The following is a 57671-nucleotide window of genomic DNA, read 5'->3' on the forward strand; positions in this document are numbered from 1 at the left end:
CCGGATGGCGCAGGCGGCAGCGAGCTTCGCCAGAAACGAGCACCGCCTCAAGCTCGATCGGGCCGGTATCCGGGTGCATGAGGTTGGTCCCGACCATGACGGACCCGTTCTGCCCTCCTCCCGACTACCCCGGTGTCGGCGTGACGCTCACACTCACTGTTCATCGAGGAACGCAGTCTATCGGAGGATCGTGCATCGAAATTGCAGGGGACGATGGAGAACGCCTGATATTGGATGCGGGACGCCCTCTCGACGCGCCACGCGAAGCGACCGGGCTGCTGCCGTCGACCCTGGACCTCAGCCGACCGGCGACGGTGCTGTTCAGCCACTCCCACATGGACCATTGGGGCCTGATCGATGAGCTGCCGGCCGAGTGGCCGATCTGGACGGGCAAGAAGGCGGCAGAGCTGATGCGCCTGTCGGCCGAGCTGTTCGGCGGCAGCATCGCTCGCCCTATTTATACATGGGACAGCCGCTCGAAGCCGTTCGCGATCGGCGGCTTCACGATTACCCCTTACCTGACCGACCATTCGGCGCCCGACGCCTATATGCTGCTCATCGAGGGGGCGGGCCGGCGCGTTCTGTATAGCGGCGACTTCCGCGCGCACGGTCGCAAGGCTCGGCTGGTGGAGGCGATGATCGCGGCGCCCCCGAAGGCTGTCGACGTCCTCATCATGGAGGGCACGAACCTGGGCACGGATAAGCCCGTCATCAGCGAAGCCGAGCTGGAGAACGCCTTTGTCGAGTTAGCGCAGCAGACGCCCCGGCACGTCTTTGTACAATGGTCGGCTCAGAACATCGACCGGACCGTGACCCTGTTCCGAGCCGCCCGGCGAACGGGCCGGAAGCTGGTCGTCGATCTGTACGGCGCCGATGTGCTGCGCCGGATCGCGAACGGGACGCAGCTGCCGGTGCCCGGCCCCGACTTTCCGGAGCTGAAGGTGGTCATCACCCCTGGAGGCAAGCGCCTCTACGCCCGGCAAGGCCGGGAAGCATTTGTCACCGAGATGGCGACCAGTCCGTTCGCCACGTCGCGGGCGCGTTTGGTCAATGATCGAGCGATCATCATGCTGCGGGACTCGATGGTGCGGGATTTTGACCGCGCCGGCCTCGGCTTCACCTCGGAAGACGCATACGCCTTCTCCAACTGGAGCGGCTATCTCGATCCCGACGACGCGAACTCGGGATGGGCGCACGCGCAGGCGGCCGGTGCGAAGACGGTCAAGCTGCACACGTCAGGCCACGCCAGCCCGAGCGACCTTTCCCGCTTCGCGGCCGCAATCGCGCCGAAAGCCCTGGTCCCTGTCCACGGCATAGCCTGGGACGAGCCGACCATTCCGCTGCCGCCATTTCGCCGGCTCGCCGACGGCGAGCCTTGGGCCTTGCCGTGAGGCGACGCTGATGACGGGAGCAGTCGGCATATTCTGGATGGTCGACGACGTGCTCGTCGCTGCCGGATGCGAGCTGGAGGACGCAGCTCGATATGGTGATTGCCTCACCTTCGATGGCGGCCATGCGGAACACTGGGAGCGCTGGCAGGAGGCGGGCGGCCATTGGCTCGCCAAGAATGGCCTTCCGGCCAGGATTCTGACGACCGAGTATGACGAGCACCCACGTGGCCGGATCGTGAAAGAGCCGGGCGGCTTCGTCCTCTACGCTGACCAACGGCTACAGAGTCCTGCTCGCATCACAGCGATATGCGAGCGCTTTGGCCTTGGCAGGGCCGCGGTTTTGGTGCGCAGCGACCCTCATTACCGGCGAGCGGAAGCCGCATAACATAGTTGCCCCTACGTTCCGCCTAGCGCTGTTCGTGTAACAAACCTTGAGGTGCCCCCGAAAAGGCAGCCGCCAGAGCGTCGATTGCTTCGAATGACGGCCGCCGGTGAGCGGCAGCAAGCGGTCGAAACAGATAGGCCGGCATCAACAGGTCGGCGGCATAATTATCAGCTTGCCGCTCAATGCCGGCACCGCCCTGGGAGCAGGCGGTGCGCCGATGCCGCCTCGGCCGATTTCGCACTGTCTGCTGCCTCGGCTTCCTCTCGGGCGCGCCGTTCATAATATTCGGGATTGTCGTTGGTCACGTCGCCCTCTTCAGTCTGATCCAGCTACTCTCCACACGAAGGCTACGACAAGATGACGCCTAGTGGCTCGCCATCGGCACCCTGATCTCGAAACACTTTGATCCGTTCGCGGGCAGAATGACGAGCCCGCCGATCGACTCGAGCAATCGCCGTACAAGTCCGAGCCCCAGTCCACCCGTCGTTCGACTTGCGATCTCGGGGAAAGGGAGACCGTCATCATCGACGATGATCGTCAGACTTCGGCTGTCGTGCGGGCGCACGACGATGCGGATGCGACCACTTCGGTCCTGTGCGAAGGCGTGTTTTATGGCGTTAGTCGCCAGCTCGTTGACGATCAGCGTCAGTGTCGTGACCTGAACCGCCGACAAGCCGCTCACGGCGCTCGCCGTTTCCAGCGACAGGAAGATGGAGCGCGGCTCGGCCTGGCTCTGCAACGCCTCGCACACCTGCCGCAATGCCGCCTCCAGCGTCGGTCGGCGTTCTTCCTTGAGCGACGCTCGGGCACGCGCGAGGATAGCGACCCGCTCCATCGTGTCGATCAGCGCCTGCCGCGTCTCGTCACTTGCCGCCTTCCGGCTCTGAAGCGCGAGCAGGCTCACGACGAGCTGGAGGTCGTTGCTGCACCGATGATTGGTTTCGCGCAGCAGCAGCTCGGCTTCCGGCGACAGGGCCCGATAATCGGCAGAAGGATTGGCGTAGGCCGTTGCCATCTCGGAATCGTTCATGGCGCGAGGTGGGCGGATGCTCGCCCGTCCTGTAGATAGGCAGGATCGAAACCCGCGATCTGACGAAGCGCGTCCATGTCGGCGATCATGACAGTGCGCCCTTTCGTCTCGATCAGGCTCTCGGCGCGCAGCTGCTGGACCGTGCGATTGACGTGGACAGAAGTGAGGCCGAGCACATCGGCGATCTGCTCCTGGGTCAGCGGCAGCTCGAAGCGGCTCTCCCCATCGTCCAGATCGCCGAGCCGCGCGCTCATCTCGCACAACAGATGCGCCAAGCGCTGCCGGGCTGACAGCCGGCCAAGGCAAAGCGCCCACTGGCTGAGGATCGCGTTCTCATTCAGCGCGAGCCAGCCGAGAGTCTTGGCGATGCCGCTGTGCTGCTCGGCCAGCGCCAGAACGCGGTCGCGCGGAAGGGTGTGGATCGGCGTGGAAAAGGGACCCCGTTAGCGGGGTGATCGGCGTCGAAAAGGGACCCTCATCCTGGTGTTCTAGGCTGTTCGCTTGGCGGTGTGTCAGGCGGCGAGATCGGGATGCTGGTATTGGAGACGGTGTTGAGGATCCGGCGCGAGCACGCGTCGGGCAAGGCCATCAAGGCGATAGCGCGGGACCTGCACCTGTCGCGCAAGGTGGTGCGCAAGGCGATCCGGGCGCCGGAAGCGGACATGGGTTATCGGCGAGAGGTGCAGCCGCTGCCGAAGCTGGGGCCGTTTCAGGCGCGACTGGATGCGTTGCTGGAGGAAGATGAGGCACGGCCGCGGCGCGAGAAGCTGCGCCTCACGCGCATCCACGACCTGCTGCTACGCGAGGGGTTCGATGGCTCGTACGACGCGGTTCGCCGTTATGCGGCGCGCTGGCGGCAGGCGCAGCGTCGCGACGTGATGAATGCGCCGGCGTTCATCCCGCTGCTGTTCCGGCCGGGCGAGGCTTACCAGTTCGACTGGAGCCACGAGGACGTCGAGATCTCGGGCAAGCCGATGCGCGTGAAGGTCGCGCATGTCCGGCTGTGCGCGTCGCGGGCAATGTATGTGCGGGCCTATCCCCGCGAGACACAGGAGATGCTGTTCGACGCGCATGCACGGGCGTTTGCTTTCTTCGGAGGCGTGCCGACGCGCGGCATCTACGACAACATGAAGACGGCGGTGACGAGCGTGTTCACCGGCAAGGAGCGGGTCTTCAACCGTCGCTTCCTGGTCATGGCCAACCATTACATGGTCGAGCCGACCGCCTGCTCGCCGGCGTCGGGCTGGGAGAAAGGTCAGGTCGAGAACCAGGTGCAGACCGCACGCGGTCGCTTCTTCCAGCCGCGCCTGCGATTTACCGGCCTCGAGGAGTTGAACGGCTGGCTGGAGGCGGAGTGTCGGCGCTGGGCAGAGTTGCACCAGCATCCCGAGCAGAAGGAGCTGACAGTCGCCCAGGCATGGGCAGCAGAACGGGCGGTGCTCCAGCCTGTTGTCGCACCCTTCGACGGCTTCCACGAGAGCGAGCATGCGGTAAGCGGCACATGCCTCATCAGCTTCGACCGCAACCGCTATTCCGTTTCTGCCAGGGTGGTGCGACGTGCCGTCCAGGTCCGCGCCTATGCCGACCGCATCGTCGTGCGCTGCGACGGTGAAGTCGTCGCCGACCATCCCCGGTTCTTCGGCCGCGACCGGACCATCTACGACCCGTGGCACTATCTGCCGGTGCTGGTGACCAAGCCGGGTGCCCTGCGCAACGGCGCACCGTTCCAGGGCTGGGAGTTGCCGCCTGCGCTGGCACGACTGCGGCGCAAGCTTGGCACCGGCGACGATGCCGACCGGCGGTTCGTGCGGGTGCTGGCAGCGGTGCTCGACGACGGGCTGGAGGCGGTAGAAGTGGCCGTGCGCGAAGCATTGCTGGCCGGCGTCGCCAGCGACGACGTCATCGTCAACATCCTGGCCCGCCGGCGCGAACCGCCGCGACCGCTGACTATTGTCACGCCAGAAGATCTGGCGCTGCGCCATCCGCCCCGTGCCGACTGCAACCGCTATGACAGCCTGCGAGGTCTCCATGCAGCGGCATGAGATGATGACGGCCATGGCCGAGTTGGGGCTGAAGGGCATGGCTGGCGCCTTCGACGAGGCGGTCACTACCGGTCTCCAGCGCAAGCGCACGACCATGGAGGTCCTGACCGACCTGCTGCGTGCCGAGGCGACGCACCGCCATGCAGCCTCGGTCCGTTACCGGATGTCGGCCGCCAGGTTACCCGCGGTGAAGGACCTCGACGCCTTCGTCTTCGGCGACACTCCCATCAACGAGGGACTGGTGCGCTCGCTGTACAGCGGCTCGTTTCTTCCGGGCCAACGCAACGTCGTGCTGGTCGGTGGAACGGGTACCGGCAAGACGCATCTCGCCACCGCCATCACTGCCAATGTGGTACGAGCCGGCGCCCGCGGACGCTACTTCAACACAGTGGACCTGGTGAACCGGCTCGAGGAGGAAACGCGCCTCGGCAAGGCCGGCACGCTGGCGGCCCAGCTTTCGCGCCTCGATCTCGTGGTGCTCGACGAGCTTGGCTACCTGCCGTTTGCACGCTCGGGCGGTCAACTGCTCTTCCACCTCGTCAGTAAGCTCTACGAGAAGACCTCGGTCATCGTCACCACCAACCTGGCCTTTGGTGAGTGGCCGACCGTCTTTGGCGACCCCAAGATGACCACCGCGCTGCTCGACCGCATTACCCACCATTGCGACATCGTCGAAACCGGCAACGACAGCTGGCGCTTCAAACATCGAAGCTGAAGCCTGGGGCACCGGCAGAGAACGCTTCGTGCTGGTTCGCCTCCGGTCGGGCTACGCCCGCCCTACGCCGCAACCAGCACGAACAGTGCGCCCGTCATACCCGTTACGCTGCTCGACGAAGGGGGTCCCTTTTGCACGCCGATAGGGGGTCCTTTTTGGACGCCGATTGACACGGAAGGGTGAGAACCTTGGTCGGGGTGAGCGTACGCACCGCATAATGCAGGCGCGTGAAGAGCAGAGCGTCCAGGTTCGCCGCTTCGCCGGGGGTCAGGAGCGCCACGATCTGACGGTGGCCGTCTCGCGTCATTTTGTAGCGGCACGCCCACCCATCGATCAGAACCTCGATGTGGGCGGCGCGCTCGCTCTCCCGCAACAAGTCCTTGCCGGCTGCGACCGACCTTGCGGGAAGCGCGACTCTCTCAAGCGCGAGCCGGTCCTCCGTCGAAAGGAAGGGAGACGCGGCGAACCGCGTGCCTAGCAGCGTCGGGTGAGACGAACGCTGGTGTGAGAGGGTCCCGCTGGACCGAAACTTGTCAAGCATGTTCCACCTGCCTCGCCGGTTCCACGGAGGCGATACGATCGAGATAGGCCTCGGCGAGCCGGTGGTGCGCCGCTACGACTTCAGGCTTGGTCGCCCGCTGCGCCAACTCCAGTTCGGCTCCGGCGCGACGTTGGAAATAGAGGACATCATCTTCGGTCATGCCTTCCTCCACCTACCATTCACATGCGATACATATTCCGGCATCTTCTCCATGTTAAGTTCTATCGGCTGGTCTGTCGGGAAGGCGACATGACGTGCTCCCCAAAGCTCTACCAGTTATAACTGGAGTCCGGGGTTGGTTTGAGCCTCACCCCGTCTCTGGCCCGGTCTTTATGAGAAAACCGGCTCTCTTTTCGTCAGGGCAGGCATGCCTGCCCTGACGAAAAAGCGCGCTCCATCGGGGTCTGGTTGCCGAGGGAGCTATGCGGACGGTGCTCGTTGTAATCGCGCCGCCACGCCTCACATTTTATCCGTGCGTCGTCCAAGCTCAAGAACCAGTATGCGTTGAGGCATTCGGCCCGCACCCGGCCGTTGAACGCCTCCGCGAACGCATTGTCGGTTGGCTTTCCAGGCCTGCTAAAGTCCAGCACCACGTCATGCTGGTATGCCCACAGGTCGAGATCCTTCGAGATGAATTCCGGGCCATTATCCAGACGAATGCGCTTGGGACGACCATGTACCGCGGCAATGCGCTCAAGCGTCTCGACCACGTCAGAGCCGCGATAGCTCGTCCGTACGTCGAGCGCTGGCGACACACGGGTGAAGTTGTCGACGATCGACAGCACGCGGATCTTGCGCCCGTCGAACAGCTGGTCCGATAGGAAATCCATCGACCAGCACTCGTTGGGTGCCGTCGCCGGCGTCCGGTCATCGCGCAGCTTCGCCTTCACCTTGCGCTTGGGCGTCTTGTTGCGCAGCTGCAGCCCGAGCTCGCGATACAGCCGATAAGTGCGCTTGTGGTTGATCTCCCAACCCTCCCATCGGAGCAGCACATGGATGCGTCGGTACCCATAGCGAACACGGGTCGCAGCCAACTCCTTGATCCGCATCTTTAGGCCGGCCTGATCGAGGCGGCGGGGCTGATAGCGCTGGGTCGATCGATTGATCGGAAACGCGCCGCAGGCTCGCCGTTCGCTAACCTGGTAGCTCGCCTGCAGATAGCTGACGATCTCCCGGGCTCGACCAGGCCCTACATTTTTCGGCGGATGACATCCTGCAGCATCTCTTTGTCCAGGCTGAGGTTGGCCACCAGCCGCTTCAGCCGGACGTTCTCCTCCTCCAGCACCTTCAGGCGCTTCATCTCCGACGGCATCAGCCCCCCGTATTTGCTACGCCATCGATAGTAGGTCTGGATCGATATGCCCGCCTTTCGGCAAACCTCCTCGACGGTTGTTCCATCCTCGGCCTGCTTGAGGATGAACGCTATCTGCTGCTCGCTGAACCTCGACTTCTTCATGGGCAAATTCCCTCGTCCGGCACCTGCCAAACCTAACCGGGAATTTCTCTCAAAGAATGGACCAATCCGGAGGGCTCAGGTCACCCAGCTGTACGGTTTTTCGGCCATCCCAGTCCTGCTGTTTCGAGCTCGTTAAAGCGCCGCGGTAAAGCCGGTCGGCATCTCATCCCACGTCCGACCGCGGTACTCGCGCCCGTTCGCCTTTTTGGAACGCCGCTTGTTGTCCTTGCCCCAAGTGCCCCATTGCTTGAAGAAGAAGGCGGTGTCGTAGGCGAGGCATTGCTGGTGGAGTTCATCCACCCACGCCTCCCGAATGGGTCGCGCTGACCGACCGCTTTCGCCGCCCACGATCGCCCAATCAATTCCGGCGAGATCGATGGTGCCAACCGGCCCGATCAGCGGCTCGAACGAAATGAAGCGGATCGCAGCGGGCACCGCGCGGAGGTGGTCGACACGCGCTACAACCTCGGCGTCCTCAATACTGGTGCCCAACCAGACATTCGGCAGCACGTCGCCTATAAGACGGGTGACGACTGCCGCCATGCGCTCGGGGCGTTTGGTGAGGATCTGATAGTGGTGGCGCGGCGTTTCGCGCATGACCTGCCATACCGCTTGGATGAACGCGTCGCTGACACCCTCGTGGAACAGGTCGCTCATTGAGTTCACGAAGATCTTGCGGGGCTTTCTCCATCGATAGGGGATCGTCAGCGCGGCCCGGTCCTCGCGCACCATGCCCTGCCAAATGATACGTCGACCACTACGCCGCGTCAGCCCTGCGTACTTGCCGACGCCCATCGCCTCGAGACGACGGGCCATCTCCATCGCGTAGCAATGGCTACATCCGGCGCTCACGATCGAGCAGCCGGCGACCGGGTTCCAAGTGGCGTCCGTCCATTCGATTTCGGTGTCAGCCATGGCTCGTCGGTCCTGCCCGCACTGTGCCTAGTGTACCGCCGAAAGAACAGAGAGGGAACACAGAAGTTTCATTAGGCGTTGAAAGGCGGATCCTAACTACGTCAGTTTGCATCGCAACCCCGCCGAAGGCCGCTGTTGAGCAGACCGCGTGCGATTGGCTTACCCCCGCTGTTCAGTCACATAGACCCTTTCTGCGCAGCCATCGGTTCGCCGCACCTAAAAGCACGAACGTGCGACTACCCGCAAGCGGCCGCACATTGGTGATGGTGATGCCGACATCCGCGCTCGCCAGAGGTCCGTCCGTCGTGAACATCTCAGCCTGCAGGTCGATCGCCAAGGCAAGGCACGCTCGATCGCCGAGGGACAGACCGAGAGCCTTCGTCCCTGGCCGGAGATCACCTACCATGAGTGCCTGGGCAGGAGTGAGCGGCCGGACATCGAGATGCAGCCCGCCAAGCGCCTCACGTACCTCGTCGAGTGGCAATCCCCGGTCTCGTAGCTTCGAGACGACCTCTGCGAGGTTGGCTGTTCCGATGATGCTGCGGGTCAGGACGTCGACTACCCTATCCGCCCCGGGTTCATCGTTCAGAAGGCAGAGCAGGGCGGAGGCGTCGAGTACGACTTTGCTACTCACGCTCCACCTCACGCCGACGCTCCGCGATCAGCTCATCGGCCAAGCCGACGCCTTCGGGCACATACTTGCGCAGGATGGCGCGAGCACGTTCAAGTGCTTTAGGAACGGAACGTACTCGCAACTCGCCATCGTCCACATCGACGAGAACGGTGTCCCCGTGGTGATCCCGAGCTCACGGCGCATGGCCGCCGGGATCACGAGCTTACCACCGTCCACGATCTTAACTCTCTGTGCTTCCATCTGCACCAAATCCGCTACTCTGACCTGTCCAACGGACTTATACTGGAAAGCAAAGTCGGACGCCAGCGTTGAGGCATGAATCGATGGACGGCCGGTCACCGAAATCGCGTTCATCGATGATGGAGCAGCTACTTAGACCCGGTCCGCTTAGCTAGGCTACGTAGAACCGGCAGTTGCCGTTCTGAGCCGACCGCTGCATAACCGGCTCACAAGGGTATAGGTAGATTGGCCATGAAGAACGACAGCACACTTCCACTAGTACGCGCTGCACGGGTGTACCTACGAGTCAGCACCGACGAGCAGGACCTGTCCCGGCAGGAAGCGATTGTCGCCGGCGCACGCGCGGCAGGCTATTACGTCGCGGCGGTGTATCGCGAGAAAGCGTCGGGCGCGCGGTCGGACCGGCCAGAGCTGCTGCGCATGGTCGCCGATCTGCAGTCAGGTGAGGTGGTGGTGGCCGAGAAGATCGACCGGATCAGCCGCCTGCCTCTGCCTGAAGCCGAACTGTTGGTGGCGACGATCCGAGCCAAAGGCGCGCGGCTCGCCGTGCCGGGCATTGTCGACTTGTCCGACCTGGTTGCCGACAGCGCCGGTGTCGCGCGCATCGTGCTCGAGGCGGTGCAGGACATGCTGCTGCGCGTTGCACTGCAGACCGCGCGTGACGATTACGAGACGCGGCGCGAGCGCCAGCGTGAGGGGATCGAGATCGCCAAACGGGCAGGTCGGTACAATGGCCGAAAGCCGGACACGGCGCTGCACAAACGTATTGTGGGGCTACGCGAAGCGGGGATGAGCATTGCGCGCACCGCCGATTTGGCGGGGTGCAGCATCGCTCAGGTGAAGCGTGTGACGGCGCTGCATCGGGCTACAACGCAGACGGATTGACGCAGTGCAGCATGACCGTCAGTCTGATAGGATTGAAAGGAACAGCATAGCTTGCGGATCGTCATCGTCGATGACAGCGGATTGCGCGCGACCGTCCTCGAGGAGGGTCTACGCGAGGCGGGCTATGACGACATCCACCTCGTCCCGCCGCGGGGAGCGTTCGTGGCGAGGATCGAGCGGATGGCGCCGGACGTGGTGCTGATCGATCTGGGCAACCCGAGCCGCGATACGCTGGAAGAGATGCTGACCGTCAGTCGGGCCCTGGCCAAGCCGATCGCGATGTTCGTCGACCAATCGGACGATACGATGATCGAGGCCGCGATCGATGCGGGCATCTCCGCCTATGTCGTCGACGGGCTGCGCAAGGAGCGGGTCAAGCCGATCATAAATCTCGCTGTACGCCGCTTCAACGCATTCGCGCGGATGCAGACCGAGCTGAACGAGGCCAGGACGGAGCTGGCGGATCGCAAGATCATCGATCGGGCCAAGGCGATCCTGATCGCGACACGCGGATTATCGGAGCCGGACGCCTATGCGGCGCTCAGGAAGGCGGCGATGAACCAGAACAAGAAGATCGTCGATGTCGCATCGGCGTTGATCACCGCAAGCGACCTGCTCGGAGGCGGCGTATGACGCCGGTTTTGATCGCCTTTCTGCAGCTCACCGACGCTGCGCCGCTGATCGTGGCACGCGAATACGGCTTCGCGGAAGCCGAGGGTATCGATCTCACGCTTGTCCGCACGACGAGCTGGGCGACGCTTCGGGATCGGCTTGTCTACGGTCAGGTCCAGGCGGCGCAGATGCTGGCGCCGCTCGCCATCGCCGTGACGCTGGGGCTCAGCCAGCAGCCTGCCGCGCTTGCAGCGCCCTGCAAGCTGAACGTCAACGGGAACATGGTGGTGATGTCGGGCGACTTCGCCGCGGCGCTCGCACCCGACCTCGGGCAGAGGCTCGACGATCCGCTTGGCACCGCGCACGATTTTGCCGCGGCAATCGGGCTGTTCCGACGCAAGCCGGTGATCGGCGTCGTCCATCGCTTCTCAAGCCATGCACTGATGCTGCGGTATTGGCTGGCGAGCGCCGGGATCGATCCCGATCGCGACGTGGTGCTGCGCGTCCTGCCGCCGTCGCTGATGGTCGAGGCGACGCGTGCCGGCGAGATCGACGGCTTCATCGCCGGCGAGCCGTGGGGCAGCGTGGCGGTGAAGGGCGGCCTTGCCGAAGCGGTGGCGATCGGTGAGCGGATCTGGCGGCGTGGAATCGAGAAGGTGCTGACGTTCCGGCAGGATTGGCTGGAGGAGAATGGCGACACGGTCGATCGGCTGGTGCGCGCCGTGGCGGCTGCGGCGGCGTGGTGTGACGCTCCCGACAACCATGCCGCTCTGGCCGCCCTCTTGGCCCGGCCGGACTATGTCGATCAGCCGAGCGACGTGGTCGAGCGCGCCATAGCTGGAACGATGATGCCCCGAGTCGGTGAAGCGTCGCTTCGATTTCCGGACTTCATGCTGTTCTCGCGGGAAGCGACCGGCTTTCCGTGGCGCAGCCAGGCGTTATGGATCTATTCGCAGCTGGTCCGCTGGGGAATGATCGAGCGAACGGACGCCGGCGAGGCCGCCGCAGGCAGGGTTTTCCGCCCCGACGTTTACCGCCGTGCCCTGGCCGGTAGTGACACGCCCATGCCGGGTGCCAGCATGAAGGTGGAAGGTGCGCTGGGCGCGCCACTGCCGGTGGGGTCCTCTCGAGGTGCGCTCACGTTAGGTCCCGACCGCTTTTTCGACGGACGGGTGTTCGATCCCGATCGGATCGAGGATTATCTGGCGGGTTTCAGCACCCCCTGATCTTTGCCGTTGCAAGATGAATCGTTTCGCGCGATGATCGATCGCCACGCGCAACGATGCGCGCGCGATTGGACGGCGTGTCCCAGGGCCGGGACGCAGGGCCGTTCTTCCTGATGAAGCAGCAGAGCCGCTGACAGGGTGCCGCCTACGCGCGTCCCCGTCATGCGGCTTTTTTCATGTCCATCCCAGATCGGGGGATCACCATCATGGCAACGGCATATCTGGACGGCGCATCGCCTGCCGTCCCCGCGAACGAGAAGAGCTTCTGGCGCGCAGGTCACAAGCCGACGTTGATCGCCGCCTTCCTCTACTTCGACCTCGCGTTCATGGTCTGGGTAGTGCTCGGACCGTTGGCGCCCGAGATCAGCAAGGCACTCGCCCTTACGCCGGCCGAGAAGGGTTTGATGGTGGCGACGCCGACGCTCGCCGGGGCCGTTCTGCGCGTCGTCAACGGTCTGCTGGTCGACCGGATCGGGCCGAAACGTTCGGGTGCGATCAGCCAACTGATCGTGATCGGCGGGCTGCTCTCGGCCTATCTGCTGGGCGTCGACAGCTTCGCCGGCACGCTGGCGCTCGGCGTCATCCTGGGCTTCGCCGGCGCCAGCTTCGCGATCGCGCTGCCGCTCGCGAGCCGCTGGTACCCACCCGAGCATCAGGGCAAGGCAATGGGGCTTGCGGGCATGGGCAATTCGGGCACGGTGTTCGCCGCGCTCTTCGCGCCTACCCTCGCCAAGCTGTTCGGCTGGAATGCCGTGCTCGGTCTCGCCTGCCTGCCGCTCGGGCTGGTGTTCGTCGCCTACATGGCGATGGCGAAGGACGCGCCCAATCCGCCCGCGCCCAAGCGGATGGTGGACTATTTCACGCCGCTCAAGACCGCCGACGCCTGGTGGCTGATGGCGTTCTACTCGGTGACCTTCGGCGGTTTCGTCGGGCTCGCCGCCAGCCTGCCGATCTACTTCACCGATCGCTTCGGCCTGACGCCGGTGATGGCCGGCTATTGCACCGCGGCCTGCGTTTTCGCCGGCTCGCTGGTTCGGCCGATGGGGGGCGCGCTTGCCGATGCGGTCGGCGGGGTCAAGGCGCTCTCGGTCGTGTTCGTGGTCGCGGCAATCGCGCTGGCGTTCGTCGGATACATGCCGAGCGTCCGCTCCGCGCTGGCGATCTTCGTCGTGGCGATGCTGGCGCTGGGCGCCGGCAACGGCGCGGTGTTCCAGCTCGTGCCGCAACGCTTCCAAGCGGAGATCGGGGTGATGACGGGGCTGGTCGGCATGGCCGGAGGCATCGGCGGCTTCTATCTCGCCTCGTCGCTCGGCTTCGCCAAGCAGCTCACCGGCAGCTTTTCCCCAGGCTTCCTGATCTTCGCCGGGCTGGCGCTGCTCGCGCTCGCCGGACTCACGGCGGTCAAACGCGGCTGGCGATCCCGCTGGGGCAAAGCTGCCCGCATCTGACGCACGCGGCCGAGGGCGGGCGCACGGACGCCTGCCCGGCCTGGTCGGAGAGGGTCCATCCCGAGGGGGGATCACATGAGAACGCTATTTGCGACGACGGCTGCGCTGGCCGTCGCTGGGCCGGCCTGCGCCCAGGACATCAAGCTCACGCCGTTAATCGACGGCCGCGTCCGCTACGAGCATGTCGATCAGGACGGAATTGCGCGCGACGCCGACGCGCTCACCGTTCGCGTGCGAGGTGGCGTGCAGGCGACGAGCGGCCCGTGGAGCACGCTGATCGAGGCGCAGGGCACGCTGGCGGCGATCGACGACTATTATGATGGCGTCCAGGGCGCCGCCACCCGCCCGCTGGTCGCGGATCCGGAGAACGTCGCGCTCTACCGGGCGCAACTCCAGTATCGGACGAAGGCGTTGGCGGTCACCGCCGGGAGGCAGCGCATCGTGCTCGACGACGAACGTTTCGTCGGCAATGTGGCCTTCCGCGACAATGGCCAGACGTTCGACGCGGTGCGCGCCGAGGTGACGGCCATTCCCAAGCTGAAGCTCGACGTCACTTATGCGTGGGGCGTCCGGACGATCTGGGGCATCAACGGCACGGGCGCGCGGCAGCAGGCGGTGAGTGGCGACAACGTCTTCGCCAACCTCTCCTATGCGACACCGATCGGCAATCTGGTCGGTTTCGCGTATCTGGTCGACCAGGACGAGGCGGCGGTGCAGGGGTTTCGCCTGTCGAGCCAGACATACGGTGCAAGGCTTGCAGGCGCGCGCGTGCTGTCGAAAGCTATGAAGCTCGCCTACCAGCTCAGCTACGCCCGCCAGAGCGACTGGCACCGCAATCCCAATCGCTACGGCGCGGACTATTATCTCGCGGATGCGACGCTGGGGATGGGCGGCTGGTCGCTGAATGGCGGCTATGAAGTGCTCGGCGCTGACCGGGGAATGGTCTTCACAAGCTTCCAGACGCCGCTCGGCACCAATTTCAAGTTCCAGGGCTGGGCCGACAAGTTCCTGACCACGCCGCCGAACGGCGTGCGCGATCTCTATGCGGGTGGCGGCTATGGCTGGAAGAAGGCGCTCGGCGCCGATACGATCGCGCTCTCGGGCACATGGCACCGTTTCCGCAGCGGTCGGCTCGGTCAAGCGTACGGCAAGGAAATCGATCTGATCGCCGGTGCCAAGGTCGGACGCACCACCGTTTCGGCACGCTATGCGCGGTACCGCGCGGACGCCTTCGCCACCGATACGGAAAAGGCCTGGGTGCAAATCGACTGGACCTACTGACGAGACGGCTTGAGCAGGCCTGCAATTTGCGGTAATGCTGCGCTGCAGGAGGCATCGCTGCCTCAACAAGATAGCCGGGACGGTCCAAGGACGGATCGCGACGGTTAAAACAGATGGCAAGGCCGCCATCCGGGCTCCGCAACGTCGGGGTCGGGATGGCGGCCTTTTTCGTTTTGGAGCACGACGGATGGACTTTCACGACCATCGCGAACCCGAACGGGACGACGCACCCGCACCGGTCACGGCAGTGGATCGCCCGCCCCGGCATCTGGTGGTGATCGGCAACGGCATGGCGGGCTGCCGGGCCGTCGAGGAGCTGATCGCGCGCGACGCCGACCGCTACCGGGTGACGATCTTCGGCGCGGAGCCGCACGTCAATTACAACCGGATCATGCTGTCGCCGGTGCTGGCGGGCGAGAAGACCTTCGAGGAGATCGTCATCAATGGTCACGACTGGTATGCCGACAATGGCATCGAGCTGATCGCCAGCGACCCCGTCGTTGCGATCGACCGCTCGAACAGGACGGTGACCGCGCGTTCGGGCCGCCAAGTCGGCTACGACAAGCTGCTGATCGCCACCGGCTCCGATCCCTTCATCATTCCGGTGCCCGGCAAGGATCTGCCCGGCGTCATCTCCTTCCGCGACATGAAGGACGTCGACCACATGCTGGCCGCCGCCGAAGACGGCAAGGCGGCGGGCGGCGGCCAGGCGGTGGTGATCGGCGGCGGGCTGCTCGGGCTGGAGGCGGCGCACGGGCTGACGCTGCGCGGCATGAAGGTCACGGTGCTGCATATCATGCCGATCCTGATGGAACGCCAGCTCGACGAGGCGGCGGGCTGGTTGCTGAAAACCGAGCTGGAGCGCCGCGGCCAGACCGTATTGACGGGGGCCGACACCGCCGAGATCTATGGCGACGGCAAGGTGGAGGGCGTGCGGCTGAAGGACGGGCGCGAGATCCCGGCCAGCCTCGTGGTCATGGCGGTCGGCATCCGCCCGTCGATCGCGCTGGCCCGCGACGCCGGACTGGACGTCGGCCGCGGCATCAGGGTGGACGATCACATGGTGACGTCCGACCCCGACGTGCTCGCGGTCGGCGAGTGCGTGGAGCATAACGGCACGGTCTACGGTCTCGTGGCGCCGCTCTGGGACATGTGCCGCAGCCTGGCGGACGGGCTGGTCGAGCGGCACAGCGGCTATCGCGGATCGGTCACCTCGACCAAGCTCAAGGTGTCGGGGATCGACGTGTTCTCGGCGGGCGACTTCTCGGGCGGCGACGGGGCGGAGGATATCGTGCTGCGCGACGCCTCGCGCGGCATCTACAAGCGTGTCGTCGTCAAGGACGACCGGATCGCGGGCTGCGTGCTGTACGGCGACACCGCCGACGGCAACTGGTATTTCGACCTCCTGAAGAAGCGGGAGGACGTGGGCGCGATCCGCGACCTGCTGATCTTCGGCCAGGCCTTTGCCTCCGGAGGTGGGCAGGCGGACCCTAAGGCGGCCGTTGCGGCGCTCTCGGACGATGCCGAGATCTGCGGCTGCAACGGCGTTTCCAAGGCAAAGGTCTGCCAGGCCATCGTCGACGGTGCGGCCAGCCTCGACGCGATACGCGCCACCTGCAAGGCGTCAGCGAGTTGCGGGTCCTGCACCGGGCTGGTCGAGCAACTGCTGTCGATCACGCTCGGCAGCGATTACGGCGGCGAACGGTCGGTCAAGACGCTGTGCAAGTGCACCAGTTTCGGCCACGACGATGTGCGGCGCGAGATCGTCGCGCAGAACATGCGCTCGATTCCCGACGTCATGCAGAAGCTGCACTGGTCGACGCCGGACGGCTGTTCGGCCTGCCGCCCCGCGCTCAATTACTATCTGCTCTGCGCGCTGCCCGGCGAATATGTCGATGACCAGCAGAGCCGCTTCGTCAACGAGCGCATGCACGCCAACATCCAGAAGGACGGCACCTATTCCGTGGTCCCAAGGATGTGGGGAGGCCTCACCAACCCGCGCGAGCTGCGCGCCATCGCCGACGTGGTCGACAAGTTCAACGCGCCGATGGTCAAAGTGACCGGTGGCCAGCGGCTCGACATCTTCGGCATCCGCAAGGAGGACCTGCCCGCGGTCTGGGCGGACCTCAACGCCGCCGGCATGGTGTCGGGCCACGCCTACGGCAAGTCGCTGCGCACGGTGAAGACCTGCGTCGGGTCCGAATGGTGCCGGTTTGGCACGCAGGATTCGACCGGGCTGGGCGTGAAGATCGAGCGGATGACGTGGGGATCGTGGATGCCCCACAAGTTCAAGATCGCCGTGTCGGGCTGCCCGCGCAACTGCGCCGAGGCGACGATCAAGGATTTCGGCGTCGTCTGCGTCGACAGCGGTTATGAGCTCCACGTCGGCGGCAACGGCGGCATCAAGGTGCGCGCGACCGACCTTCTCTGCAAGGTCGCGACCGAGGAGGAGGCGATGGATTACTGCGCCGCCTTCATCCAGCTCTACCGCGAGGAGGCGCGCTACCTTGAGCGGACCGCGCCGTGGATCGAGCGCGTCGGCCTCGATCACATCACGTCGCGCCTGCTCGACGATCCCGACGCCGTCCCGGCCTATGCCGAGCGGTTCCGCTTCTCGCAGCGCTTCACGCAGAATGATCCCTGGGCGAAGCGGGTCGCCGGCGAGGACCGCGAGCAGCACGCGCCAATGGCGTCTTTTAAGCCGCAGGTGGAGGAACCGGCATGAGCGGCGATTGGCTCGACATCGGACGGGTCGATGAAATCCCCGTCCGCGGCGCGCGAACGGTGACGATCCCCGGCGACGAGGAGATCGCCGTGTTCCGTACCGGCGACGGCCGGGTGTTCGCGCTCCTCAACCGCTGCCCGCACAAGGGAGGGCGACTGAGCCAGGGGATCGTGCATGGGCACACGGTGGCCTGCCCGCTCCACAACTGGAACATCGCGCTGGCGACCGGCGAGGCGCAGGGGGCGGACAGCGGCTGCACGCCCGTCATTCCGGTGAAAGTTAGCGGCAACCGTGTACTGATCTGCCGCGCGTCGGCACTCAAGGCTGCGGCCTGACGTGAGCGATCCTGTCCGCACCACCTGCGCCTATTGCGGCGTCGGCTGCGGGATCGCCGCCTCCCGAACGGGCGAGCGCACGGTCACGATCGCGGGCGATCCGGCACATCCGGCCAATGCCGGTCGGCTCTGCTCCAAGGGCACGCACCTCGGCGAGACGGTCGGCCTCGAAGGTCGCCTCCTTCACCCGATGGTCGGTGAACGCCGCGCCTCCTGGGACAAGGCGCTGGACCTCGTCGCCGGTCGCTTCCGCGATGCGATCGAGCGTCACGGGCCGGACAGCGTCGCCTTCTACGTTTCGGGTCAGCTCCTCACCGAAGATTACTACGTCGCGAACAAGCTGATGAAGGGATTCATCGGCTCGGCCAACATCGACACAAACTCCCGGCTGTGCATGTCGAGCGCGGTGGCCGGGTACGTCCGTGCCTTCGGCGAGGATGTCGTGCCCGCGAGCTACGACGATCTCGATGCTGCCGACCTGATCGTGCTGGTCGGATCGAACACGGCCTGGTGCCACCCCGTCGTCTATCAGCGGATCGTGGCAGCCCGCGCCACGCGCGGCACCAGAATCGTCGTCATCGATCCGCGCAGGACCGAAACCTGCGAGGACGCCGACCTGCACCTGCCGGTCCGGCCGGGCACCGATGTCCAGCTGATGAACGGGCTGCTCGCCTGGTGCCGCGAAGCCGGCGTCGTCGACGAGGCGTATCTCTCGGCGCATGTGGCGGTCCCCGACGACTTCTGGGCTGCGCTGGGGGAGGGAAACGACCTCTGGTCGACCGCGCGCACCTGCGACGTGCCGCCGGCCGATCTCCGCCGCTTCTACGAGCTTTTCGCTGCCACGCCGCGCACCGTCACGCTGTTCAGTCAGGGGATCAACCAGTCGATCCGCGGGACAGACCAGGTCAACGCGATCGTCAACGTCCATCTGGCCACCGGCAGGATCGGCAAGCCGGGCGCGGCACCGTTCTCGATCACCGGCCAGCCCAACGCGATGGGCGGTCGCGAAGTGGGCGGGCTCGCCTCGACGCTCGCCGCTCACATGGATTTCGCACCCGAGAACGTCGCTCGCGTCGGTCGCTTCTGGGCGGCGGCGCGGATGGCGACCCGGCCCGGGCTGAAGGCGGTCGATCTGTTCCGCGCGGTCGGCGAGGGGCGGATCAAGGCGTTGTGGATCATGGCCACCAATCCGGCGGTATCGCTGCCCGACGCGGGTGCGGTGCGCGAGGCGCTGGCCGCGTGTCCCTTTGTCGTCGTCTCGGACGTGATGGAGACCACTGATACGTCAGTCCACGCCCATGTCCGCCTGCCGGCCGCGGCATGGGGCGAGAAGGACGGCACCGTCACCAACTCGGACCGTACCGTCTCACGCCAGCGCGGGCTGCTGCCGCTGCCGGGCGAAGCGAAGCCTGACTGGTGGATCGTCTCGCAGATCGCGCAGCGCATGGGCTGGGTCGGCGAGTTCGCCTACGGCCGCCCGGCCGACATCTGGCGCGAGCATGCCCGGCTCACCGCCTATCAGAACGAGGGCGCGCGCGTGCTGAACCTGAAGCCGCACACCGCCATCGGCAACGCCGCCTATGATGCGATGGAGCCGTTCCGCTGGGGAGGAAAACCGTTTGCCGACGGGCGTTTTCCGACGCCGGATGGACGGGCTAGGCTGGTCGCGGTCAAGCAAGCGCCGGTCGCGGCACCGCTCGTCTCCTGGCCGATGACGCTCAATACCGGTCGCTATCGTGACCAGTGGCACACCATGACGCGTACCGGACTCAGTCCCAAGCTCGCCCGTCATCGCGAGGAACCGCTGGTGGAGGTTCATCCCGCGGATGCGACGGCGCTCGGCCTCGCCGATCACGGTCTCGCCCGTGTTTCGACGCCGCAAGGGAACAGCCTGTTCCGGGTGGCGGCCGCCGATACCCAGCGCCAGGGCGAACTGTTCACGCCTATCCACTGGACCGACCAGCAGGCGACCGGCGGCCGCACCGGGCTGCTCCCGCGTCCGCTGACCGACCCGCATTCAGGCCAGCCCGGGTTTAAGGCGACGCCGGCGCGGATTGAGCCGGTCGCGACCGAATGGCGCGGTTTTCTGATCGTGCATGGTGACATCGAAGCGCCGAAATGCCTGTGGGCGACAAAGGTCCGCGTGCCCGGCGGTTTGTTGTGGGAGGTGGCCGGCAACGGCGATGCCGCGCGCCTCGAACGCGCGTTGCCCAAGGGCGAGCGGATCGAGGCGATCGATCACGCGCGCGGCACGCGCCGTGTCGCGATCCTGCGCAACGGCAGGCTGGCCACAATCCTATTCACGACGCGCTCGGGCGACCTTCCGCCGCGCGATTGGCTGATCGCCCAGCTGGACATGAGCCACGGCCCCGCGGTCCTCGCCGGTCGCGCGCCGGGCCTGCAGGCTGACCGTGGGGCTGTCGTTTGCGTCTGCTTCGATGTCGGCATGAAGACGATCGTCGCCGCCATCGCGGAACAGGGCCTTGTCGACGTGGCCGCCGTCGGCGCTGCGCTCGGGGCGGGAATGAATTGCGGATCCTGCCGCCCGGCGCTCGCGCGGTTGATCGCGCAATCGAGGAAAACTGCCAATGGATGATCTCTTTCCACGCGGCATGGTCTGGCTCGTCGGCGCTGGCCCCGGCGACCCGGACCTCCTCACCCGCAAGGCGGAGCGGCTGATGAGCCAGGCAGACATCGTCTTCTACGATGCGTTGGTGGGCTCCGGGATCCTAGCGATCGCGGCACAGGCGGAGCTGGTCAGCGTCGGCAAGCGGGCCGGGCGCCACTCCAGGGATCAGGCCAGCATCGACGAGCTCATTGTCCACGCCGCGCACGACGGCCGGCGCGTCGTCCGTCTCAAGGGCGGCGATCCGTCGATCTTCGGCCGGTCTACCGAGGAAATCGAAGCGTGCGCTGCCCATGGCATACCGGTAAGGATCTGCCCGGGCATCACCGCCGCAAGCGCCGCCGCGGCAAGCGGCATTGCCTCGCTCACTCTGCGTGGGCTCGCGCGCAAGCTGACCTTTCTCACCGCCCATGCCCGTGCCGGTGAACGGCTGGAGCACGATTGGGCAGCTCTCGCTACCGGCGACGCAACGATTGCCGTTTACATGGGGCGCGTCGCCGCACCGGAGATCGCGCACGCCCTTATCGCGGCCGGACGCGCGCCCGAAACTCCCGTGATGATCGCGGTCGACGTGTCGTTGCCGACCGAGCGACTGATCCACGGCACGCTCGCTGCCCTGCCGTTCCTGGTCCGCACGATCGCCGATGACGATCCGACGCTGCTGCTGATCGGTGAGGCTGCGCGACCATTGCTGGCCGCTTCGTACAGACATCATCATCCCGAAGATTTGGCAGCGGCTCACCGTTAGACGCATCAGTAGCAATGTCCCGCATCACCATAGCCTCGATCCTGTTCGCTCGACCTGCGTGCGGGTGGCGGCGCTTCATGCTGTACACGCTTGTCTGTTGCCCGCTGTGCGCGGCTGCAACCCTGCCATTTCTTGGAGCTTGAACGCGGCCCCAAGCCGATGTTCGACAAAGCGAAAGCGATGATCCTTATCCTGAACCGGCGGTCATGCCGTTCAGGCTCGAATAATCACCAGATTACACTTCGTTCTCGGCTCCGATGAGCTTGTCGGGTTCCATTTAGCCGGTCGCTTATTTGAGTATATCCAAAAACGCCTCATAGGAGCGACGAACTGATGGTAGATGGCGGTGTGCGAGCGGCGCGGGTGTACCTGCGGGTGAGCACGGACGAGCAGGACCTCACGCGGCAGGAAAGCATCGTCGCCGGTGCTCGAGCGGCCGGCTTCTATATCGCTGCCGTCTACCGGGAGAAGGCGTCCGGCGCTCGACCCGACCGGCCGGAGCTGCTGCGCATGGTGGCGGACCTGCAGCCGGGCGAGGTGGTGATCGCCGAGAAGATCGATCGGATCAGCCGCCTGCCTCTGTCTGAGGCCGAGCTCTTGGTCGCGACTATCCGGTCGAAGGGCGCGCGCCTCGCGGTGCCGGGCATTGTGGACCTCACCGACTTGGTAGCGGACAGCGCCGGCGTCGCGCGGATCGTGCTAGAAGCGGTGCAAGACATGCTGCTGCGCGTCGCGCTCCAGACTGCGCGGGATGACTATGAAACGCGGCGCGAGCGGCAGCGGGAGGGCATCGAGATCGCCAAGCGGGCAGGCCGGTACACCGGCCGCAAGCCCGATCTTGCCCATCACAGGCGGATAGTTGGGCTGCGCGAGGCGGGCATGAGCATCGCGAAGACGGCGGTCCTTGCCGGATGCAGTATCGCCCACGTCAAGAGAGTGACCGCGCTCCACCGTGCAAAGACAGCTGCGGTCGCGCCGACCTCATGAACCGAATGGACCATGTATCCATGGCTCAACCTCCCCTGTTGAAGCCGTAGTCTACAATCCGGAGTACGCGATGTACTTCGACTGCGGTGCTTCGCCCAATTCTGGTCCCATGCTTAGTCGCGGTCCTGCAGGGTGCAAACGCCTTGCTGCGTGATTCGAACGTGAGCAAGAGAGGAAACAATGAGGATGCCGGTGAGCGGATGGTAAAAGTCGTACGCTGAGCACGGTGGCCGTCCCGTTTGGAATTATGGTCAGGACGGAGCCGCAGAACTTCAGGAAGGTGCTTCGCCCTCAACCGTACACCTACAGTTCGCCGGAAGTCAGCTCCGCCGACCTGACTTCGGCAGCTGCAAGCGCAAGCTGGTTTTATCAGGCCGAGACTCGAACGACGGTTCCGCGCGTCACGAACACGATCATACCCTCCGAGATGCCGGTTACATGAAGGTAGCGCTTCACCTGACCGCGATACTGCTCGGTGGCGGCGGGATCCGGATCGACATCACTCTTCCAGTCGATCGCCGCGCGCGGCTGTCCGGACTCATCAAGATGCAACGCATCTACGATCCCGGCGGTGACGACTTCTATGCCGTCGACCTCCTCCGAAGCGAGAACCGGAAGCTCCGGCACGAGGCGGTCACGCATCGCTACGATCTCGGGGAGGGCCAGCGTGCGCACAACAACCCGTGCCACCTCCTGTTCGGAGATGCCGGTAGCCGCGGCCCCGGCCGGCTCAAGCCCGAGTTGCACGATCAGCTCGCGTGCCCGGTCTGCGAGGTGCGCTTCCTCGTCCAAGATTTCACCCGTAAGCACCTCCTCGAACAGCTTGTGGATGATCAGCCCCGCTCGCGCCCGCCTTGAACCGGTCCCGATGGAGCAGCACCGGCCACCTCTCCGAACACCAGCTCGGGTTCAGCCTGCGAGTGGTCATCTACTCCGCGCCCTTCGTCCCTGCTCGGCGCGCTCCAAGCGATTTTCGCGGTAGCGTCGACGATCGCGGTTGCTTCTTCCGCGAAGCGCTCCCGGGTCTGCTGATTGTCGTCCTCGTGGATGCCGGAAGGCGCTTGGTCGGGATAAGCGTCGAAGTCGAGAACCTCGAGCTCATTAAGCCCGAAGTCGATCAGCCCCGACCAGCTGTTCGAGCCTGCCGCGACGTCGAGCCGTGGAAACACCAGCAGCTCGCGCGCGCGGGTAGCAGCCACATACCACAGGCGCGTGCGTTCGCGGTCCTGCTCGGCCTTCTCAGCACTGTGCACGTCGGCGTGGCCAGAGGGTAGGTTGCCCAGCACCGGCATGAACAGGATGCCGGCGTCGCGATCGATGACGGTGTTGTCGGCCGCAATCGTCGCCGTCATGCAGTTGATCGGGACGACAATCGGCCATTCCAGCCCCTTGGATGCGTGCACCGTGAGGAGCGACACCGACTCCTCCTGTGCGTCGGGCCGACCTTCGGCCGAGCGCGCCTCCCCGGCCCATGCGTCTGCCATCGACTGTGCAAACGCCCTCAGGCCGCGAACGCCGAAAGGCCGGGCGAGGCTCAGGAACAGGTCGACGTTGGCGAGTGGACGTTCGGCTTGGCCGCGATGGCGTTGCAGCAGGATCGCGCGTACGTTCAGCGTGTCGATCGCCTCGGCGATCAGTTGATGCGGAGTGGTCGCGTTGATCCGGCGCCTGAGCCCCTGAAGCTTGCCCAGCACGTCCCTCGCGAGGGGATGCGCGATCGCGTCCAGGTCCATGTTGACGTGCAGGCGAGGAAGAGCGTCCGGTCGCTCCGGTGCGCGCGGCTGCGTCCAGACAAGGTCGAGCAGCTCCTCCTCGGTCAGCCCGACCAGAGGTCCCCGGAGCAGCGCACCCAATGCGAGCGTGTCTCGGCCATCAGCGAGCACGCGCGCGATCGCGACCAGATCCTGCACCTCCTGCCGCTGGTAGAAGCCCTTGCCGGCCTGCGTGGCGACCGCGATCCCGCGTTGCTCCAGCGCCTGCTCGTAGCGCCACAGGTCCTTGCCGGTTGGCGCAAGGAGAGCGATGTCGCCGGGTCGGCACGGACGCTGCACCCCGGCCCGACGGTCGGCGATCTCATGGCTGCCGATCAGGCGTGCGACCAGCTCCGCGACGGCCTCGGCCTCACAGTCGCGCTTCCGATCGGCCGACGCTTTGCCGTCCTCGCCCGCGCACGCGACCGGCAGGGCGGTGACGCACAGGCCGTGGGCGGGATCGGGATGAAAGGGATCGAGCGCGGTGAACCCCGGCTGCCCCTTGTCCTCGCCCATATGCGGTTCGAACCGTTCGTTCACGAAGGAAAGGATACCCGCACAGGACCGGAAGTTGGTCGAGATGCTGAGCAGATCCTGCGCGCCCTGAGCGCGGATCGCGTCGCGTGCCCGGACATAGGCGGCGACATCGGCACCCCTGAAGCGGTAGATCGCCTGTTTGGGATCACCGACGAGAAACAATGCGCCGGGCCTGATCCGATACGCCTGCCAGTCGGCGGGATCGGCTCCGTCCATCGGGTTGCCGCACAGGCGCCAGAAGATCTCCAGCTGTAGCGGGTCGGTATCCTGGAACTCGTCCACCAAGACATGCGCATACCGCGACGCGAGTGCCTGCCGGACAGGCTCATGATCGCGCAGCAGGTCACGCGCGGCGAAAATCAGATCATCGAAGTCGAGCAAGGCCGCTGCGCGCTTGTAGTCACGGAACCCGTCCGCCACGGGCGCGACCGCGGTCAACACCTCCGAAAGCACCCGCGCTGCGACCGCGCCCTTGAGGTCGATCCAGGCATCACGCGCAGCGTTGTGCAGACGCTCAGCCTCGGTGTTCAACTCGCCACCGCGTGCCTTGGGCAGGCCCTTCAGCTTGACCGCAGCCTCCCACTTCCCCTTCTTCTGATACTTGCGCCAACCGGAGCCGGTGAGGAGCGAAGCGTCGGGCTCGGCGGTGAGTAGCGCCACCAACGACCTGAAGTCCTGGCCTTGCCCGGCCGCCAGAAGCCGTTCGCTCATGCCGGCGAACGCTTCCGCTGCCGCTATGCTCTCTTCTTCCCGCGCGGGAGTGGTGGTGACGAAGTCTTTGTAGGCATCGGCCGCGTCGCGTGCGGCGTCGATCAGAGGCGGGAGGGCTGGAGACGGCGGTCCTGTCAGCACGCGATGTCGACGCAACCTGTCGGCAACCTCTCGCACCAGAGCGAGTCCCCCCACCGGCTCGTGGTACACCAGCTCCGAAATTAGGCTTGGCAGAGCGCCGTCCAGCGTCGCACGCAGCCAGCGATCCAACGTGTCACCGAACGCAAGTTCCGCTTCGACCGGGTCCACGAGGCTCGCGCCCGGATCGATGTTGGCCTCGACGGGGTAGGGTTTGATCAGGCGCTGGCAGAAGCCGTGGATGGTCGAGCAGGTGACCTCATCGAGGTTCTCGCACGCACCGGTCAGCGCTTGGCGCTGTTCGTCCGAGAGCCCGTGAGGGAGCGCCGCACTTAACTCGCGCGGGATGCGGTCGGATAGCAGCTCTTCCACGAAGTCCTGCACGCGCGCGAGCAGTTCGCTGGCGGCGAGTTCGGTGAAGGTCACTGCGGCAATGCTTTTCGGCGCGACGCCGGCGGCGAGCATCAGCGCCACTCGCCCTGCCATCACGGCGGTCTTGCCCGAGCCTGCGCCGGCTTCGACGAGCAGCGATCGGTCGTGAGCGGTAAGCGCGGTCAGCCTTGCCTGGTCATCCGCAAGCACGGGTGCCATCACGTTCATCACTCCGCCTCCCAGACGAGGGTGGCATCGCCGAGAGCTACCGTCGCCGCCTCCTGCTTGCGGCGGCACCAACCCTTGTCCGCCATTGCCGGCAGAGCGAAGGCGAGGTCATCATAGTCGCCGCCCGTATCCGGGCCCGGCAGCGCTCGCCCGGCCATAAGGTTGGCACGTGCCGCGCGCAGATGTCCGGCCAGCGTGGCAAGCGTGCCGTTCGCGTCCTGCAGCGGCCGGGTCACCCCCGCGCGCGGATAGACGAGCGCCGCCTCCACCTCCATGTCATCGCCCAGAAGCGAGCGAACCGCATAGGCGTATAGACAACGCTGGAGTTCGCTTCCGCCGCCCAGCGTTACAGCGTCCTTCGGGCACTTGCCGCCCTTGTAATCGGTGACACGCGCCTTTGTGCCACAGTCTGACAGGTCCAATCGGTCCACGTAGCCGGAGATCCGGAAGCCGGTATCAGCGACTTCCACGACCGTGTCGGCCGCCCAGGGCAGGGCACCATCGGACTTGGCGGTCTGGCCGCCGAACGGCGCTTCGGCAAAGGAGCGTTGGCCGGGCAGGGGCTCGGGTCGGCCCTCGAGTGCAGCGAGCGCGACTTGCCGGGTGTCCGCCAAGGTCCGCTGCCAGACAATACCGGGCGGCACGGCCTGACCCGCCTCCCACATCGCCGCGACGTCCGCACAGGCCGCATCGAGCGCTGACACGCAGGCCTGTTCGTCGGCACTGGCCAGCCCCTGACCGGCCTCGAGCCGCCGCACGGCGTTGTCGAGCAGGTGGTGCAGCAACTCGCCCGACGCTCGGGCATCAAGCACGAGCGCTTCGTCGGCTGTGGCCGGACCGCGGAGGCCGAGCGCATATTTCCAGCTGAAGCCGAGCGGGTTTCGCAGGAGAAGCTTGAGCGAGCTGGCCGACTGAACGCGGTCCAGCGCTGCGGCCAGCGCGGGGTGATCCGGGCGGACCTGTCCGTCGTGTGGCGTCACGTGCGACGAGCGCCAGTTCGTCCAACAGGTTGCAGCGGAGGCGGCCTGCGCCAGTTCTGAAGCATCGCCCGGTCGGGCTCCGAGCCGGTCCGTCTCGCTCATGGCGTGGTCGGGGCGCCGGTTCCGCCGCAGATAGGCAGGCGGCGGAGTTCCCCGAAGCAGCGGACTGGCCCCTACCAGGCGTCCTTCCTCATCACGCCGCGCCCGGCTGAGCACGACCTGGCTGGCGGTGGTGGCCAGGATCGTTTCGAAGTCACGCCGGTCAGCAGCAGAGACGGGCAGGGGATCAAGGTCTGCCAGCGGCACGACGTGGTCGGGCACGAGTCGATCCTCACTGATACGCCGCGGCCACTGAGTTGACGTCAGACCCAGCAGGCGAACGAAAGGCCGTGGTGATGCCGCGAGCGCCTCAGCCGGCATCCAGGCGACCGATGAGCAGGGCTCGCTTTCGTCCTCGAGGCGGAGTTGCGCAATTGTGATATCGATGGCGGCCGGACTGCCGAGACCAAGCGCGCGCCGCCAGATGCGGCGTGCCGGACCGCTAAGCAGCTTCTCGCCCGTGTCCGCCGCAAGCGTCGTACCTTTGGCCAACATCGCGATGATGTCGCGTAACTCAGGCGCATGGTCGACACCGTCGGGCCAGTCTTCCGCTGTAAGCCGGTCGATCAACCTGTCCCAGGCACCGGTCGAGTTGAGCGGCGCCTCACCCGGGAGCAGCCGCGTCCAGCCCGCGGGCAGCTGGGCCACCGGTCCCGCCTCGCTGCCGAGCAGTGACGCCAGCCGGCGGATGCGCGCCTGCGACAACCCGCGCACGAGGACATCGGCGAGGGCGGCCGCTGCCTGGCCCGGCCGGGTCGATACAACGGGAACGCTATGAACAAAGTGGAGGTCGAGATTGGCATCGGCGCGCAGCGCGAGGAAGACATCGTCATAGGCGGCTGGCGCCGCGGACGCGATGGCGATCTCGTGGGGGCGGGCAACACCGCTGGCAATCAGCTCGCGTGCCCAGCGCATCGCCTCGACCGCCTCATGATGACCGGTTGCACAGGTCACCGCTTCAAGGCTCGGACTGGCGGCGTCGGATCTGAGCACCTCGATGGCGGACCCGGCAAGCCAGTCTGGCACCGAACGGGGCCAGCATGCCAGCGGACCGCTACCGCGTCGGCCAACAGGAACAGCAGTTCGCGCCAGCAGGGCGAGAGTTCGGAGTGACCGACGATGTCGATGCTCCCGAACAGGGCAGGGGCATGAGCGAGGCGCTCGGTTGCACGCGTGACGAGATCGCAGGGCCGCAGCATCGAGTGGGGAGACGGCCGATGACGGCATCTTCCAGCGCGGCAATGGCGGCGAGGCGCGGGTCCTCGCCCGCACGAGCCGAGAGATCCACACCAGCGCGCCATGCCTTGTGCAGCGTGTCAGCCGCGGCACTGACGAAGCCGGGCAGGGCCTTGATGTTGTCGAGCTCGCCCAGGTCGCTGTCGGTCACCGACGCCTGGATCGCGTCGCGCAACGCCTCCGGATCGATGCCGGTGATGAACCCACCCGCCAGTCGAGCCGCAAGCTGCTCCAATGTCATGACCTGGACGCCGTGCCGCTGGGCACGCGCGGCTTCCAATCTGATCTCACGAGCAGCCAGCCTGCCATGGGAGACGAATGTTTGGCGCTGCACTGACCACCCCACTTTTACGGCTATCGGCGTTTTCGCCGTTCCCGGCAGTCTAGCGGCAGCGGAACATAGCATCAACGCCAACTGCCCCGAGGCGGACTGAAGGCTTCAGAACGGACGAGGTCCGGGGCCCTGAACAAGCGGATTGCCGTCAGCCCGGTTGACATTATACCTAAATGGATATAGGCCTTCTTCCATCGTCAACGGAGATGGAGAATGCGCGAACTGGAGTGGATGGGTAGTAGCAGGGACGACCTGGTCGACATGCCCGAGGATGTCCGAAGCGAGTTTGGACACGGCCTCTACCTAGCCCAGCTTGGAATGAGACACGTCAACGCCAAGCCGTACGGCTCGAGTATCGAGCTAATTGAGCGGGACGACGGCGACACCTATCGCTGCATCTACAACGTCAAGATCGACGACGATATCTACGTTCTCCACGCCTTCCAGAAAAAGTCGACGAGCGGCATCGCCGTTCCGAAGCACCAGAAGGAAACGATCGAAGCTCGACTGAAAGCGGCTCAAAGATTGGCTGCCGAGAAGAGAGCGCTACGCAAACAAGCCTTATAAAGGACCCCGACATGGCAGTCGAGCATGTGACCTCCAGTGGCAACGTCTTCGCGGATCTCGGCCTTTCGGATCCGGAAGGTCGTTTGGTGAAGTCCAAGCTCGCCGCCGCTCTTCAGCGAAGCATGGGCGAACTGGGGCTGACGCAGACCGCTGCCTCTGCTCGCATGGGCATGCCACAGCCCAAGCTTTCCAAGATCCTCCGCGGCCGTTTCGACGGCATCAGCGAAGCTTACATCACCGACGGGCTCCGGAAACTCGGCCACGATGTCGAGATTTGGGTCCGGCCGCGACATGAGGGGATCGGCGCGGTGCGGGTGCTGGAAACAGCCTAACCGCGTCGATCTGTGAGCGGCTCTCCTTGTGGGCGGCTAGAGAGTCTGGGGGTGACGCTTGGCGTCTTTTGGAATGACCTATCTGTCGCCGGACGCGATGCGCGAGGCGCGCAAATTCATGAACTCGGACCAGAAAGGGATTCGGGACGAGATCGGGTTCCTGATCGTCCACCAGCGTTACGCCGATCGGTTCTTTCCCGGCACGTCAGTCCTGCATACCCGCTTGCGCTATGTCCTCTTCGTGCCCTGGCTCTACCGCGATGAGCACCTCAAACCAGCCAAGGGGCAACGCGCACAGGAAAGCGTGAAGCGGCGCGAATATTTGCTTACCGGGCGCCTGATCAACGAGCCGGGCGGTGTGATCGGCAGCCGCAACTATCCCTCTCCGGTCGAGCAGCGTCCCAGCCAGGTCTATTGGGGTGCGCTGCAACGCTGGGGGCTGGTGCGCGAGCAGGAAGGCAGCGGTCCGCTTAGCCGCTATCAGGTCGAGCGGATGGTCGCGGGTAAGCCGGGCGCGCTACTGAAGGACGACGAAGGGACGCCGCTCGGAGGAGGATCCTGGCCGTTCGTCGTTCCGGAACCGGCCGACGATTGGTACGGGGAGGGCGAGGGTACGCTGAGCTTCGATCTCACTCGTAGCGAGCGGAAGTTCCTCGCCAAACGCCTGCGAAGCCTGACGTCGCCCAGAAATCCCGGGGCGAGATCGATCTTCTCGCTGCTGGTCGGGCACGACGTGTCGTCGAGCCGTACTGCTTGGGGTCCACAAGTCCGGGACCTTGCGGAAACCGAACGGCCAGCGCTTGAGCGGTCCGGCCACGCCGCTGCTCTCGCCGCGATCGGCCGCGGAGTTTACGCCGCTCAGGTGGAGACCCTGTGCGAGGAGCTAGACTGTAGCAAGCGCTCAGATACGCAACGCGCGGCACTGACCGGCATCGTCCAGCGCTGGAAGTCCCAGGCTGCTCGCTTGGACTGGCCAGCTTTTCTTGACGACATGAGGGACCGGACCGAGTTGGCTCCCGTCGTCTCTGTTGCACTTCACGACACGCTCGCATGGGTACGCGCCGGACACACCGATCCGATGCGGTTGGAGCGCGTGTACCGTGACGCCGAAGAGGCGCGAAAGGGGCGACGAGCGCGGCTCTCACGCAGCCAATTCGGCGTCGATCAGCGTGCGGACTGGGACAATGATCACCATCCGCAGGGTGCGCCGCTTCATTACCGCTGGGATCGGGTGCAGATGCTGCTGCAGGACCTCGTCGGCGCATGAGAACGGCGCCGAAGGACTTCCCTGGCCAGGCCTTTCTTGAGCTCCTGCGGCCACCCAAGCTGACCAGAACCCACTTCGCTCTGTTCGCCGCCTACTCCGCCGACCCGATCGTTCTTGGGGCGCCCTGTTGAACCTCCACGCCCGCGGCCGCGACAATGCGAGCGGCAACAAGTCCGACTTCGCCGGTGCGATCGAAGCGCTGCGCGAACGGGTACGCTTCATTGTCCAGCGTGGCCGCATCCATCGTGGACCGAGGCTCCCGAAGATCGCGGCCGTGCTCGACCAGTTCGTGGTGGAGATGCCCTATCGGGAAAGCGCGAACAGCTGGCACCCGAAAGCCGCGCTTATCTGCTACCAAGCGGAGGGACCGCGACGGTTCTGGCGGCTTTGGGTCGGCAGCCGCAACCTCACCATGAGCCGCGACCTCGATCTCGGATTGGTGTTGGACGGCGAAAGCCGCCGCAGAAAGGGGAGCCAGATCATCGGCGGCATCGATGCGCTGGGTGCAACCCTCGCGCGCGCAGCCGAGCTGCCGAGCGTCGATCCGGACGATCTCGCGGATGAGCTCGGGACCGTGCGCTGGATCGCGCCGGACGGCATCGAGGTGTCTCGGATCGACCTCTGGACGCGCGGCTCGGAGCCGGTCGCTCCGCTCAATGCGGCGTCCGGAGACAAGATCGTCGTCCTGAGCCCGTTCCTCTGCGATGCTTTTGCACGATCTCTTGCCGACATGACCGAGGCAAGTGCGGACCGCACTCTGGTGACGACGCTTCCGGCGCTGCGCAAGCTCAGCAAGGAAGGTCGCACGGGCCTCGCCGATTTCAAGCTGTTGGCGCTTGGGGCACCCCTCCCGGACGGCGACGACGTCGCTGAGGTTGAGCAGACAGACCGGGAGCCAGCAACGGACGAAGAAGACGACGGTTCGGGCGGCGCTACGCATTCGGGGCTCCACGCCAAGCTGTTCGCGGCGATCCAGGGCGATCGGATCAAGATCGTCGCCGGCAGCGCCAATGCCACCGACCGGGCCTGGTCGGGCCGTAATGCGGAAGTCGCTGCCCGCTTTACCGGCGGCGGCGGCGAGATCGACGGCGTCCTAGCGATCGTCGGGTCCGCCACACCGGTTTCCGATGCTCTCCTGCAGACGCTGACGGAAACAGAAGCTGACACAGCCGAACTTGCTCTCGAAAGGCTGCGCTGGACGCTTGCGGACACGTCGCTCAGCCTGGACCGCAACGGCAAGAAATATCGTCTCACCTCTGGCGAAGCCCTGCCGCTGACGCCCTCAGTTCAGTTGGACGTAGGACTCGCCACGATGGCGCTCCACCGCTGGCAGCCCGGCGTGACGCACATTGAGCTCGGGGAGGTTCCGTTGTCCCTGCAAACGGATCTTGTTCAGTTTCGGCTGACGATCGGGGACCTGCCGCCGGCGTCATGGCTCCTGCGCGTGCCGGTCGTCCCGTCGATCGACGCGGAGCGGGACGCTGCCGCGATCAGCCGCTTTCTGAGCGTCGCCGGCCTGCAGGCGTGGCTGCGCGAGATGCTCGAGGGTGGAGCAGGGGCGGGGAGCGAGGACGACTGGGACACGGAGCCGGAAGCGGTTGCGCCCAAGCGGAGCAGCTGGAAGCATGACGGGCTCGCGCTCGAGGATATCCTGACCGCCTGGGCCAAGGACCAGACCAACAAGTCCGGTTCGTTGAAGCGTGTCGATGCCGTGATCGACCGCTATGTGGCTGCGGTCCTGGCTCATGGCGAGCACCTTACGCAGGCGGACAGAGACGATTTGACCGCCCTCCAGCAGACTTGGCGCATCGCGCGCGAGGTCCTGATCGCAAGATGAGCAGCACGCCGCGCGCCTTTCAGAACGCGACGGTAGGCGCTGCCGTAGCCGCGCTGACCGGTAAGGGCAGTCGCCGCTTTCTGGTGGCCGACGAGGTCGGCCTCGGCAAGACGACAGTCGCTCGGGAGGTCGTCCGGCAGCTGTCGCGTGGCGGTAGGAAGAAGTTCACGGTCTACTACGTCACCAGCAATGCTCGTGTCTCCGACCAGAACGCGGCGCGTTTGGTCGATTTTCTGGAGGACAAGCGCGCCAGGCTGCGGGCCCTTTCCAAGGTCGATCGGCTGTCGATGATCCCGCTCGATCAACGGCCGAACGACAAGGAGCCGCCATCGCCGCTCCGGCTCTATTCGCTGTCTCCTCAGACCTCCTTCCCGCCCGAAGGCACACGACCGACACCTGGCGCTGCGGTCGAGCGTGCCTTTTTGAGTCTACTGCTCGAACGCGCCGTGCCGGGGATATTGGAGACACTCCCCGAGCGCTTCATCCAACAGCGCGCGACCGTGAGCTGGGACGGCGCCTGCCGTACTGCGCAGCGGCTAATGGGCGGCATCGATCCGAAGCTTGTCGGCACCTTCCGCACCGCGCTCAAGTCGCGCTTCAATCCGGAGGGTAAACGGCCGGGTCTTCGCGAACGCATCGCGACAGCCGCACAGACAAAGCCCGAGGCGCGGACGCTGACGGTGTTGCGCCGCCTTCTTGCGGAGGCATGTCTCGAGGCGACCCCGCCGGACCTTATCGTCTTCGACGAGTTTCAGCGCTTCCGCGAGATGCTGGCACCTTCGAAAAGCGACCGGCTGGGGCGCGCCCTTCTCGGGATCGGCTCGAAAAAGCCTGCCATGCTGCTTTTGTCGGCCACACCCTATCGCCTGTATGGCGAGTCCTGGGACGGAAAAGACGGTCCTCAGGCTCACGAAGAGCTTTTCGACACGATCGAGTTTCTGACGCGCAGCACCGCCGTGCGGGAGGACGCCGAGCAGCTCTTTGCCAGCTTCGGCGAGATCCTGCGTGCGATCGGTGACGCAGAGGGCGACACCATCGATCCGCTTCTGAAGGAGCGTGCGGAAGCGACGCGCGACCGGATCGACCGCCTTCTGCGCCCCTGCATAGCACGTACCGAGCGCCCGCCCGCTATCGGCCTCGATCACCGCACCCAGCGCGATCCGCTGGCCCTTTCCCCCGGCGATCTTCATACCTTCCGGCACTTCGCCAGCAAGGTGTCAGACCGGAACAAGACCGCGGCCTCTGCCTACTGGCTGTCCGTCCCACTACCGGCGCAGGCGCTCGGGTCCCGTTACAAAATCGCCGACAAGGTCGAGTTCAGCCGCCAACCGGGCGTGCCGGTGCTGCGCTCTGCTCGACGCACCGGCGACGGCAAGGACGGCTGGGGCAGCCCGAAGCTCCGAGCCCTTCGCGAGATCTCGCGAACACCCGATCTCGCGCTCCCTTGGGTTGCCCCTTCCATGCAGTGGTGGCCGCTTGCAGGTCCCTGGGCGCACAGCCCGGCGCAGAAAACGCTTCTGTTCAGCCGTTTTCGCGCCACCCCGCAAAGTGTTGCATCCTTGATCAGCCTCGGTGTCGAGGACGCTTACCTCGACGTCGGGCCAACCGCCCGCCGGCGACCGTGGGAAAGCAAGCGGCTGGCTCCGCAGTCCGGCCTGCCCGTGATGTCGTTGTTCCATCCGTCGCCGTTCCTAGTCCGGGCGACCGATCCTTTGAAGGGCAACCGTTCGTCCGCCCGCTACGCGCTACGCACGGTCACCGGACAGTTACGGAAGGCGCTCAGAGCTCAGAAGGTCGAGATCCGCAGCAAGCCGAAAAAGGACGCCGAACGCGCGCGTCCGCTTTGGAACCTCCTTGCCGCGAGCGAGCGAAAGTCCGGCGATTTCGCGGCATCCCAGACGGCATGGAACGAGACGGCGGGGGCTGAGGCAGTGCTCGGGCGCATCGTCACCGAGCGCAACCACGTCGAGAGTATCGACTGGATCAGCGCCAAGGAGCTGCAACGCTTGGGCATACGCGACGATGCGGCCGCGGAGGTGGAAACGGTGCTGCGCGGTGGCCGCGTCCATGGTCAATCGTCCACCGCGCTGCCGATGCGCTACCTGCGGTCGCGTGACAACCAGTGGCGAATCGATACGGCCGACACGCCCGGTCTGTCGGCGGAGGCGGTGCGCGCGCATCTGGGGACGGTTCGCGCCGCGGTAGAGGACGGGCGCCACCAGAGCACCGATCCGGTGACGCTGTTCCTTCCCGCCGACCACTTTGCCGTGGGTGAACCAGCGGTGCGCGTGTCCGTGCTGGACCTGCCCGGCATCGCCGCGGCCGCACCCAGGGAGCGGTTGCTGGTCGAGCGGATCGCCCGTCGGCATCTGCCCGCCGCCAGCCTGATCCTGCTGGTCGGCCACGCGTCTAAGCTCGGCATGCTGGACCCCGTTGAGTTGGGACGCCAGCTGGAGGAGCTGAAGGGCTGGATGCGCTCGCGGCTGCGCTACCGTCTGGTGCTAACCTACACATTCGACCAAGAATCAATGGAGCGCCGATTCAAAGACATGCCCGACCTTGAGGCGGTGCGCGCGCACTTCGTGGAGCAGATCGGGCTGTTCGGTTTTCCCGTCGAACCGACGCTGAGCAAGCGGCTCTACCCATTGGACTTCGGCAAGAGCTGGAGCGATCAACTCGCGAAACCGGGGGCGTATCGCGACTGGGCGGCGGCGGTGCGGGCGCAGGGTCTGCACGCGCTGGAGGAGGATATCGCCCGATCCTGCGAAGGCGACACCCGGTTGCGGATCAGCCAGGAGGTGGGCGAGCAGACGGTCTGGCGTGTCGAGATGCTGCGCCAGGAGCGGACGGACGCGCTGACGGCCGCACGGAACGACCTGCGCCGGGGCCGAGCAAAGGTGCAGGTGGTGCAAAGGACAAAGACGCGGTGGGAGCGACGGCTGGACGACGCCACAAAGGCGCGGGACACGCTGAACGCCGCGCTGGCCGGGATCGAGGCCGTGGTTCGGACGCAGGTGACCGCGATCCCCATTGCTGTGAGCTACGCGCCCGACGGAACGCTGGCCCTGATGGACGAGGAGGGCAAGCCGGTATTGCCCCATGTCGACGCGCTGACGGCGTGGTTGCAAGCCGACCAAGACAAGCTCGTTGACGCGTGCGAGTGCATCGCGAGAACGCTGAGCGAACGGGCAGGCCTGCATCCCCCCGTGTCTGCATCAGAGTGTGTTGAAGCGATGAAGCAGGCCTACGACGCCCAGTGTGCGCAGCTTGGCGCGGGCAAGTACTGGACGTGGCTGTCCGGGCAATTCGCCGAGGATTGCCAGAGGCTGCAAAAGGCTGCCTTGGAGCGTCGTAGGGTGATCGTTAGAACCCTGCCCGCGCAGCTTCGCGACGCGGTACGGGAGGAACGGAGCAGGCGTGCCCGGCGACAACGGCAAGCGGTCGTGCGCTGCAGTAACCTAGACAAGCTGAAGCTTCGGCTGACGGCAAAGCTGGCTGATTCGCGCGCAGATTTCAGGCGCACCTGGAACGATCTGCGACAGAAGCGCGATGCTTTACGTCATGATCAGAAACGACTCGCTGACTTCGACGCGCATATGGCGCAAGGCTATGCCGCGGAAAGCTTGACGATCGGCAAGAGGATCATCGCAGCGACGTACGAGGGTAACGCCGCAGTGGTGCTGGCAAATCTGTGCGGCCTGCGCTTGGCCCGTCAAACACACCTTCTCATTTGTCCAAATGCTGCATGACCGACGCTACCGACCCCGACATCGAAGCATTGGAGAAGCTGCTGGAAAAGCTGATCGCCACTCCCGTCGAGAAGGTGATGAGTGAGAAGTTGAAAAAAACGCAGGGCGTTTTAAAGGCGCTCAGCAGCGATCTTAACGACATGAAGGATGGCTTGGACACATCCGGTAGGCAGGTCGAGACCATTACAATTAGCCTCAACCAGTTGGGCGATCAACTAGGATGCGTCGCCATGCAACATGAGCATTGGCACGCCGAATTGCGGGCGGCGCTCGCGACCATGACGGAGCAAAGAAACGCCCAGAATGAGTCGGCGGTACTCTCACAACGCAAACAGCTTCACCGCCTGCTCCTGCTCATGCCGAGTGCCGGTTTGCTCTCAGCTGCAGCGGTCGAACTAATTCATCAATTGCTTTAGGTAGTTAGCTCCGTATGCATAAAAATTAGAAGGCCGAGAAGAAATCTGAACGAAACTGAAGGCTGTTAAGCGTCTTATATTTAGATGGCCGCGATATTTTCTCGGCCATAATGGGTCGCAACTTGCTCAATCAGCCAACGGCTCGCGAGGCTATACCCAAGAACGCCAAGCAGGAGTGATGAGTAGGTGGCAGGCAGCGGAGCGAAGGTAGCGCGCGTCTATCTGCGGGTGAGTACGGTCGATCAGGACCTGGCGCGGCAGGAGAACATCGTGGCCGGCGCCAAGGCGGCCGGCTTCTACGTGGCAGCGGTGTACCGGGAGAAGGCGTCGGGCGCGCGGCCCGACCGGCCCGAGCTGTTGCGCATGGTAGCGGACCTGCAGCCGGGCGAGGTGGTGGTAGCCGAGAAGATCGACCGGATCAGCCGCCTGCCGCTGCCGGAGGCGGAGCTGCTGGTGCAGACGATCCGGGGCAGGGGGGCGCGCCTCGCAGTGCCGGGGATCGTGGACCTGTCCGACCTGGTGGCCGACAGCGCGGGCGTGGCGCGCATCGTGCTGGAGGCAGTGCAGGACATGCTGCTGCGGGTGGCGCTGCAGACGGCGCGCGACGACTACGAGACGCGCCGCGAGCGGCAACGCGAGGGCATTGAGGTCGCGAAGAGGGCGGGGCGTTACACCGGACGCAAGCCGGATCTCGCCCACCATCGACGCATCGTAGGTCTGCGGGAGGCGGGCATGAGCATCGCGAAAACTGCGGAGCTCGCCGGATGCAGCATAGCTCACGTCAAGCGCGTGACCGCAATCCATCGCTCGAGGGCGACTCCGCCTCAGCAGGGTGACTGAGTTCATGCATGTCTCATCGCCGATCGTAATGTTCTAAACAGCATCGCGGATCGGGCAAGGCGCTAGGGTCAGGATCTGTGCGGTACCGCCCCCTACCGCATCGGCAACGTTGATTATCCTGCCGGGCGGCATCGATCAATCTTGCGCGAGCGCAGCGAACACATGTCGCATTTGTATAGAGGGAGGGGGATCGTTGCTTTCCTGAAGGGTCAAACCGGACCACAGCGAAAGAAGGATGCGCGCTAGTTGAATGCTCGGTATGACCGGCGTCAGGCCGGTACGCCGTAGCAGATGGGACATTACACCGGCGAAAGCGGACTCGTACGCGATCTTGACCGGTTCGAAGCGAGCACGGAACGCGGCGTTGCGACGTGCGTGAAGGTGAAGTTCGACCACCAGAACCGAATAGCTGGCGTCGACGGACAAGGCATCCAGACTGGCACCGATCGTATCCAGGATGGCTTCCGCCGTTTGATACCGGGTGTCTGCCACCAACATGTCGAACTTTCTTGCGAGGTTCGCCATATGCTCTTCGACCAGCGTGAAGAGAAGATCGTCCTTGCTGGCGAAATACGAATAGAATGCGCCCTGCGAAAAGCCGGCGCGTTCGCAGATGCCTCGAATCGAGGCGGCTGCGACCCCTCCTGCAACGATCAGCCCTATCGCGGCGTCGAGCAGTCGTGTCCGCGTCTCCATCCGCATCTCGGGACGCTTCCTGCGGCGTGGTACCGTCTGCGTCGTCGGTGTCGTCTCATAATCCACCGACACCAGATGCAGCCCGTTGGCGTCAAGAGCAACAGTCACACAGGTATTGCAACTAATATATCGCTTGATATGTTAATGACGCCCGCCTCAATGAAAGCCGTCATCCGTGACCACCCGCCGCCCCATCGCCTATCGCGACGATCTCGAAATCGAGCAGCCCGACGAAGCTGCGCTGACGCGTGAGATCGTGGCTCGAATGGCGGCGACACAGGCTGCTCACGCAGAGCGGCATCATCATGCGCACCGAGACGCACATGCGAAGAGCCATGCGATCCTGAAAGGGCGGATGACAGTCCATCAGGATCTGCCTGCCGAATTGGCGCAGGGCATCTTCGCCCACCCTGGCGAACATGAGATCGTAGCTCGACTGTCATCGGCGCCGGGTGATATTCACAGCGATGCAGTGCCGGCCCCGCGCGGCTTTGCGGTCAAGGTCATCGGCGTTGGGGGCGAGCGCCTGTCACCCACCCTCGGGGGGGCCAATCAGGATTTCCTGATGGTCAATTTTCCAACGCTCGCCTTTGGTACGATCGCCAAATACAAGGTCATGCTGGGTCTGCTTGAAAAGAACGCGGACGCGCCTGAGGCGGCGCAGCGGCTGATCGCCGCTGCCGCGCGTGGCGTGAAGGGCGCTGTGGAGGCGCTAGGCGGCAGCCCTAATGCCACGCTTGACGGACTGGCGCGCGACCATGCGAACATGCTGGGCGAGACATTTTATACGCAGGCGGCAATCCGCTACGGCGATCATGTTGCGAAACTGTCGCTGGCGCCGGTCGGGGGGGTGGCCGAACTGACCGGACGGCAGGTCGAGGCGGGCTTCTCGACCATGCGTGACGCGGTAGTCGACCATTTCCGGCACGCCGGCGCCACCTACGAATTACGCGCGCAGCTATGCGTCGACCCGGATAAAATGCCGGTCGAGGACGCGGCGGTCCTGTGGGATCCTGCCCTTTCACCGCATCGCGCGATCGCAACGCTGACCTTCCCTCCCCAGGATGCCTATGCCCCGGCCAGACAGGTGCATGGCGACGACCATCTCGCCTTCAACCCGTGGAACGGGGTCGCGGCGCATCGGCCGCTCGGCGGCATCATGCGAATCCGCAAGGCAGCGTATGAATCGTCCTCCAGCCAGCGGCACAGGCTGAATGCCGTGGCTCGGCGCGAACCACGCTCGCTTGATGAAATTCCGGACTGATCCGAACCAGAAGGAGCCGTTCATGGCCGACAGTAAAGATCCCAGGCTTGATGACGAAACCCGTCTGCAAGAGTTCCGTCGCCTCGCCGCAGAAATCGCCGCCGATGCCCCACGCTGGCCAGGATCGCGATCGAAGGCTTGATCCGCAACCACAACCCTCTGTTCAAGGGCACCGCCGGGTCGGCGGGCCGGGCCGGCCGGCAATCGGGCAATGTGTCCGAACTGACTGCAATCGCCAAACTCAAGCCTGGCGGCGGCGACCGGCTGCGTCGCATCTTCAACCTGACCGGCGGCAATTTCGACGGCGCCCAGAAAGTTTCGACGCTGCATGACATGCGTTTCGTCCTGTTCGACGACGACACGCGCATCCTGTTCGCTACGGCGTACGACGGTGACTGGGATACCTATATCAACGACTTCGCGACCAAGATCCCTGACCTGATGGATCTCTTGTTCGCCAATGTCGAAGGGTGGCCGGGGATTGCCTCGCCTGACGTGAAGGATTTCATCGCCGATCACCAGATCGACGCGGCCGGTTGGTTCGTCGCCAACCCGCAGGTGACGGTTGTGGACGTGCGGCGGCTGCAGCGGATGGAGACGGCGCTCGATGCCTTCCTCGATACAATGGCCGGCAACACCGCTGTGGACCCCGCGACACGGGACGCGCTGGCCCTGCTGTCCAAGCAGGTGTCGGTGCCGCACGGAGTGGATTACTGATGGGTATCCTCCAGCACCTCAAGGACCGCTTCCGCCCTGACCGCGTGACGCTGCAGCTGGACGACATTCAGGCGTTGATCCTGCGCGCGCGGCCTGAACCGTATGTCGGCATTCACGCAATGCTTCACGTCGACGACGCCGCGGGTGGCCGCGATCTCCTGCGGAGGCTCGCGCCGCATATCCCTGCCGCAGCAGACTGGACCGAAGAGCTGACGGCATGGACCGGTGTGGCGATCAGTCACGCGGGTCTGAAGGCGCTTGGGGTGCCCGAAGGCTCGCTCGCCAGCTTTCCTCTGTCGTTTCGTCAGGGAATGGCGGCGCGCGCCGAGCAGCTGCGTGACGCGGGAGAGAATGCTCCCGATCAATGGGAGGAGGCGTATCGCGACAATCGCTGCCACATCGCGCTCACCATCTTCGCTTCGGATCAGGCCCGGCTTGACGAAGCCACCGACCGGGCAATGTCCGAATATCATGCATCGAGCGGCGTGACGCTGATCGGAACACATCGTTTCGGAGCCGATGCGGATGCCAAGAACCCGTTCGGCTTTCGTGACTCGGTGTCGCAGCCGACCGTCGCGGGTGCCGGGGTCGATCCACAGCCGGGGCAGGAGCGCGCGATCGCGCCGGGCGAGTTCATCCTGGGCGAGGACAGCGAAACGGGAGCGCCGCTGGAGATACCGCAGCCTGACGCGCTGGGGCGGAACGGTTCCTATGTCGTGCTGCGCAAGTATGACAGTCGACCGGGCGCATTCAACGATTTCGTGCGCGGCCAGGCAAACGATGAGGCGGCGCAGGAGCTGCTGGCCGCCAAGATGTTCGGCCGCTGGCGATCGGGGGCACCGCTGATCCTGTCGCCGACCCGCGACGACGAAGAGCTGGGCGCCGATCCGGCCCGGCGCAACGACTTTGATTTCTCGGGCGACAAGGCGGGAATTGTCTGTCCGCATGGCGCGCACATGCGCCGCCTCAATCCGCGCGGTGAGCGACTAACGATCCTGACCGACGAAAACATCCACCGGATCATCCGCCGCTCTTCCACCTTCGGTCCGAAATGGTCGGCCGACCTGACTGCTGCCGACGATGGCGAGGACGATCGCGGCATCTTCTTCATCTTCATTTCGGCACGTGCGTTCGACACGATCGAGTTTCTGCAGCAGGAATGGATCAATCGCGGTAATTTCATCGACCTGGGGAAGGAGCGTGATCCTGTGGTCGGCCTGCATGAGGAACCCGGACGCTTCACCGTGCCTGCCGAGCCGGTTCGTCGCCGTATAGACGGTGTCACCACGTACAACCGGCTGCGTGGCGGCGAATATATGTTCATGCCTTCGCTCACCGCTTTGCGATGGATCGCGGCAGGATCGTGGAACTGAGATGCCTGACCATGGTCCGGGCCGCTACGTTGAATATCGGCATCCGATCAGGGTCGGTCCGGGAGCGATCGACGATCTCGATCATGTGAACAACGCCATCTATCTCATGTGGATGCAAGAAGCGGTCAACGCCTATTGGCGCAAGACCGCGCCGCCAGAACAGGTAGAGACGCTCGCCTGGATCGCGCACCGTCATGACGTGGTCTATCACAGGCCCGCCGTGCTGCACGATCTGATCGTCGCCGTAGTGCGCGTCATTGGTCATCAAGGATGTCGTGCCCACTTTGAAACTCGCTTCGAGCGAAACGGCGAAGACGTTGCCATAGTTGAGTCTACGCTGGTGTGCATCGATCGCGGGTCCAGGCAACTTGTGCGTATTCGTCCCGATCTTGCTCAGCATTTCTATCTTCGTGACACTGAAGCAACTACGGCTAGTGGAGCCATGCGATGACCAGACAGATCCTCCGCGCCGTTACGATAGCCGCAATGGCGTTTGTCAGTGGATGTACCACGGTGGAGCGCGTGCCGTTCACCGGGGCGCAAAGTGCCGCGGCCGCTATTGCCGGTGCGCCGGAGGTCCGTTTCTGGGCGGATCTGCCGGATGCCGCGCAGCGGATGCGACCCGATGTGCCGGCCGGGCAGCCGGTAACGATGCTGGCCCTTTCGGGTGGTGCTGACGAGGGTGCCTATGGCGCCGGTGTGCTCAACGGCTGGACGCAGAGCGGCACGCGTCCGGAGTTCAGCGTTGTCACCGGGGTCAGCACCGGGGCATTGATCGCTCCCTTTGCCTTTCTGGGCAAGGAAGGCGATGCATCGATCGCCCGGTTTTACACCAGCGTATCCGCAAGGGACATCTTCCATCCCCGCTTCCCACTTGCGATACCGGGATCGACCAGTGTCGCCTCCACCGCACCGCTTGCGAAACTGATCGCACGTGAGGTGACACCGGAACTTGTAGCGCGCATCGCGGAGGAGCAGGCCAAGGGGCGCCGCCTGTTCGTCGCCACCGCCAATCTCGACGCGCAACGCAGCGTGATCTGGGATATGGGGGCAATCGCCGCCAGCATGTTGCCGGACAAGGTCGAGCTGTTCCGGCGGGTATTGCTGGCATCGTCGTCCATTCCTGTGGTGTTTCCCCCGGTGGTGATCGACGCGTCCAGCAACGGGGCGCCCGTACGCGAGCTTCATGCCGATGGCGGGACGACCGCTGGCATCCTCGCAATCCCGCCGCAGCTCGCGGTCAGCGACGCGCCGATCGGGGACGCCGCCCGGCTGCACGTCTACCTGTTGATGAACAGCAGGCTTGGCGGCGATTTTCAGATGGTGACGCCGCGGCTCGTCCCGATCCTGAAGCGCGCCTTCGCGCTCAACCAGCAGGCAGCGCTGCTGACACTGGCGGAAACCAGCTACGTCTACGCGCATCGCCACGGCATCGACTGGAACTTGACGTTCATCGGGAACGACGTCGCACCCAGCGACCGCCTGTTCGAGAAGACCTACATGCGACGCCTGTACGCCTATGGCGTCGAGCGGGGACGCACTGGTTCGTGGCGCAAGACGCCGCCCACCCCGGCCGATCTTGCCGTCGCGGATCGTCTCGATCATGAATAGAACAGGATCATCGCGGTCGTGGTTCGTCGATTGCCGCGTATGGCCGGGATTACAGAATTGACGATGATCGGTGGCTGGGCAGGGTTCGGGATGGCACGCGCGACAATAATCGCGGCATCGCTGATGCCAATCGCTGCCGGCGCGGCAGCACAGGACGTCGCCATGACGTTCGATGCGGCAAGCCGACGCCTGGAGACGACCTCGCCAGCGCTTGCGGCCGCCGACCACGCAGAAGATGCGGCGCGCGAAACGGCAGCCGCGGTAGCGACGCTCAGGCGTCCGGTCGTTACCGCGTCGGCGCAGTACATTGAATATCAGAAGACGCTGGCGGTCGATCTGACCGGACAGAAAGAGGATGCGCGCGATGCGACGCAGGATTTCCTGTCCGGCATCCCGATGACCGTCCCGCCTGCGTTTCAGCAGATTGCATCCGACATCGTGGGCAGGATCGGGCAGGCTTTGCCCGGCCTGTTTACCGCGATCCCCGACCAGCTGAGCTATCGCTACCGTGACGATGTGTTCCGTCCAACGGTGCAGGGGGTACTGCCGCTCTATTCCGGCGGAGCGATACCTGCGATCCAGCGCGGCGCCCGCGCAGCCGCTGAGATCGCCGCGGCGCGCGCGGCGCAAGGGCGCGACCTCGCGCAGCTCAACCTCATCCGCGTCTATTTCGGCGAACAGGCCGCTGCGGCGCTCGCCGCGTCGGCGCGGGAAAGCCGCGACGCACTCGACCGGCTGCTGTCGGACGTTCGCAAAATGGAGGCCGCGGGGGTCGTTCCTCACGCGCGCACGCTCGAGGCGCAGGTCGCGCGCGACGGCGCCGAGCGAACCTGGCAGCGCGCCGCGATCGCCCACGATGGCGCCCGGGACGACCTTGCCCGCCTGCTTGAGGTGGACCGGGTACGCCCCACCACCGGTCTCTTTGTCGTCAGCCATCCGCTTGCGCCCGCGGGCAGCTTCACCGGCGGCGAGGCAAGATTACCACAGACGCGGCAGGCCGACGCGGCAGGTGCGGTCGCCCGCGCCGGCGTGGATCTTGCGAGATCGCGCTACCGCCCGCAGGCGTTCGCGTTCGGCGAATACAATCTCAACCGATCGAATGCATTGCCGACCGAGCCTGACTGGGTGGTCGGAGTCGGCGTGCGCTACACATTGCTGTCCAACGTCGATCGTCGCCATGCCCTGAACGCAGCAAAGGCAAACGCCGCGGCCGCCGACGATGCCGCGCGTGAAGCGCGCAAGAGCGCGATTACCGCGACGTTGCGCGCGTGGGATCTGGTCGAATCGGCACGGCGCGCCTTTCTGCTGACCGACAGTTCGCTCGCGGCTGCACAGGAGAATTTGCGAGTGCAGGAGATTGCGTTCCGCGAGGGAGAAGCAACGATGACCGCGGTGCTGGCCGCGGAAGCCGCCCTTGCCACGGCCCGCACGCAGCGGGCGGCGATCGCCTATGAATATGACCTCGCGCTGGCGGCGCTCCTGTCGGCATCGGGCCAACTCGATACGTTCGCGGATCATATCGCCGGCGCCGACATCCATCTGGCCACGGATGCCCGCCCATGACCGATCCGGCAGTCGACGTCGATCCTGCCGCCCCTCGCGCCGCGCGCGCTGGTTGCTGTGGATCGGCATCGCCGTCGTCGTCGTAATCGTCGGCCTCGGGCTGTGGCTGGCGAGCCGTCCCGCGCCCGAACAATGGCAAGGCGAGGTGGAGGCAGATGAGATCAATGTTGCTACCAAGGCGCTGGCTCGTGTGGAGACGCTGGCGGTGGACGAGGGCGACCGGGTCCGCCGCGGGCAGGTGATGGCGATCCTGTCGGCGCCGGAGATCGATGGTGGTCAGCAGCAGGCGCAGGCGGCGCTCGACAGCGCACGGGCGCTGCAATCGGTGGCGATCGAAGGGGCCAGGGCGGAAGACCTGACCTCGTTGCGTTCCACCTGGCTGGCGGCACAGGCGACGGCCGACCTGGCCGCGGTGTCGAGCCGCCGTGCCGACACGCTTTATGCGCAAGGCGTTATCGCCGCGCAGCGCCGCGACGAGGCTCATGCCGCGCGCGACAGCACCGGCCGTGCGGCGGAGGCGACAAAGGCCCAGTACGACAAGGCACGCGCCGGCATCAGGCCGCAAAATCGCGCGATCGCCGACGCGCAGGTCCGCGCCGCCGGAGCCGCGACCGCGACCGCTGCCGCACTGGAGCGCGAGAAGCGGCTCGTGTCTCCGATCGACGGCGAGGTGTCACGCCGGTTGCTGCGCCCCGGCGAGATCGTGAGCCCGATCCTGCCGGCGTTTCAGGTGATCGACGTCGATCACCCGCACGTTGCGTTGACCGTGCGCGAAGATGCCTATCACGGACTGACGCCCGGTCGCCTTCTCGTCGGCCACGTCCCGGCGCTCGGCCGCGACCTACGGTTCCGGATCAGCCACATTGCGCCGCAAGGCAGTTTCGCGACATGGCGCGCCACGCGCCAGTCGCGCGGCTATGACGTCCGCGCGTTCGAGGTCACGCTGAAACCCGAAGGCGGGGCGCAAGGGTTGCGGCCGGGCATGAGCGTCCTGTTCGAACCGCCGGCGTGACGCCCGCGATGGTCACCCTGTTTAATGCGTGCCGGAGCGAATGGGGCCGCATCATTTCGACGCCCGTCGATCTGGCGTTGCTGACTGTCATGCCGCTAATCTTGCTGGGCGCGATGGCAGCGATGCTATCTGCAGGATCGCCGCACCATTTGCCCACCGTCATTGTAGATCGTGACGGCGGCGTGCTGGCCCGGCGCATCGTGCGCGCCATCGACGCCTCCCCAGGCCTGCGGATTGTCGGCCGGGTGCCCGACGTCGCTGCCGCGGTGACGATGATGCGGCGCGAACAGGCGGTCGCCGCCGTGGTGATCCCCCGGGGCGTCGGAACCCGTAATGCCGGTCGCGCCCCGGTCGAGATATTCCATCAGGCGGCGTTCCTGTCGACGGGGGCACTCGCGGCGACGAACCTGCGCGTTGCAGTCGCCGCCACGCTGGCGCAGTACGGGGCGTCCACCCACGGCCTGGCGGGACTGGCCGCGATCGATCCGGCGTTGCTGCCCGGCGTGCAGGTGACGGTGCTCGGCAATCCATCGCTCAGCCTGGAATGGTATCTAGGACTGCTGCTGGGCCCGGGGTGTTGCACCTGCTGATCGCGGTTGCCTGCGTAGGAAGCATCGGGGTGCTGATGAACGATGGCTCGTTCGCCGCGTTCGCCGTACGGGGTGGCGTTGCGGCAACGCTGGCCGGGCGGCTTTCTCCTCATGTGATTGCGGGAACGTTCTGGGGTGTTGCGTGGCTGCTATGGCTCACGCTCGCACAAGGCTATCGCGCAGACGGATCGCTGCTGCTGATCGTGGCGGGGCAAGCATTGCTGTTCGTCGCCACCGCGGCGATCGCGCTATTGCTCGTCGCTGCAACGCGCAGCATTGCCACCGCCTTGTCGGGCGCTGTCATCGTTGCGGGATCGGCGCTCGCCTATTCGGGCGCTTCGCTGCCGATCGATGGCGCGGGCCTGTTCGCGCGGGTCTGGCACCAGGTGTTGCCGCTGACCCACTACATGACGCTGCAGATGGATCAGGTGCTTGGTGCCTCCGCCGGGCCGTTCCTGAAGGCAGCGGGAACGCTGCTGCTGTATCCGCTGGTCGCAGGCGGCCTGGGCATAATCCTTATCCGCCGTGACCGGGAAGGCCGATGACGTTTCGCGCGGCTCTCGAACACACGCTATTGACGATCGTCACGACGCGCGATCTCCTATCGCTCGCGATATTGTCGGTGCTGCTCTATGCCTTCTACTATCCAGCGCCCTATGCGCACCAGTCCGCCCGCGCGCTGCCCGTGGTGGTTGTGAACGGCGACGGCGGGACCGCCGCGCGCCGCCTGCTCGACGATCTTGGCGAAACGCGCAGCGTCCGCGTCGTCGGCGAGGTTCCCGACATGGTCGCAGCGCGCGGTGCCGTGCGTGACCGGAAGGCGGACGGCATCCTGCTGATCTCGCGCGATTTTACCGGCGGCGCGCTGACGGGTAGAGGTACGGCGGGCATCGCATTGTGGCTGAACGGGACGTATCTGCTGCGTGCGCAGAGCATCGGCACCGGCGTCGCCGCGACGCTGGCCGGCGCGATCGACCGCTGGCGCGCGGCGCAAGGCGGTGCCCGGCTTGCGGCGATGCCGACGATCCTTGTCCACCCGTTGTTCAACACCACGCTCGGCTACCGCGACTACATTTTCCCGGCGGTCGCCAACATCATCCTGCAGCAGACGCTACTGCTCGCCTGCGCCCGGCTGATGGCGGAACGCCAACGCCGCAGGGAACGGCGGATGTCCGTCGCAGCCGCGCTTGGCATGTGGGCGGCATGCACCCTTGTCGGCGTGCTGTCCGCCTTGCTCTATTTCGGAATGATCTATTGGATCCAGGATATCCCGCACGCTGGGGCGCTGCCGGCGCTCCTCGTCGCAGTTCCTGTCTTTGCGGCAACCGTGGCGGCGCTCGGGCTGTTGCTGGGTAAGTTGTTCAACAGCGGCGACGATGCATTGAAGATCCTGTTGCCGACATCTGTGCCGCTCGTGTTTCTAGCGGGTTTTGCCTGGCCACTCCACGCAATGCCGGGCTGGCTTTCTGCGCTGGCCTGGTTTTCCCCCGCCACCTGCGCCATGCATATTTTCGTTCCTTTAAATCAGATGGGTGCAAGCTTGGAGGACGTATTTGGTCCACTGGCCAAGCTTATGGCACTCTTGGCGCTTTATGGAGGGCTGAATATCTGGAGTAGCACCAACAGCGCGCGTTGAATTTTTCATCAGCCACGATCGGGGCTGTTGAAAAATGCGCCGCTGGCGCCCGGTACGGTTGGGGCGGAATGACACCCCAAGGCATAGCGATCCCGTCCCACAAGGATGGTGAAATGGGAAAGGCCGGTCGTTCTCAAAACCCGGTTTTGACGGGGTTTCAAGAAACCTTGAGGGTCGGAATCATCCTTATCGACCGCTCGCAAGGCGAATGGTGACGCCGAACCCGCTTCCGCTCTCCGACAGGATGGCATTGCCGCCATGCCCGACAGCGATCGCACGGACCAGCGCGAGGCCAAGCCCGTGCCCATCGGTGGTACGCGACGCTTCCGCGCGGGCGAAGCGCTGGAACAGGCGCTCCGCGTCGGCGGGAGAAACGCTTGGTCCGTCGTCCTTCAGCGTCACCTCGATCGCGTCGCGCGTCGTTCGGGCGGACAGCGTTGCCGTTGTGCCGGCCGGGGTATGGCGCAGCGTGTTCTCCAGCAGATTCGATAGCGCCTGCGCCAGCAGGCGACGGTCGCCCTCGATGCGAAGACCGGGAGCGACATCGGTCTCGAGGTAATGACCGGTGGCTTCGAAGTCGGGGCGGTACGTGTCCGCCATATCGTCAAGCAGCGCCGACAGGTCGATCGCGGCGAACGCGCGGCGTTCCGCCAGTCCTTCCACCTCGGCGATACGGAGCAATGCGGCGAAGATCTCCAACAGGTCGTCGGCTTGCCGGCGGGCGGCATCGATCGCCTCCGCATCGCCGGCCGCTGCGCGATCGAGCTGATTGCACAGGCGGGTGAGCGGCGTGCGCAGGTCGTGCGCAACGTCGGTCGAGACCTGCCGTAGATTGTCCATCAGCGCCGCCATGCGGTCGAGCATCCGGTTGAGCGTCGCGGCAAGGCGATCGAACTCGCTGTCGGACCTGTCGCGCGGCACTCGCTGCGTCAGGTCGCCAGCGATGATTGCCTGCGCCGTGGCATCGATCCGTGACAGGCGGCGTCGCGTCAGCCATCCGACCAGTACCGCCGCGCCAATCCCCAGCGCCAGCACCGCGCCCAGCGCTCCGGCAAACAGCGCCGCCAGCGTGCTGTCGATCGCGTTCAGGTCGCGACGATCAGCGACAACGACGAGAAGCCCACCGGCCAAGGGCGTGGCGAGGGCCTGGCCGACGCCGGTGGTATCGCCGCGGCGAAAGCCGAAATGCTCCTGGTAGCCGGGTTCGGGCGGCGCGAGCGCGGCGATGGTGGCGGCGACCGTACGCCCGTTGCGGTCGACCAGCAGATAGTCGAGACTGGCTTCGTTCCGCGCATCCTCGCGCAGGCGGATGGCTTCGGCCACCCCCGCCATTCCCGCTTCGCTCGCCTCCGCAGCGAGCGCGCGCGTTTCCACTGCGACGCGGTGGTCGAGCTGTTCCTCCAGCGCCTCGTGCGTCACCTCATAGGCGACCGCGCCGATCGCGAGCGTCGCCGCGGCGAAGGCCAGCGCGACCAGCACGACGATGCCGAAGGTGGATCGCCACAGGCGGCGGATCATCGTCACGCGTCCCGGATCATGTAGCCCGCCCCGCGCACCGTCTCGATCGCGTCCACGTCGAACCCGGCGTTGAGCTTGGAGCGCAGCCGGCTCAGATGCGTCTCGACGATGTTGGTCTTCGGATCGAAGTCGAAGTCCCAGACGCGTTCGAGCAGCATGGTGCGGGTCATCACCCGACGCGGATTGCGCATCAGCTCGGCCAGCAGCGCGAACTCGCGCGGTTGCAGGGTCACGCGCCGTCCCGCCCGCTCAACCGTGCGGCGATGCAGGTCGAGCACGATGTCGCCGACCCGGAGCAGGTGGGCATCATCGCCGCGCGGTGCCGGCCGGCGCGCCAGCGCATTGAGGCGCGCCGCCAGCTCGGAAAAGGCGAACGGCTTGACCAGATAGTCGTCGGCACCGCCTTCCAGTCCCTCAACCCGGTCCGCGATCCCGCCGATCGCGGTCAGCATCAGCACCGGCGTCGCGTCGCCGGCCGCGCGCAGCGCCTTGACCAAGGCGAGGCCATCAAGGCCGGGCAGCATCCGGTCGACCACGATCGCGTCAAAACCGCCGCCGGTCGCCTGGAACAGCCCGTCGCGGCCATCGGCGCTGACCGCAACCTGATGTCCGGCCTGTCCCAGACCCTGCGCCACGAAGGCGCGGGTGTCGGCATCATCCTCGACGATCAATATCCGCATCGCCCGACTATCGCGTGCCGGCGTCGGTTCGCCAACCGCCGCCCAGCGCACGGAACAGCGCGACTTCGTTCTGCGACACCGCCAGATCGGACTGGACCTGTTGTAGCGTCGCCGACGCCGTGGCCCGCTGCGCGTCTACCTGGAGCAGACCGGGCGCATCGCCGAGGCGGACGCGCACACCCGTTCGCCGCGCATAAGCCTGCGCCTCGCGCGACGCGATCGCCAGATCGCGATTGCGGCGTGTCTCGGCATCATAAGCCGCCAGTGCGGTCTCGACCTCGCGCAAAGCGCGGAGCACGGCCACGTCCCATCCGGCGAGCGCCGCGCGCTCGGTCGAGCGGGCCTGCTCCAGGCGAGCGCGGGCGGGCGCCTGATTGGGGAACGCCCAGCTGACGAGCGGCGACGCGACGGCCTTGAACCCGCCCGACAGCAATCCGAGCGCTCCGCCCAGATTGACGCGCGGGTAGAGGTCCGCCCGCGCCACCCCGATCCGCGCCGCGGCAGCGGCAAGGCGGCGCTCCGCCTCGCGGACGTCAGGGCGCCGGAGCAGCAGCGCGGTGCCGTCGCCAACGGGTGCAGCGGTGCGCAGCCGGGGTGCGGCGGTGCAGACGAAGCGATAGCCCCGTGCTTCCGCCGGGGGCGGCCCTGCAGCGTCGCGAGCCGATACAGCGCGTTGGCGCGCTGTGCCTCGAACGGTGCGATGGCCGCGCGGGTGGCAGCAGCGATGGTCGCAACCTGCGACACCTCCAGCGGCGACACCTCGCCGGCGCGCAATTGTTCGCGCACGAGCGCGACCGACCGCTCCTGTGCCGCCGCGACCTCGCGCGCGGTCGCGATAGCGCGGGTCGATCCGCACAGGTCGACATAGGCCAGCACCGTGTCGGCGACCACGGCGACGCGCAATCCATCGACGACCGCGGCCTGCGCCTCGGCATCTGTGCCCGCCGCGGTCGCGGCCGATCGCAGCCGGCCGAACAGGTCGAGATCCCAGCTTGCTGTCGCAGCGAAATCGTAATCCGTCGTCGGCACGTTGCCCGACGCGCTCGGTTGCGAGGCGGGGTTGTCGACTCCCAGCGCGCTCTCGATCGTCGTCTGCGGCAGCCGCGCCGCCCGTGCCTGCCGCAGCGCGGCGCGCGCGCCGTCCAGATTGGCGTAGGCGACGCGCAGATCGGCATTGGCGGCGAGGGCCGATCGCACCAGTCCGTCGAGGACAGGATCGTCGTAGAGCCGCCACCAGTCATCCGGCACCGACGCGATCGACGCGACGGGAAGCCGGGCGAACTCGCCCGTCGCGCTGGGTGGGGCGATCGTCGGCGGAGGTGCGGGCACGCTCATGCACGCGGAGGCGAGCAGCGCGACGGCGGGAGCGAGGCGACGGATCATGCCAGCACCTCCTTGGGAGCGGTGGCAGGCGGCACGGTGCGGTCCTCGCCATAGCGGGCATAGAGTGCGGGCAGCAGCAGCAGGTTGAGCGCGGTCGACGAGATGAGGCCCCCGAGGATAACGATCGCCATCGGATGCTCGATCTCGTGCCCCGGCGCGTTGCCCGCCACGATCAGCGGCACCAGTGCCAGTCCCGCGCAGGCGGCGGTCATCAGGATCGGCACCAGTCGCTCCTCCGCGCCGCGCAGCACCAGTTCGCGCCCGAAGGTCATGCCCTCGTGCCGTTCGAGATGCTGGTAGTGCGACAGCAGCATGATGCCGTTGCGCGCGGCGATGCCGATGACGGTAACGAACCCGACCAACGAGCCGAGCGACAGCACCCCGCCGGTGAGCGCGACGGCGACTACCCCACCGACCAGCGCGAACGGCAGGCTGACACCGACCAGCGCGGTGATCCGGCGCGAACGGAACTCCAGCCAGACCAGCAACAGGATGCCGACGAGGCAGAGCGCGCCGATACTCCACAGCCGGCTGCGCGATTCCTTCAGCGCGGCATATTCGCCGAGCACCTGCGGGTGATAGCCGGTCGCGAACGGCACCTTCGCGACCGCGGCGTCGACCGCCTGCGCGACCGTGCCGAGGTCCGCGCCCGCGACGTTCATCGTCACGTCGAGCCGGCGCTGGCCGTTCTCGCGCTTCACCTCGTTGGGCGCGGGTGCGATCTCGATATCGGCGATGTCGCCGAGCCGCACCGGCGCCCCGGCGGCCGCATTGCCGGGCAAGGGCACCTGGATCATCAGGTCGCGCAAGGCGTGGACGCTGTTGCGCACCGCCGGCTCGCCCCAGACCGCCACGTCGAAGGCGCGCTGGTCGCGGTAGATTTCGCCGACCTTGGCCTGCGCGACCAGCACCTGCGCCTGGCGGCGCACCTCGCCCGCGGTCAGGCCGAACCGCGCCAGTTCGCTCGCGCGTGGCCGGATGCGGATTTGCGGCACCAAGACCTGGGATTCCAGCTTCAGGTCGGAGACGCCGGGGATGCTACCGATCGCCTCGCGGACGCGGGCACCGGCCGCACGCAGCTCCGCCTGGTCCGGACCGTAGATGCGCACGACGATCGTCGCGCCGGCGCCGGTCAGCACCTCCTTGATCCGCTCGCGCAGATAGGTGAGCACGTCGCGATAGAGGCCGGGGTAGCCCTCGACCACGTCCTTGATCCGCTTCACCGACGCATCGTAATCGGCGTTCTCGTCGAGGCTGATCCAGAGTTCGGTGAAATTGGGACCGACCACCTCGTCGGCTTGTTCGGCGCGGCCGATATGCGCACCGAAGTTGCGGACGCCGGGGATCGCGCGCAACTCCTTCGACGCGCGGATCGTGATCCGGTCCATCGCCTCGATCGACGTCCCCGGCTTCTCGACGAAGTGCATCAGGAAGTCGGTTTCGCGGAAGTCGGGCAGGAACTGGTCCTTGAAGGTCGCATAGCCGACACCGGCGAGCAGCAGCCCGCCCGCGACGATCCCGACCGTCATCGCCGGCCTCGCGACCACGCGCGGCAGGAAGCCGACGTAGCGGCGCTTCATCGCCGCGACGAAGCGGGTGTCACGCTCCGCCTTCAGCGGCGCGTTCGGGAGCAGGAGCAGGCACATCGCCGGCGTGACGGTCAGCGCGACTAGCAGCGACATGCCGATCGCCAGCACATAGGCAATGGCGAGTGGCTGGAAGAAGGTGCCGGCAACTCCGCCCAGGAAGAAGATGGGCACGAACACCAGCATCACGATCAGCGAGGCGAAGACGACCGCCGAGCGCACCTCCAGCGAGGCAGCCAGCACCACCGCGAAGGCCGGCTTGGGATCGGCCGCCTCGCGGTTCAGACGCAGCCGCCGTGTGATATTCTCCACGTCGATGATCGCATCGTCGACCACCTCGCCCAGCGCGATGACGAGCCCGGCAATAATCATCACGTTGATCGTCGCGCCCGACCACAGCAGCATCAGCCCCGCGCCGAGCAGCGACAGCGGGATCGCGACGAGGCTGATCGTTGCCTGCCGCCAGTCGCGGGTGAACAGGAACAGCACCGCCGCCACCAGCGCGCAGCCGATCATCAGCGCGCGGGTGAGATTGTCGATCGAACGCTCGATGAATGTCGCCGGGCGGAAGATGGTCGTGTCGACCTTGACGTTCTTGAGACCCGGCTTCAGCTCGGCAAACGCGGCCTCAACCGCGCGGGTCAGCTCCAGCGTATTGGCGGTAGGCTGCTTCTCGACGATCAGCATGATGCCCGGGCCGTCGTCGATGATGGCATTGCCGATCGGGGCATTGAAGCCGTCGACCACGCGGGCGACGTCACCGATCCTGACCGGTGCTTCGCCCGCCTGCTTGACGACCGCCCGTGCAAGCTCGGCCGCGGTCTGCACCGTGCCCGTCTGCTGGACGGCGAGGCGCTGGTTGGGCGTGTCGACGAACCCGCCGCCTCCCACCAACACCGCGTCGCCAGCAGCCGCGCGCACCTCCGCCAGCGTCACGCCGGACGCGCGCAGACGATCGGGATTGACCAGCACCTGCAACTGCCGGTCGCGCTGCCCCCAGACCGCGACGTTGGCGACGCCGGGGACCGCCATCAGCCGCGGGCGGATCGTCCAGCGCACCAGCTCGGACAATTGCATCTGGTCGAGCTTCGTCGACGACAGCCCAACCTTCATCGCCCGGCTCGTGGAGGACAAGGGGGCATCAGGACCGGCTGACGCGCCGCTAGCGGCAGGCGTGGCTGCACCTGCGCGATGCGCTCGCCGACCATCTGGCGGGCGCGGATCACGTCGGACCCGCGCTCGAACAGGATTTGCACCGACGACAGGCCCAGCACCGACTTCGATCGCAGCGTCATCAGGCCGGGCACGCCGTTGACCGCCGTCTCGATCGGCACCGTCACCAGGCTTTCGACCTCCTCGGTCGACAGCCCCGGCGCCTCGGTCTGGATTTCCGCCATCGGCGGTGCAAACTCGGGGAATACGTCGAGCGGCACGTCGCGCCCGGCGCGAACGCCGAGGATCACCAATAGCGCGGCGAGCGCGAGGACGAGGACGCGCTGCGCCAGCGCGAAATGGACGAACCGGCCGAGCATCAGTGCGCCGCCCCGAACTCGGTGCCGAACAACTCCGCCGCGCCATTGGTCACGACTTGCGCGCCGGCCGTGAGCCCGCGCGCCAGCAGCGCCCGTCCGCCGCTTTCCGATGCTACCTCGACGCGCTGGCGCACGAAGGTGTCGGGCGCGGTCCGCTGATAGACCCACTCGCCACCGTGGATATCGCGCAGGATCGCAGCAGACGGTACCGACAATCCCTCGGTTTGCCCGGCGAGCGGCAGGTCCACCGCGACACGCTGGCCGACGCGGAAGATACGATCGCGATTGTCGACGGCGTAATACAGGTCGACCGTGCCCGCGACGGTGTTGGCCGAAGGCGGCGCCTGCACCGGACGGGCGCTGCGCGGCGCGCCGGCGTCGCCGAGCGTGCGGACCGTCGCGGCGGCCTCTCGACGCACATTGCCCATGTCACTGCCGAACACCGACGCACGAACCCATAGCACTGCTTGCGAACCGAGCGAGGCAACCGCAGGCCCAAGCAAACGACGCTGCTGTCGTGCCGCGCCCAGCGCCGCCTGCGCTGCTGCGAGGGCTGCTGCGGCTTCGTCGCGCGCCCGGACACTACCGGCTTCCTCGCGCACAAGACTCTCGGCCCGGTCCAGCGCGATCCGGGCGAGGCGGGCCTGCGCCGATGCACGCGCCAGTTCGGCATCAGCCGCAGCCTGCTGGCTACCGATCTGCTGGAGATTCGTCGTCGAGTTGACCGGCACACCATTGGCGCTGATCGGCGGGACCACGATTTCGCCGGCTACTTCACGCGTTGCGGTAGCGGATCCTCCGCCGACGCGCACCAGGCTGATGCCCAAGCGATGTTGCGCCTCGGGCGTCAGCGTAAGCTTTAGCAGCTCGCTTTCGTGCGCGATCGTCTCGGCATGGGCAGGCGGTGCGGGCGGCTTCGCGGCCTTCTCGCCGCAACCGGCAAGCAGGATCGGGATAAGAAGGAAGGTCTGGCGCATCGTGACGGCTTAGTCACGAAAGCATGGGCGCTGCTGGAGCCGACTATACAAAGTCCCAATGTAGCGGCACCCCGCTCTGATTGAAGACGAAGGGACCGAAGGTCATCCCCGACTCTCATTCGGTTTCTGCGGCCCGTGAATCTCGCACCCCCGTCAGGCGACGCCGCACGAACCATATTGCCGCCAATACGACCGCGCCCAGCAGGAACAGGTCAATCTTATGAAACAAGGCCGACAATCGCGGGTCCGTGTTCCAGCGGCTCCCGAGCACTTGGCCGGCATAGGCCAGACCTAGGCACCAAGGCAGTGACCCTATGAACGTGTAAAGGTGAAAGCGCACCAACGGCATCTGGGCGATCCCCGCGGGTAGCGCGATGAACGAGCGGATGCCTGGCAACATCCGACCTATCAGAACAGCCGCACCGCCGAAGCGGTCGAAAAACCGTTCCGATCGGTCGAGATCCTCGGATGTGAGCAGGAGCCAGCGTCCGTAACGCTCGACCATGGGACGGCCGCCGTGACGTCCCGCCTCATAAGCAAGGGACGACCCGAGATTGCAGCCGACCGCCCCCGCAATCGCTACCAGCCAGAGGTTCAAACGACCGGTTGAGACCAGATAACCGCTGAATGGCATGATGATTTCAGACGGCAGCGGGATGCAGGCGCTTTCGAGAGCCATCAAACCGATGATCCCAATATATCCGGTCGCAGCGATCGCGGCGACGATCCAGCCCGCCATCGTTGCAACTAGGTTGCTGATCGCAGTCATATCAAAGTTCCTACATGCGGATCGCGATCGTCGGGCTTAGACAACCGAGCGAGGGCAGTATCCAGGCTGATTGGATGTGAGAGCATCACGCCGCAGATATCTGCGACAGTGCAAGACCACAGGACAAACTGTCGTATGGCGTCGCCGCGTACGACGTTTGCGTCCGCGACGTGATGGCGCGCACGTCAGCGTGATCGCCGGGAAACACGATTGCGAGATCAAGTTCGGCGGCGGTTCGCACGAGTGAGAATAGACGCTCAGGCTCGTACGAGACGAGAATCACGGCATCGAACACGCTCACGTCAAGGTTGGGGTCAGGTCGACTGACAAGAATGCGACGATTGCGTCGACGCCCAGCGCCCTTGCCCAATGTTCGAGCCGGCGCCTGTGTCGACCATAGCCGATCATCGTCAAGCGATCACCCAGCTTCCCGCTGAGAGCAAAGGCCCGGATGGCAGTGACATAGCCCCGGCGATCGCCAGCCTTGCCAACGGCTAGGTAGCGCGTCGGCGTGCATGATCGCCGACGTGCGCCATCCGGGCCGTCGCCACCTCGCACCAAGTGACGACACGCTTGCGCAGCGAGGTTTGATCCAGTCTGGACAGTCGGTCCAGTTTGGCTTCGAGACGGCGCAGGAACCATCCACTGTTGGCTGCGGCAATTTTCATCTTGCTGGACGTGTCTTCCGGCTCGGTCCGGCTGATCGTGCTCACAATATTCGCGCCGATTTCCAAAGAAGCGTACCAGCCAGTTCACTTGGGTTCACTCACGCGCAGCGTCTGCTTGCCGAAGGTTGGTGATCCTCCGCCAATCCACCGGGCGAAAACCCGTGTAACGGTAGCCGTCCAGCACAAGCCGATTGCCCAGCCAGCTGCAACATCCGTTGGCCAGTGGACGCCAAGGACGATCCGCGACGCACCGATAGCAAACACCAAAAGCATGGCAGCGACGACGACCAGATTCCAACGACGTCCGCCATCAGCCCCTGCCACAATGGCGATAGCTATCGAGCCATAGACGAAGGCGGAGTCCATGGCGTGCCCGCTTGGAAAGCTTGCAGTCTGAACATCCACGAGATGCGAGACTACCGTTGGCCTGGGCCGGCCCACCGCCGTCTTGATGGCACTGATGATGACGGCCCCGCCTGC

At 65.7% G+C, this 57671-nt stretch carries 51 protein-coding genes and 3 pseudogenes (1 of these 54 running past the window's edge); 31 read left to right on the forward strand and 23 right to left on the reverse strand.

Annotated features, from left to right (window positions below; all coding sequences use genetic code 11):
- Positions 1 to 95: 95 nt before the first annotated feature.
- Together A7E77_RS16880 and A7E77_RS16885 are read left to right on the forward strand one after the other, a co-directional pair.
- Positions 96 to 1391, forward strand: coding sequence for an MBL fold metallo-hydrolase (locus tag A7E77_RS16880; RefSeq protein WP_063690396.1), 1296 nt, complete (start codon positions 96 to 98; stop codon positions 1389 to 1391).
- Positions 1392 to 1401: 10 nt separating this feature from the next.
- The gene (locus tag A7E77_RS16885) at positions 1402 to 1776 is read left to right on the forward strand and encodes a hypothetical protein (RefSeq protein ID WP_063690307.1); all 375 of its coding nucleotides are present in this window, start codon (positions 1402 to 1404) and stop codon (positions 1774 to 1776) included.
- A 364-nt stretch (positions 1777 to 2140) separates the two neighbouring features.
- Here the strand turns inward: A7E77_RS16885 and A7E77_RS16890 are convergent, their stop codons facing one another.
- A complete protein-coding gene (locus A7E77_RS16890; protein ID WP_017980708.1) occupies positions 2141 to 2806 on the reverse strand; it encodes a sensor histidine kinase in 666 nt (221 codons plus the stop codon).
- On the reverse strand, positions 2803 to 3081 hold the full coding sequence (locus tag A7E77_RS16895) for a Crp/Fnr family transcriptional regulator (protein WP_151895512.1): 279 nt from the start codon (positions 3079 to 3081) through the stop codon (positions 2803 to 2805). The genes A7E77_RS16890 and A7E77_RS16895 overlap by 4 nt, the downstream gene beginning before the upstream one ends.
- Positions 3082 to 3336: 255 nt before the next feature.
- Here A7E77_RS16895 and istA point away from each other — a divergent pair, with 255 nt between their 5' ends.
- Both istA and istB read left to right on the forward strand, forming a co-directional pair.
- Positions 3337 to 4848: an IS21 family transposase gene (gene istA, locus A7E77_RS16900; RefSeq protein WP_078462179.1), complete on the forward strand. Its 1512-nt coding sequence runs from the start codon at positions 3337 to 3339 to the stop codon at positions 4846 to 4848.
- The gene (gene istB, locus A7E77_RS16905; protein WP_062127353.1) at positions 4835 to 5563 is read left to right on the forward strand and encodes an IS21-like element helper ATPase IstB; all 729 of its coding nucleotides are present in this window, start codon (positions 4835 to 4837) and stop codon (positions 5561 to 5563) included. The genes istA and istB overlap by 14 nt, the downstream gene beginning before the upstream one ends.
- A 103-nt stretch (positions 5564 to 5666) precedes the next feature.
- On the opposite strand, the gene A7E77_RS18590 is transcribed toward istB, so the two are convergent.
- The 6 genes from A7E77_RS18590 to A7E77_RS16940 all read right to left on the reverse strand — a co-directional run bounded on the left by A7E77_RS18590 (position 5667) and on the right by A7E77_RS16940 (position 9463).
- A complete protein-coding gene (locus A7E77_RS18590) occupies positions 5667 to 6104 on the reverse strand; it encodes a cyclic nucleotide-binding domain-containing protein (RefSeq protein WP_063690313.1) in 438 nt (145 codons plus the stop codon).
- Positions 6097 to 6264, reverse strand: coding sequence for a hypothetical protein (locus tag A7E77_RS18135; RefSeq protein ID WP_181814892.1), 168 nt, complete (start codon positions 6262 to 6264; stop codon positions 6097 to 6099). Before A7E77_RS18135 ends, A7E77_RS18590 begins: the two co-directional genes overlap by 8 nt.
- A gap of 196 nt (positions 6265 to 6460) precedes the next feature.
- Positions 6461 to 7560 (reverse strand): IS3 family transposase gene (locus A7E77_RS16920; protein WP_151895513.1). Its coding sequence is split into 2 segments (ribosomal slippage): positions 6461 to 7299 and positions 7299 to 7560, totalling 1101 coding nucleotides; the frame shifts between segments, so codons are not numbered across the junction.
- A 132-nt stretch (positions 7561 to 7692) separates the two neighbouring features.
- Positions 7693 to 8475, reverse strand: a complete 783-nt coding sequence (locus A7E77_RS16930) for a DUF5131 family protein (protein WP_063690318.1) — start codon at positions 8473 to 8475, stop codon at positions 7693 to 7695.
- 172 nt (positions 8476 to 8647) lie between these two features.
- On the reverse strand, positions 8648 to 9109 hold the full coding sequence (locus A7E77_RS16935) for a type II toxin-antitoxin system VapC family toxin (protein ID WP_063690320.1): 462 nt from the start codon (positions 9107 to 9109) through the stop codon (positions 8648 to 8650).
- 27 nt (positions 9110 to 9136) lie between these two features.
- Complete coding sequence (locus A7E77_RS16940; protein WP_226341922.1) at positions 9137 to 9463, reverse strand: hypothetical protein; 327 nt, start codon at positions 9461 to 9463, stop codon at positions 9137 to 9139.
- Between the two features lie 117 nt (positions 9464 to 9580).
- Here A7E77_RS16940 and A7E77_RS16945 point away from each other — a divergent pair, with 117 nt between their 5' ends.
- From A7E77_RS16945 to A7E77_RS16990, 10 genes are all read left to right on the forward strand, one after another.
- Positions 9581 to 10234, forward strand: a complete 654-nt coding sequence (locus tag A7E77_RS16945) for a recombinase family protein (protein WP_037477043.1) — start codon at positions 9581 to 9583, stop codon at positions 10232 to 10234.
- Positions 10235 to 10285: 51 nt separating this feature from the next.
- Complete coding sequence (locus A7E77_RS16950) at positions 10286 to 10867, forward strand: ANTAR domain-containing response regulator (RefSeq protein WP_018251168.1); 582 nt, start codon at positions 10286 to 10288, stop codon at positions 10865 to 10867.
- Positions 10864 to 12072 (forward strand): CmpA/NrtA family ABC transporter substrate-binding protein, encoded by a 1209-nt coding sequence (locus A7E77_RS16955; protein WP_018251169.1) that lies wholly within the window; start codon positions 10864 to 10866, stop codon positions 12070 to 12072. Before A7E77_RS16950 ends, A7E77_RS16955 begins: the two co-directional genes overlap by 4 nt.
- Before the next feature lie 206 nt (positions 12073 to 12278).
- Complete coding sequence (locus A7E77_RS16960; protein ID WP_018251170.1) at positions 12279 to 13520, forward strand: nitrate/nitrite transporter; 1242 nt, start codon at positions 12279 to 12281, stop codon at positions 13518 to 13520.
- A 75-nt stretch (positions 13521 to 13595) separates the two neighbouring features.
- Complete coding sequence (locus A7E77_RS16965) at positions 13596 to 14801, forward strand: hypothetical protein (RefSeq protein ID WP_018251171.1); 1206 nt, start codon at positions 13596 to 13598, stop codon at positions 14799 to 14801.
- Between the two features lie 187 nt (positions 14802 to 14988).
- Complete coding sequence (nirB, locus tag A7E77_RS16970) at positions 14989 to 17526, forward strand: nitrite reductase large subunit NirB (protein ID WP_018251172.1); 2538 nt, start codon at positions 14989 to 14991, stop codon at positions 17524 to 17526.
- Positions 17523 to 17861: a nitrite reductase small subunit NirD gene (nirD, locus tag A7E77_RS16975; protein ID WP_018251173.1), complete on the forward strand. Its 339-nt coding sequence runs from the start codon at positions 17523 to 17525 to the stop codon at positions 17859 to 17861. Before nirB ends, nirD begins: the two co-directional genes overlap by 4 nt.
- 1 nt (position 17862) lies before the next feature.
- A complete protein-coding gene (locus A7E77_RS16980) occupies positions 17863 to 20457 on the forward strand; it encodes a nitrate reductase (RefSeq protein ID WP_018251174.1) in 2595 nt (864 codons plus the stop codon).
- Positions 20450 to 21235: a uroporphyrinogen-III C-methyltransferase gene (gene cobA / locus A7E77_RS16985; RefSeq protein WP_018251175.1), complete on the forward strand. Its 786-nt coding sequence runs from the start codon at positions 20450 to 20452 to the stop codon at positions 21233 to 21235. The genes A7E77_RS16980 and cobA overlap by 8 nt, the downstream gene beginning before the upstream one ends.
- Positions 21236 to 21568: 333 nt before the next feature.
- The gene (locus A7E77_RS16990) at positions 21569 to 22222 is read left to right on the forward strand and encodes a recombinase family protein (protein ID WP_207774271.1); all 654 of its coding nucleotides are present in this window, start codon (positions 21569 to 21571) and stop codon (positions 22220 to 22222) included.
- 369 nt (positions 22223 to 22591) lie between these two features.
- Here A7E77_RS16990 and A7E77_RS18535 read toward each other — a convergent pair whose 3' ends face one another.
- From A7E77_RS18535 to A7E77_RS18540, 4 genes are read right to left on the reverse strand one after another with little or no spacing between them, the layout of a single operon-like run.
- On the reverse strand, positions 22592 to 23014 hold the full coding sequence (locus tag A7E77_RS18535; protein ID WP_318842614.1) for a hypothetical protein: 423 nt from the start codon (positions 23012 to 23014) through the stop codon (positions 22592 to 22594).
- A gap of 41 nt (positions 23015 to 23055) precedes the next feature.
- The gene (locus tag A7E77_RS16995; protein ID WP_318842615.1) at positions 23056 to 25959 is read right to left on the reverse strand and encodes a UvrD-helicase domain-containing protein; all 2904 of its coding nucleotides are present in this window, start codon (positions 25957 to 25959) and stop codon (positions 23056 to 23058) included.
- Positions 25959 to 28064 carry a PD-(D/E)XK nuclease family protein gene (locus tag A7E77_RS17000; protein ID WP_318842616.1) on the reverse strand — a complete coding sequence of 702 codons (2106 nt, stop codon included), beginning with the start codon at positions 28062 to 28064 and terminating at the stop codon, positions 25959 to 25961. Before A7E77_RS17000 ends, A7E77_RS16995 begins: the two co-directional genes overlap by 1 nt.
- Positions 28065 to 28092: 28 nt before the next feature.
- On the reverse strand, positions 28093 to 28515 hold the full coding sequence (locus A7E77_RS18540; RefSeq protein WP_318842617.1) for a hypothetical protein: 423 nt from the start codon (positions 28513 to 28515) through the stop codon (positions 28093 to 28095).
- A 306-nt stretch (positions 28516 to 28821) separates the two neighbouring features.
- Between A7E77_RS18540 and A7E77_RS17005 the strand changes: the two genes are divergently transcribed.
- The 7 genes from A7E77_RS17005 to A7E77_RS17035 all read left to right on the forward strand — a co-directional run bounded on the left by A7E77_RS17005 (position 28822) and on the right by A7E77_RS17035 (position 37616).
- On the forward strand, positions 28822 to 29175 hold the full coding sequence (locus tag A7E77_RS17005; RefSeq protein WP_063690323.1) for a type II toxin-antitoxin system RelE/ParE family toxin: 354 nt from the start codon (positions 28822 to 28824) through the stop codon (positions 29173 to 29175).
- Positions 29176 to 29186: 11 nt separating this feature from the next.
- Complete coding sequence (locus tag A7E77_RS17010; RefSeq protein WP_063690326.1) at positions 29187 to 29507, forward strand: helix-turn-helix domain-containing protein; 321 nt, start codon at positions 29187 to 29189, stop codon at positions 29505 to 29507.
- Positions 29508 to 29580: 73 nt separating this feature from the next.
- A complete protein-coding gene (locus tag A7E77_RS17015) occupies positions 29581 to 30774 on the forward strand; it encodes a DUF6361 family protein (protein WP_078462367.1) in 1194 nt (397 codons plus the stop codon).
- Positions 30775 to 30901: 127 nt separating this feature from the next.
- Entirely contained in the window at positions 30902 to 32611 is a 1710-nt protein-coding gene (locus A7E77_RS17020) for a phospholipase D family protein (RefSeq protein ID WP_063690328.1), read from the forward strand.
- Positions 32608 to 36360: a hypothetical protein gene (locus tag A7E77_RS17025; RefSeq protein WP_063690330.1), complete on the forward strand. Its 3753-nt coding sequence runs from the start codon at positions 32608 to 32610 to the stop codon at positions 36358 to 36360. Before A7E77_RS17020 ends, A7E77_RS17025 begins: the two co-directional genes overlap by 4 nt.
- Positions 36357 to 36776: a hypothetical protein gene (locus A7E77_RS17030; RefSeq protein WP_063690332.1), complete on the forward strand. Its 420-nt coding sequence runs from the start codon at positions 36357 to 36359 to the stop codon at positions 36774 to 36776. The genes A7E77_RS17025 and A7E77_RS17030 overlap by 4 nt, the downstream gene beginning before the upstream one ends.
- Before the next feature lie 228 nt (positions 36777 to 37004).
- Complete coding sequence (locus A7E77_RS17035) at positions 37005 to 37616, forward strand: recombinase family protein (protein WP_264177027.1); 612 nt, start codon at positions 37005 to 37007, stop codon at positions 37614 to 37616.
- 135 nt (positions 37617 to 37751) lie between these two features.
- Here the strand turns inward: A7E77_RS17035 and A7E77_RS17040 are convergent, their stop codons facing one another.
- Positions 37752 to 38420, reverse strand: a complete 669-nt coding sequence (locus A7E77_RS17040; RefSeq protein WP_078462368.1) for a TetR/AcrR family transcriptional regulator — start codon at positions 38418 to 38420, stop codon at positions 37752 to 37754.
- A 67-nt stretch (positions 38421 to 38487) separates the two neighbouring features.
- Between A7E77_RS17040 and A7E77_RS17045 the strand changes: the two genes are divergently transcribed.
- The 10 genes and pseudogenes from A7E77_RS17045 to A7E77_RS17085 all read left to right on the forward strand — a co-directional run bounded on the left by A7E77_RS17045 (position 38488) and on the right by A7E77_RS17085 (position 48078).
- Positions 38488 to 39576: a catalase family protein gene (locus tag A7E77_RS17045; RefSeq protein WP_226341923.1), complete on the forward strand. Its 1089-nt coding sequence runs from the start codon at positions 38488 to 38490 to the stop codon at positions 39574 to 39576.
- Between the two features lie 22 nt (positions 39577 to 39598).
- Positions 39599 to 40293 (forward strand): annotated as a pseudogene (locus A7E77_RS17050) (hypothetical protein).
- On the forward strand, positions 40293 to 41666 hold the full coding sequence (locus A7E77_RS17055; RefSeq protein WP_063690341.1) for a Dyp-type peroxidase: 1374 nt from the start codon (positions 40293 to 40295) through the stop codon (positions 41664 to 41666). The pseudogene A7E77_RS17050 and the gene A7E77_RS17055 overlap by 1 nt, the downstream one beginning before the upstream one ends.
- 1 nt (position 41667) lies before the next feature.
- Entirely contained in the window at positions 41668 to 42117 is a 450-nt protein-coding gene (locus A7E77_RS17540) for an acyl-CoA thioesterase (RefSeq protein ID WP_069319930.1), read from the forward strand.
- Complete coding sequence (locus A7E77_RS17065; protein ID WP_063690347.1) at positions 42114 to 43277, forward strand: patatin-like phospholipase family protein; 1164 nt, start codon at positions 42114 to 42116, stop codon at positions 43275 to 43277. Before A7E77_RS17540 ends, A7E77_RS17065 begins: the two co-directional genes overlap by 4 nt.
- Positions 43278 to 43316: 39 nt before the next feature.
- A complete protein-coding gene (locus A7E77_RS17070; RefSeq protein ID WP_063690351.1) occupies positions 43317 to 44840 on the forward strand; it encodes a TolC family protein in 1524 nt (507 codons plus the stop codon).
- A complete protein-coding gene (locus A7E77_RS17075) occupies positions 44827 to 45852 on the forward strand; it encodes an HlyD family secretion protein (RefSeq protein ID WP_078462369.1) in 1026 nt (341 codons plus the stop codon). Before A7E77_RS17070 ends, A7E77_RS17075 begins: the two co-directional genes overlap by 14 nt.
- 8 nt (positions 45853 to 45860) lie before the next feature.
- On the forward strand, positions 45861 to 46442 hold the full coding sequence (locus A7E77_RS18395) for an ABC transporter permease (RefSeq protein ID WP_226341924.1): 582 nt from the start codon (positions 45861 to 45863) through the stop codon (positions 46440 to 46442).
- Positions 46443 to 46477: 35 nt separating this feature from the next.
- Positions 46478 to 46987: an ABC transporter permease gene (locus A7E77_RS18400; protein WP_226341925.1), complete on the forward strand. Its 510-nt coding sequence runs from the start codon at positions 46478 to 46480 to the stop codon at positions 46985 to 46987.
- On the forward strand, positions 46984 to 48078 hold the full coding sequence (locus A7E77_RS17085) for an ABC transporter permease (protein ID WP_063690355.1): 1095 nt from the start codon (positions 46984 to 46986) through the stop codon (positions 48076 to 48078). Before A7E77_RS18400 ends, A7E77_RS17085 begins: the two co-directional genes overlap by 4 nt.
- Before the next feature lie 186 nt (positions 48079 to 48264).
- Here the strand turns inward: A7E77_RS17085 and A7E77_RS17090 are convergent, their stop codons facing one another.
- The 10 genes and pseudogenes from A7E77_RS17090 to A7E77_RS17545 form a co-directional block, all read right to left on the reverse strand.
- Entirely contained in the window at positions 48265 to 49596 is a 1332-nt protein-coding gene (locus tag A7E77_RS17090; protein ID WP_063690357.1) for a sensor histidine kinase, read from the reverse strand.
- 2 nt (positions 49597 to 49598) lie between these two features.
- Positions 49599 to 50276: a response regulator transcription factor gene (locus A7E77_RS17095; RefSeq protein ID WP_063690408.1), complete on the reverse strand. Its 678-nt coding sequence runs from the start codon at positions 50274 to 50276 to the stop codon at positions 49599 to 49601.
- Between the two features lie 7 nt (positions 50277 to 50283).
- The gene (locus A7E77_RS18405) at positions 50284 to 51051 is read right to left on the reverse strand and encodes a TolC family protein (protein ID WP_264177031.1); all 768 of its coding nucleotides are present in this window, start codon (positions 51049 to 51051) and stop codon (positions 50284 to 50286) included.
- Positions 50985 to 51659, reverse strand: a pseudogene (locus A7E77_RS18410) (TolC family protein); the annotation flags it as partial. The pseudogene A7E77_RS18410 and the gene A7E77_RS18405, both read right to left, overlap by 67 nt.
- A pseudogene (locus A7E77_RS17105) lies at positions 51656 to 54777 on the reverse strand (efflux RND transporter permease subunit). The pseudogenes A7E77_RS17105 and A7E77_RS18410, both read right to left, overlap by 4 nt.
- Positions 54777 to 55754, reverse strand: a complete 978-nt coding sequence (locus A7E77_RS17110; protein WP_063690359.1) for an efflux RND transporter periplasmic adaptor subunit — start codon at positions 55752 to 55754, stop codon at positions 54777 to 54779. Before A7E77_RS17110 ends, A7E77_RS17105 begins: the two are co-directional and overlap by 1 nt.
- 115 nt (positions 55755 to 55869) lie before the next feature.
- Positions 55870 to 56523: a DedA family protein gene (locus A7E77_RS17115; protein WP_063690362.1), complete on the reverse strand. Its 654-nt coding sequence runs from the start codon at positions 56521 to 56523 to the stop codon at positions 55870 to 55872.
- Positions 56524 to 56608: 85 nt separating this feature from the next.
- Positions 56609 to 56824, reverse strand: coding sequence for a hypothetical protein (locus A7E77_RS18140; protein WP_063690365.1), 216 nt, complete (start codon positions 56822 to 56824; stop codon positions 56609 to 56611).
- A 193-nt stretch (positions 56825 to 57017) separates the two neighbouring features.
- A complete protein-coding gene (locus A7E77_RS17125; protein WP_151895516.1) occupies positions 57018 to 57236 on the reverse strand; it encodes a hypothetical protein in 219 nt (72 codons plus the stop codon).
- Between the two features lie 39 nt (positions 57237 to 57275).
- Positions 57276 to 57671, reverse strand: the 3' portion of a protein-coding gene (locus A7E77_RS17545; RefSeq protein WP_078462370.1) for a phosphatase PAP2 family protein. It continues 300 nt past the right edge of the window; only the last 396 of its 696 coding nucleotides appear in the window; its start codon lies beyond the right edge, outside the window — the gene reads right to left on this strand; its stop codon occupies positions 57276 to 57278.

It is taken from the genome of Sphingomonas sp. NIC1, assembly GCF_001638925.1.
In the GTDB taxonomy this organism is placed as follows: domain Bacteria; phylum Pseudomonadota; class Alphaproteobacteria; order Sphingomonadales; family Sphingomonadaceae; genus Sphingomonas; species Sphingomonas aquatilis.

Excerpts from the sequence above, each read along its gene's own strand:
- A7E77_RS16880 (WP_063690396.1), top strand. The coding sequence starts at position 96 with ATGACGGACCCGTTCTGCCCTCCTCCCGACTACCCCGGTGTCGGCGTG.
- A7E77_RS16885 (WP_063690307.1), top strand. The coding sequence starts at position 1,402 with ATGACGGGAGCAGTCGGCATATTCTGGATGGTCGACGACGTGCTCGTC.
- A7E77_RS16890 (WP_017980708.1), bottom strand. The coding sequence starts at position 2,806 with ATGAACGATTCCGAGATGGCAACGGCCTACGCCAATCCTTCTGCCGAT.
- istA (WP_078462179.1), top strand. The coding sequence starts at position 3,337 with ATGCTGGTATTGGAGACGGTGTTGAGGATCCGGCGCGAGCACGCGTCG.
- istB (WP_062127353.1), top strand. The coding sequence starts at position 4,835 with ATGCAGCGGCATGAGATGATGACGGCCATGGCCGAGTTGGGGCTGAAG.
- A7E77_RS18590 (WP_063690313.1), bottom strand. The coding sequence starts at position 6,104 with ATGCTTGACAAGTTTCGGTCCAGCGGGACCCTCTCACACCAGCGTTCG.
- A7E77_RS18135 (WP_181814892.1), bottom strand. The coding sequence starts at position 6,264 with ATGACCGAAGATGATGTCCTCTATTTCCAACGTCGCGCCGGAGCCGAA.
- A7E77_RS16930 (WP_063690318.1), bottom strand. The coding sequence starts at position 8,475 with ATGGCTGACACCGAAATCGAATGGACGGACGCCACTTGGAACCCGGTC.
- A7E77_RS16940 (WP_226341922.1), bottom strand. The coding sequence starts at position 9,463 with ATGAACGCGATTTCGGTGACCGGCCGTCCATCGATTCATGCCTCAACG.
- A7E77_RS16945 (WP_037477043.1), top strand. The coding sequence starts at position 9,581 with ATGAAGAACGACAGCACACTTCCACTAGTACGCGCTGCACGGGTGTAC.
- A7E77_RS16955 (WP_018251169.1), top strand. The coding sequence starts at position 10,864 with ATGACGCCGGTTTTGATCGCCTTTCTGCAGCTCACCGACGCTGCGCCG.
- A7E77_RS16960 (WP_018251170.1), top strand. The coding sequence starts at position 12,279 with ATGGCAACGGCATATCTGGACGGCGCATCGCCTGCCGTCCCCGCGAAC.
- A7E77_RS16965 (WP_018251171.1), top strand. The coding sequence starts at position 13,596 with ATGAGAACGCTATTTGCGACGACGGCTGCGCTGGCCGTCGCTGGGCCG.
- nirB (WP_018251172.1), top strand. The coding sequence starts at position 14,989 with ATGGACTTTCACGACCATCGCGAACCCGAACGGGACGACGCACCCGCA.
- nirD (WP_018251173.1), top strand. The coding sequence starts at position 17,523 with ATGAGCGGCGATTGGCTCGACATCGGACGGGTCGATGAAATCCCCGTC.
- cobA (WP_018251175.1), top strand. The coding sequence starts at position 20,450 with ATGGATGATCTCTTTCCACGCGGCATGGTCTGGCTCGTCGGCGCTGGC.
- A7E77_RS16990 (WP_207774271.1), top strand. The coding sequence starts at position 21,569 with ATGGTAGATGGCGGTGTGCGAGCGGCGCGGGTGTACCTGCGGGTGAGC.
- A7E77_RS16995 (WP_318842615.1), bottom strand. The coding sequence starts at position 25,959 with ATGAACGTGATGGCACCCGTGCTTGCGGATGACCAGGCAAGGCTGACC.
- A7E77_RS18540 (WP_318842617.1), bottom strand. The coding sequence starts at position 28,515 with ATGACATTGGAGCAGCTTGCGGCTCGACTGGCGGGTGGGTTCATCACC.
- A7E77_RS17005 (WP_063690323.1), top strand. The coding sequence starts at position 28,822 with ATGCGCGAACTGGAGTGGATGGGTAGTAGCAGGGACGACCTGGTCGAC.
- A7E77_RS17010 (WP_063690326.1), top strand. The coding sequence starts at position 29,187 with ATGGCAGTCGAGCATGTGACCTCCAGTGGCAACGTCTTCGCGGATCTC.
- A7E77_RS17015 (WP_078462367.1), top strand. The coding sequence starts at position 29,581 with ATGACCTATCTGTCGCCGGACGCGATGCGCGAGGCGCGCAAATTCATG.
- A7E77_RS17025 (WP_063690330.1), top strand. The coding sequence starts at position 32,608 with ATGAGCAGCACGCCGCGCGCCTTTCAGAACGCGACGGTAGGCGCTGCC.
- A7E77_RS17030 (WP_063690332.1), top strand. The coding sequence starts at position 36,357 with ATGACCGACGCTACCGACCCCGACATCGAAGCATTGGAGAAGCTGCTG.
- A7E77_RS17055 (WP_063690341.1), top strand. The coding sequence starts at position 40,293 with ATGGGTATCCTCCAGCACCTCAAGGACCGCTTCCGCCCTGACCGCGTG.
- A7E77_RS17540 (WP_069319930.1), top strand. The coding sequence starts at position 41,668 with ATGCCTGACCATGGTCCGGGCCGCTACGTTGAATATCGGCATCCGATC.
- A7E77_RS17065 (WP_063690347.1), top strand. The coding sequence starts at position 42,114 with ATGACCAGACAGATCCTCCGCGCCGTTACGATAGCCGCAATGGCGTTT.
- A7E77_RS17070 (WP_063690351.1), top strand. The coding sequence starts at position 43,317 with ATGGCCGGGATTACAGAATTGACGATGATCGGTGGCTGGGCAGGGTTC.
- A7E77_RS17075 (WP_078462369.1), top strand. The coding sequence starts at position 44,827 with ATGCCCGCCCATGACCGATCCGGCAGTCGACGTCGATCCTGCCGCCCC.
- A7E77_RS18395 (WP_226341924.1), top strand. The coding sequence starts at position 45,861 with ATGGTCACCCTGTTTAATGCGTGCCGGAGCGAATGGGGCCGCATCATT.
- A7E77_RS18400 (WP_226341925.1), top strand. The coding sequence starts at position 46,478 with ATGAACGATGGCTCGTTCGCCGCGTTCGCCGTACGGGGTGGCGTTGCG.
- A7E77_RS17085 (WP_063690355.1), top strand. The coding sequence starts at position 46,984 with ATGACGTTTCGCGCGGCTCTCGAACACACGCTATTGACGATCGTCACG.
- A7E77_RS17090 (WP_063690357.1), bottom strand. The coding sequence starts at position 49,596 with ATGATCCGCCGCCTGTGGCGATCCACCTTCGGCATCGTCGTGCTGGTC.
- A7E77_RS17095 (WP_063690408.1), bottom strand. The coding sequence starts at position 50,276 with ATGCGGATATTGATCGTCGAGGATGATGCCGACACCCGCGCCTTCGTG.
- A7E77_RS17110 (WP_063690359.1), bottom strand. The coding sequence starts at position 55,754 with ATGCGCCAGACCTTCCTTCTTATCCCGATCCTGCTTGCCGGTTGCGGC.
- A7E77_RS17115 (WP_063690362.1), bottom strand. The coding sequence starts at position 56,523 with ATGACTGCGATCAGCAACCTAGTTGCAACGATGGCGGGCTGGATCGTC.